General features: G+C 54.9%; 45 protein-coding genes and 2 CRISPR repeat arrays (2 of these 47 only partly in view). Of the genes, 36 read left to right on the plus strand and 9 right to left on the minus strand.

Annotated elements, in window-relative coordinates:
• Positions 1–670: direct repeats of the CRISPR family, unit length 32 nt; unit sequence GTCAGGCTCCGTGTGAGCCTGTGGATTGAAAT (it extends 956 nt beyond the left edge of the window).
• A gap of 302 nt (positions 671–972) precedes the next feature.
• Positions 973–1,734 (plus strand): alpha/beta hydrolase, encoded by a 762-nt coding sequence (locus E0E37_RS12225; protein WP_130863314.1) that lies wholly within the window; start codon positions 973–975, stop codon positions 1,732–1,734.
• Positions 1,735–1,827: 93 nt separating this feature from the next.
• Here the strand turns inward: E0E37_RS12225 and E0E37_RS12230 are convergent, their stop codons facing one another.
• Positions 1,828–2,235, minus strand: a complete 408-nt coding sequence (locus E0E37_RS12230) for a hypothetical protein (RefSeq protein ID WP_130863315.1) — start codon at positions 2,233–2,235, stop codon at positions 1,828–1,830.
• 501 nt (positions 2,236–2,736) lie between these two features.
• Between E0E37_RS12230 and E0E37_RS12235 the strand changes: the two genes are divergently transcribed.
• The 9 genes from E0E37_RS12235 (at position 2,737) to malQ (ending at position 15,341) form a co-directional block, all read left to right on the plus strand.
• Complete coding sequence (locus E0E37_RS12235; protein ID WP_130863316.1) at positions 2,737–4,059, plus strand: exonuclease SbcCD subunit D; 1,323 nt, start codon at positions 2,737–2,739, stop codon at positions 4,057–4,059.
• Positions 4,056–7,355 (plus strand): AAA family ATPase, encoded by a 3,300-nt coding sequence (locus tag E0E37_RS12240; protein ID WP_130863317.1) that lies wholly within the window; start codon positions 4,056–4,058, stop codon positions 7,353–7,355. The genes E0E37_RS12235 and E0E37_RS12240 overlap by 4 nt, the downstream gene beginning before the upstream one ends.
• A gap of 67 nt (positions 7,356–7,422) precedes the next feature.
• Positions 7,423–8,535 (plus strand): Coenzyme F420 hydrogenase/dehydrogenase, beta subunit C-terminal domain, encoded by a 1,113-nt coding sequence (locus tag E0E37_RS12245; protein ID WP_130863318.1) that lies wholly within the window; start codon positions 7,423–7,425, stop codon positions 8,533–8,535.
• Positions 8,536–8,708: 173 nt separating this feature from the next.
• Positions 8,709–9,401 (plus strand): DUF4230 domain-containing protein, encoded by a 693-nt coding sequence (locus tag E0E37_RS12250; RefSeq protein WP_130863319.1) that lies wholly within the window; start codon positions 8,709–8,711, stop codon positions 9,399–9,401.
• Positions 9,402–9,615: 214 nt separating this feature from the next.
• Entirely contained in the window at positions 9,616–10,971 is a 1,356-nt protein-coding gene (locus tag E0E37_RS12255; protein WP_130863320.1) for an ABC transporter substrate-binding protein, read from the plus strand.
• A 55-nt stretch (positions 10,972–11,026) separates the two neighbouring features.
• On the plus strand, positions 11,027–11,875 hold the full coding sequence (locus E0E37_RS12260) for a carbohydrate ABC transporter permease (protein WP_130863321.1): 849 nt from the start codon (positions 11,027–11,029) through the stop codon (positions 11,873–11,875).
• A complete protein-coding gene (locus E0E37_RS12265; protein ID WP_130863322.1) occupies positions 11,872–12,711 on the plus strand; it encodes a carbohydrate ABC transporter permease in 840 nt (279 codons plus the stop codon). The genes E0E37_RS12260 and E0E37_RS12265 overlap by 4 nt, the downstream gene beginning before the upstream one ends.
• Before the next feature lie 36 nt (positions 12,712–12,747).
• Positions 12,748–13,863, plus strand: coding sequence for an ABC transporter ATP-binding protein (locus tag E0E37_RS12270; RefSeq protein WP_130863323.1), 1,116 nt, complete (start codon positions 12,748–12,750; stop codon positions 13,861–13,863).
• Complete coding sequence (gene malQ, locus E0E37_RS12275) at positions 13,860–15,341, plus strand: 4-alpha-glucanotransferase (RefSeq protein WP_130863324.1); 1,482 nt, start codon at positions 13,860–13,862, stop codon at positions 15,339–15,341. The genes E0E37_RS12270 and malQ overlap by 4 nt, the downstream gene beginning before the upstream one ends.
• Before the next feature lie 102 nt (positions 15,342–15,443).
• On the opposite strand, the gene E0E37_RS12280 is transcribed toward malQ, so the two are convergent.
• Positions 15,444–15,578, minus strand: coding sequence for a CDIF630_02480 family spore surface protein (locus E0E37_RS12280; RefSeq protein WP_130863325.1), 135 nt, complete (start codon positions 15,576–15,578; stop codon positions 15,444–15,446).
• 122 nt (positions 15,579–15,700) lie between these two features.
• Here E0E37_RS12280 and E0E37_RS12285 point away from each other — a divergent pair, with 122 nt between their 5' ends.
• The 15 genes from E0E37_RS12285 (at position 15,701) to E0E37_RS12355 (ending at position 37,683) form a co-directional block, all read left to right on the plus strand.
• On the plus strand, positions 15,701–16,222 hold the full coding sequence (locus E0E37_RS12285; RefSeq protein WP_130863326.1) for an O-acetyl-ADP-ribose deacetylase: 522 nt from the start codon (positions 15,701–15,703) through the stop codon (positions 16,220–16,222).
• Between the two features lie 347 nt (positions 16,223–16,569).
• Complete coding sequence (gene cas3, locus E0E37_RS12290; RefSeq protein WP_130863327.1) at positions 16,570–19,011, plus strand: CRISPR-associated helicase Cas3'; 2,442 nt, start codon at positions 16,570–16,572, stop codon at positions 19,009–19,011.
• A gap of 260 nt (positions 19,012–19,271) precedes the next feature.
• The gene (gene cas5c, locus E0E37_RS12295) at positions 19,272–20,021 is read left to right on the plus strand and encodes a type I-C CRISPR-associated protein Cas5c (protein WP_130863328.1); all 750 of its coding nucleotides are present in this window, start codon (positions 19,272–19,274) and stop codon (positions 20,019–20,021) included.
• Positions 20,018–21,988, plus strand: coding sequence for a type I-C CRISPR-associated protein Cas8c/Csd1 (cas8c, locus tag E0E37_RS12300; protein ID WP_165445337.1), 1,971 nt, complete (start codon positions 20,018–20,020; stop codon positions 21,986–21,988). Before cas5c ends, cas8c begins: the two co-directional genes overlap by 4 nt.
• 71 nt (positions 21,989–22,059) lie before the next feature.
• Positions 22,060–22,908 (plus strand): type I-C CRISPR-associated protein Cas7/Csd2, encoded by an 849-nt coding sequence (gene cas7c / locus E0E37_RS12305; protein ID WP_246019719.1) that lies wholly within the window; start codon positions 22,060–22,062, stop codon positions 22,906–22,908.
• Positions 22,909–22,910: 2 nt separating this feature from the next.
• Positions 22,911–23,570 (plus strand): CRISPR-associated protein Cas4, encoded by a 660-nt coding sequence (cas4, locus tag E0E37_RS12310; protein WP_130863331.1) that lies wholly within the window; start codon positions 22,911–22,913, stop codon positions 23,568–23,570.
• Positions 23,567–24,598, plus strand: a complete 1,032-nt coding sequence (gene cas1c, locus E0E37_RS12315; protein ID WP_130863332.1) for a type I-C CRISPR-associated endonuclease Cas1c — start codon at positions 23,567–23,569, stop codon at positions 24,596–24,598. Before cas4 ends, cas1c begins: the two co-directional genes overlap by 4 nt.
• 42 nt (positions 24,599–24,640) lie before the next feature.
• Positions 24,641–24,931 carry a CRISPR-associated endonuclease Cas2 gene (gene cas2, locus E0E37_RS12320; protein ID WP_130863333.1) on the plus strand — a complete coding sequence of 97 codons (291 nt, stop codon included), beginning with the start codon at positions 24,641–24,643 and terminating at the stop codon, positions 24,929–24,931.
• Positions 24,932–26,094: 1,163 nt separating this feature from the next.
• Positions 26,095–27,256: direct repeats of the CRISPR family, unit length 32 nt; unit sequence GTCAGGCTCCGTGTGAGCCTGTGGATTGAAAT.
• A 1,382-nt stretch (positions 27,257–28,638) separates the two neighbouring features.
• Positions 28,639–29,112 (plus strand): MarR family winged helix-turn-helix transcriptional regulator, encoded by a 474-nt coding sequence (locus E0E37_RS12325; protein ID WP_165445338.1) that lies wholly within the window; start codon positions 28,639–28,641, stop codon positions 29,110–29,112.
• A gap of 21 nt (positions 29,113–29,133) precedes the next feature.
• Positions 29,134–30,873, plus strand: coding sequence for an ABC transporter ATP-binding protein (locus E0E37_RS12330; RefSeq protein WP_330548606.1), 1,740 nt, complete (start codon positions 29,134–29,136; stop codon positions 30,871–30,873).
• On the plus strand, positions 30,873–32,765 hold the full coding sequence (locus E0E37_RS12335) for an ABC transporter ATP-binding protein (protein WP_246019720.1): 1,893 nt from the start codon (positions 30,873–30,875) through the stop codon (positions 32,763–32,765). The genes E0E37_RS12330 and E0E37_RS12335 overlap by 1 nt, the downstream gene beginning before the upstream one ends.
• 329 nt (positions 32,766–33,094) lie before the next feature.
• Positions 33,095–34,126, plus strand: a complete 1,032-nt coding sequence (locus E0E37_RS12340; protein ID WP_165445339.1) for a helix-turn-helix transcriptional regulator — start codon at positions 33,095–33,097, stop codon at positions 34,124–34,126.
• A 91-nt stretch (positions 34,127–34,217) separates the two neighbouring features.
• Positions 34,218–35,663, plus strand: a complete 1,446-nt coding sequence (pyk, locus tag E0E37_RS12345) for a pyruvate kinase (protein ID WP_246019721.1) — start codon at positions 34,218–34,220, stop codon at positions 35,661–35,663.
• Positions 35,664–35,756: 93 nt separating this feature from the next.
• Positions 35,757–36,830, plus strand: a complete 1,074-nt coding sequence (locus E0E37_RS12350) for a DUF2971 domain-containing protein (RefSeq protein ID WP_130863337.1) — start codon at positions 35,757–35,759, stop codon at positions 36,828–36,830.
• A gap of 70 nt (positions 36,831–36,900) precedes the next feature.
• Positions 36,901–37,683, plus strand: a complete 783-nt coding sequence (locus tag E0E37_RS12355; protein ID WP_130863338.1) for a glycerophosphodiester phosphodiesterase family protein — start codon at positions 36,901–36,903, stop codon at positions 37,681–37,683.
• A gap of 54 nt (positions 37,684–37,737) precedes the next feature.
• Here E0E37_RS12355 and E0E37_RS12360 read toward each other — a convergent pair whose 3' ends face one another.
• Complete coding sequence (locus E0E37_RS12360; protein WP_130863339.1) at positions 37,738–38,325, minus strand: LysE family transporter; 588 nt, start codon at positions 38,323–38,325, stop codon at positions 37,738–37,740.
• 113 nt (positions 38,326–38,438) lie between these two features.
• Between E0E37_RS12360 and E0E37_RS12365 the strand changes: the two genes are divergently transcribed.
• Entirely contained in the window at positions 38,439–39,362 is a 924-nt protein-coding gene (locus E0E37_RS12365; RefSeq protein WP_130863340.1) for a LysR family transcriptional regulator, read from the plus strand.
• A 30-nt stretch (positions 39,363–39,392) separates the two neighbouring features.
• Here the strand turns inward: E0E37_RS12365 and E0E37_RS12370 are convergent, their stop codons facing one another.
• The 4 genes from E0E37_RS12370 to E0E37_RS12385 form a co-directional block, all read right to left on the minus strand.
• Positions 39,393–40,598, minus strand: coding sequence for a dipeptidase (locus tag E0E37_RS12370; protein ID WP_165445340.1), 1,206 nt, complete (start codon positions 40,596–40,598; stop codon positions 39,393–39,395).
• Positions 40,599–40,669: 71 nt separating this feature from the next.
• Positions 40,670–42,289: an N-acyl-D-amino-acid deacylase family protein gene (locus E0E37_RS12375; protein ID WP_130863341.1), complete on the minus strand. Its 1,620-nt coding sequence runs from the start codon at positions 42,287–42,289 to the stop codon at positions 40,670–40,672.
• A gap of 23 nt (positions 42,290–42,312) precedes the next feature.
• Positions 42,313–43,011 carry a hypothetical protein gene (locus tag E0E37_RS12380; RefSeq protein WP_130863342.1) on the minus strand — a complete coding sequence of 233 codons (699 nt, stop codon included), beginning with the start codon at positions 43,009–43,011 and terminating at the stop codon, positions 42,313–42,315.
• A gap of 15 nt (positions 43,012–43,026) precedes the next feature.
• Complete coding sequence (locus tag E0E37_RS12385; protein WP_130863343.1) at positions 43,027–43,722, minus strand: DUF5058 family protein; 696 nt, start codon at positions 43,720–43,722, stop codon at positions 43,027–43,029.
• Between the two features lie 414 nt (positions 43,723–44,136).
• Here E0E37_RS12385 and E0E37_RS12390 point away from each other — a divergent pair, with 414 nt between their 5' ends.
• The 9 genes from E0E37_RS12390 (at position 44,137) to E0E37_RS12430 (ending at position 54,075) form a co-directional block, all read left to right on the plus strand.
• Positions 44,137–46,062 (plus strand): sigma-54 interaction domain-containing protein, encoded by a 1,926-nt coding sequence (locus tag E0E37_RS12390; protein ID WP_130863344.1) that lies wholly within the window; start codon positions 44,137–44,139, stop codon positions 46,060–46,062.
• Between the two features lie 43 nt (positions 46,063–46,105).
• Entirely contained in the window at positions 46,106–46,504 is a 399-nt protein-coding gene (locus E0E37_RS12395) for a hypothetical protein (protein ID WP_130863345.1), read from the plus strand.
• Positions 46,505–46,696: 192 nt separating this feature from the next.
• Positions 46,697–46,861 carry a DUF255 domain-containing protein gene (locus E0E37_RS19015; protein WP_130863346.1) on the plus strand — a complete coding sequence of 55 codons (165 nt, stop codon included), beginning with the start codon at positions 46,697–46,699 and terminating at the stop codon, positions 46,859–46,861.
• A 5-nt stretch (positions 46,862–46,866) separates the two neighbouring features.
• Complete coding sequence (locus tag E0E37_RS12405; RefSeq protein ID WP_330548607.1) at positions 46,867–48,765, plus strand: thioredoxin domain-containing protein; 1,899 nt, start codon at positions 46,867–46,869, stop codon at positions 48,763–48,765.
• A gap of 202 nt (positions 48,766–48,967) precedes the next feature.
• Entirely contained in the window at positions 48,968–50,581 is a 1,614-nt protein-coding gene (locus E0E37_RS12410) for an ABC transporter substrate-binding protein (RefSeq protein WP_130863348.1), read from the plus strand.
• A gap of 15 nt (positions 50,582–50,596) precedes the next feature.
• Complete coding sequence (locus E0E37_RS12415; RefSeq protein WP_246019722.1) at positions 50,597–51,598, plus strand: ABC transporter permease; 1,002 nt, start codon at positions 50,597–50,599, stop codon at positions 51,596–51,598.
• Positions 51,599–51,606: 8 nt separating this feature from the next.
• A complete protein-coding gene (locus tag E0E37_RS12420; RefSeq protein WP_246019723.1) occupies positions 51,607–52,491 on the plus strand; it encodes an ABC transporter permease in 885 nt (294 codons plus the stop codon).
• Positions 52,492–52,505: 14 nt separating this feature from the next.
• A complete protein-coding gene (locus E0E37_RS12425) occupies positions 52,506–53,465 on the plus strand; it encodes an ABC transporter ATP-binding protein (RefSeq protein ID WP_130863349.1) in 960 nt (319 codons plus the stop codon).
• On the plus strand, positions 53,455–54,075 hold the full coding sequence (locus E0E37_RS12430; RefSeq protein WP_130863350.1) for an ABC transporter ATP-binding protein: 621 nt from the start codon (positions 53,455–53,457) through the stop codon (positions 54,073–54,075). Before E0E37_RS12425 ends, E0E37_RS12430 begins: the two co-directional genes overlap by 11 nt.
• Before the next feature lie 89 nt (positions 54,076–54,164).
• Here E0E37_RS12430 and E0E37_RS12435 read toward each other — a convergent pair whose 3' ends face one another.
• Positions 54,165–55,493, minus strand: coding sequence for a sensor histidine kinase (locus E0E37_RS12435; RefSeq protein WP_130863351.1), 1,329 nt, complete (start codon positions 55,491–55,493; stop codon positions 54,165–54,167).
• A 1-nt stretch (position 55,494) separates the two neighbouring features.
• Entirely contained in the window at positions 55,495–56,172 is a 678-nt protein-coding gene (locus E0E37_RS12440; RefSeq protein WP_130863352.1) for a response regulator transcription factor, read from the minus strand.
• 282 nt (positions 56,173–56,454) lie between these two features.
• Here E0E37_RS12440 and E0E37_RS12445 point away from each other — a divergent pair, with 282 nt between their 5' ends.
• Positions 56,455–57,671, plus strand: partial view of an ABC transporter substrate-binding protein gene (locus tag E0E37_RS12445; protein ID WP_130863353.1) — the 5' portion only. 1,027 nt of this gene lie beyond the right edge of the window; 1,217 of the gene's 2,244 nt are visible here — the first part of the coding sequence; its start codon is at positions 56,455–56,457; its stop codon lies beyond the right edge, outside the window.

Below are 57,671 nucleotides of genomic sequence, written 5' to 3' on the forward strand. Positions count from 1 at the left end.
TACTGGCTAATGTTGCCGTCTTTCTAAATGCAAGTCAGGCTCCGTGAGAGCCTGTGGATTGAAATACGGACCAGGTGCGGAAATTAGAGACGACGGACCGTCAGGCTCCGTGAGAGCCTGTGGATTGAAATAAAATCACATTTGCTGTCCCGCCGTTTGTCGAATGCGTCAGGCTCCGTGAGAGCCTGTGGATTGAAATGAGATACGCCGGGACGACCGGGACTACCAGGTAGGTGTCAGGCTCCGTGAGAGCCTGTGGATTGAAATTGTGTGGGTGAATGAAAAGTTTTTACGAAACTTTGGTCAGGCTCCGTGCGAGCCTGTGGATTGAAATAAGCGTGCCCAGAGGTTTTTTACGATGGCTCGAAAGTCGGGCTCCGTGCGAGCCTGTGGATTGAAATTGCGGCGTCGGCCGTGGCAGGAGTAGGCTCTGCGGGTCAGGCTCCGTGAGAGCCTGTGGATTGAAATTCGTACCAACACATCAAGAGGCGCTTCGCAAAGGAGTCAGGCTCCGTGTGAGCCTGTGGATTGAAATGCATCCAATAGGTACGGTCTCCAGATTCAGCCAAGGTCAGGCTCCGTGTGAGCCTGTGGATTGAAATCAAACCCTCTCGGAGCTTGCACATCTGCAGATTGTCGTCAGGTTCCATAAGAGCCTGTGAATTGAAATAACCTGCCACTCTGCGTAATACATACCACGCCTTGTCGCCGCCTGCAATGGCTGCGCAACTCAAAATAACTCTTTTTCCGTTGTAAATACCAACCTGTCGGCAGTCGCCGCCCCCAAAGTCTGCGAACCGTAGACAAAAATTCCATGCGAAGGAATGCGCGTCTCTCGATGGACAGGTCTTACTTTTCATAGTCTTCACGGCTGTGCAGACCGGGACGGTGTGCGCTGGAGTTCAGGTGAGAATACAAGGCGATAAGATGACAGTGGAGTAATAGATCGTAAAAGAAAGGAAAACAGACACAATGACTGGTGAGGTGCTGAAGGGAAGAAACGGATATGACATTCCGTGCATACATACGTTGACGGGCAGTGAAAAGATGGTGGCCATTGTCGTACATGGGTTTGGAAGCAGCAAGGAGAGCCCCACGGCGGCCATGCTGGGAGCTGAGTTCCCTCACAGGGGGATCGGCACCTTTGCTTTTGACTTCCCGGCCCACGGGGAAAGCCCAGTGGACGGGACGGAGCTTTCTATGGAACATTGCATGGATGATCTGGCGTCGGCGGAGGAGAGGGTGCGGCAGCTGTGCCCAGATGCGGAGATCGTATATTTCGGTTCCAGTTTCGGTGCGTATACAACGCTTCTCTATCTGGCGGAACGTCAGCATGAGGGCCGCAGGGCGTTTTTGCGCAGTGCGGCGGTAGAGATGCCGCTGCTTTTCCACGATAAGACGCCGGAGGAGCAAGCGACGCTGGCGGCGCAGGGATATCTGACGATGGATCGGGGATATGTAAGGCCGTTGAAGCTCACGCAGAATTTTTTTGCAGATCTGGACGCTCATGATGTATTTGAAATATATAAAGGCGGGATCGAGCCGGGAAGTTTTTTGATCGGAATGGTACACGGAACTGAGGATGACACGGCGTCGCCGGGCGCGGCGCGGAGATTTGCCATGCTGACTGGCGCCGAACTGACAGAAATATTCGAGGGAGATCATCGGCTGTCGGGGAAGGGGATGCCGGAACGGGTGACCGCTCTTGCCCATGAGTTCTTTGCGCGTAAATAGAGTCAATGGAGACATCTATTTGATAAGAGCAGCCCGACGGCGTTTCTCAGCTGCGTATCCAAAACGGAGGATACATTTCGATATATGGAGTCTTCAGACACGAATATCCATTTGATGAGAAACTGCAATGATATCGTACACGACGTCATAGGTGAGCAAACGGAAGTGTTTGTATTGACTTTTGTCAAAGTCGCTCCTCATGGGCAGAGATCGCAGCCATGCGCTGTCCTCTATCAGGGCAAAACTGCTGCCGTCAAGACAGCCTGATCCGGCTAAGTTTTCATAGGTATCCAACTCGCAGGAAAAGCAGGCGAGTACGCGTCTGAAGGTCAGTTGATACGGAAACCAGTCTTTTTCATTTCTGTGTTTATCAACAAGGGCTCCGTTTATATCTCCTGTAAAAGTCAGATTGTCCATTTCATCTTGCTCTGCTTTGCTGAAGTAAATGCAGTCTCTCCCCCGCAGAACGCCCAGATCAGTTTCTATCGGGATTTTCTTCATGGTTTGGCACTCCTTTTTTGATCTTATTGTGTGGGAAAGCCGAAGAGGCTTTTGCCGGTTCGTCTCGTCACCAGTCTAAAACACACGGCCTCCGCTGTCAACGGATGGCAATATTTCTAAGGGGCGTACATCTCAAATAAGCGGACGATGGCGCCGGCAAACGGCGAAGCGTGGGCGAATATGGGCACAGAGAGAAAGGTTCATTCAATGAAAAACCTATGGTATAATAGCCGCAGAGCAGCTATTATAGATTCTGTGCGCGGCAGACGCCATGCGCGGATTATCCCATGGGCAGATCCTATCACGATGGTCCGGGACCGGCCATGATATATTTTTTACATAACGGGAGCACGGAGCCGGCGGGCATGGAAGGAACTGAAGTTACAAGTTACGGGTAGTTGGTCTGAGGATCCTGTGGTCGGTATTCCGCTTACATGAGGGAAGGGGCAGAAGACAAAAGTCTGAAGTCGTCATGCATCAATATTTGGAAGGATAAATAATATGAAACTGTTACACACGTCAGATCTGCATATTGGCAAGCGCGTCAACGGGTTTTCCATGATTCCGGATCAGGAATACATACTGAATCAGATCCTGGCCGTCACAGAGGCGGAAGGGCCGGACGCGGTGCTGATCGCAGGGGATGTCTACGATAAAACGCAGCCGCCGGCTGAGGCGGTGGAACTTTTGGACGAGTTCCTGACAGCGCTGCTGGAACGGGCGCCGGCGGTATTTCTCATCAGCGGAAATCACGATTCGCCGGAACGGCTGGGGTTTGGCAGTCGGATCATGAAAAACAGAGGGCTGCACATCGCGGGAGTGTTTGGCGGGAAGTTGGAGAAAGAGCGGCTGACGGATGAGCATGGAGCGGTGAATGTGTATTTGATGCCGTTTATCAAGCCTTCTACAGTTTCGCCTTTTACGGGCGGAACGCCGGAGTCGTACGACGAGGCCGTGCGGGCGGTGATCGCGGGCGCCGGGATCGACGCGGGGGAACGGAATGTGCTGGTGGCGCATCAGTTCGTGACCGGCTGTGGACAGGAACCGGAGCGGTCGGATTCAGAAAATATATCCATCGGGGGCGTAGACAATGTGGACGTCTCTGCTTTTGATGTGTTTGATTATGTGGCGCTGGGCCATCTTCACGGCCCTCAGCGGATCGGCCGGGATACGGTCCGCTATGCGGGATCGCCTCTGAAGTATTCCTTTTCGGAGGCAATGCAGAAGAAGTCGGTGACCATGGTGGACTTGGGGCCTAAGGGCGAGATCGGACTTCGACAGATACCTCTGCGTCCGCTGCGGGATATGCGCCGGATCAAAGGGCCGTTGGATGAGCTTTTGAAATGGGGCCGCAGGGCGCAGGAGGATGGGTTCCGGCAGATTTCCATGTTTGAGGCCGTTGAGGGGGCGGGTGGATCTGAAGCAGGTGGATCAGGAGGATCCGAAGCAGATCCGGCGGAGCTGTGTCTGCAGTCCGATCACCCCGATCGCCCGACGCTGGCTCGGCACGGAGTCGGCGGGGAGACCCGGCTTTCAGAGCATCAGGATTACATAGCGGCGGTGCTGACCGACGAGGAGGAACCGTATGACGCCATCGGCAGACTGCGGACGGTGTATCCGAATCTGATGATGCTGGAGTTCGAGAACAGCCGGACTCAGGCTGGAAACAGCCCCATTTTCGCAAGCGGCAGCGACGTGGCGCGAAAAAGTCCGGCGGAGCTTTTCGCCGACTTTTATGAACAGCAGAACGGAGAGCTGATGAACAGAGAGCAGGAAGAGATCCTTAAGGATATTTTGGAGCAGGCGGGAGGAAGAGAGTTATGAAACCTTTGAAGCTGGTGATAAGCGCCTTCGGGCCCTACGCTGGACGGACGGAGATCGATATGGAACAGCTGGGCGGCCGCGGGCTGTTTCTGATCACCGGGGACACGGGGGCGGGGAAGACTACGTTGTTTGACGCCATCTCGTTTGCGCTGTTCGGCGAAGCCAGTGGATCGAACCGTACGGCGGACACCATGCGCAGCGATTTTGCAGGACCGGAGGAAAAGACCTTCGTGGAACTGACCTTTTCGCACAGAGGAGCGGTGTATTTTATTCGCAGAAATCCCAAATACGAGCGGCCGAAAAAGAGCGGTACCGGTATGACTGCGGAGAATTCTGACGCGGTGATGAATTTTCCCGACGGATCGGTAGTTTCCGGATATAAGGAGGTCTCCGGGAGGATCGTGGAGCTGCTGGGGATCACCTGCAGGCAGTTTAAACAGATATCCATGATCGCTCAGGGGGAGTTTCAGTCTATGCTGCTGGCGGACAGCCGGGAGCGGGGAGAAATTTTTCGCAGAGTTTTCAGCACGGAGATCTACGAGTATGTGCAGAAATCGCTGAAGGAACGGGAGAAGGCGGCGCGGTCCCTCTGCATGGAGGATGAGCGGCGCATTTTACAGTATATGAGCGGTATCCGCTGCCCGGAAGAGACGGAAGCGCCGGCGGCGGAGGATGGAGGGCAGAGGGAGAATGCAGGGCTGTCTGTTCTGCGTCAGCTGTCTTCAGAACCGGATGTGCACAAGGCGGACGAGGTCCTGACAGCGCTGACCGGGCTGTTGGAGCTGGACGAAAGGCGCGCGTCATCCCTGGAGAAAGAGGGAGAAGCTCTCTCAAAAATGATCGCGGAACAGGCGGCCCGGATCGTGGAGGCAGGCTTTGTGAACAAAGCTTTTGCGGATCTGGAGACGGCCGGAAAAAAACAGGATGCGCTTGCAGCGCAGTCCTGTTCCATGGAAAAGCTGCGCCTGGAGATCCTGCAGGCGGAAGACGCGGTTCAGAAGATCAGACCTTTGGAGGAACGGTATGAAAGTCTCAGCCGGGAATTCGCACAGCTGACGGAAAGCGCAGACCGTCTGGAGAAAATGGTGAAGGACCAGGCGGGCCAGACAGAAGCGCTGCGGGAAGCTTTCGAGAAGGAACAGGCCGGCGAGCCGGAGCGGGAGGCATTGCTGGCGGAGCAGAGCCGCGTGAAGGAGAGCCTGGGCCGGTACGAGAAGGCGGAAAGACTGAAAAATGAATGCAAGGTATTAAGCGAAAAACAGCGGATGCTGGAGGAAGAGCTGGCGGAGCTGGAACGGACCGGCGAGCAGCGGGAAAGGGACATCGCGGAGCGGAGCCAGGAGCAGAAAGAGTTGGCCGGCTCGGAGGCGGAGCTTTTACAGGTACAGCACGATGCCGAGATGATCAGGGCCAGGGAAGAGGGCCTGAACAACGCAGTGTGGCTGGCGGAAGAGCTTTGGTCAAAGGAGCGGGAACATGGAGAACTGCAGCGCAGATATCTTCAGGCGGAAGGACTTTTTCGGGCGGCGGATCAAGACTACGGGGAAAAAGAACGGAAATTTTTTCGCAATCAGGCAGGGATCCTGGCGGAAACGCTGCGGGAGGGAGAGCCTTGTCCGGTCTGCGGGTCGAGGGAGCACCCCGGAAAGGCGGCGCCTGAGCCGGACGTGGTAGGCGAGGGAGAGCTGCAGAGCCTGCGGGTGCGGCTGGAAGCGCTGAGAAAGGAGATGCAGACCGCCTCGGAACGGGCGAAGACGAAAGCGGCGGAGATCGAGACGGAATCAGAACGTCTGCGCGGGCTGGCTGTGGAACAGAAGCTGACCTGCGTGGCCTCGGCCGGCAGATCTGCCGGCCGAGGGACTGCCGGCGAAGGGACTGCCGGCGAAGGGACTGCCGGTGAAGGGACTGCCGGCGAAGGGACTGCCGGTGAAGGCAGACTGGCCGGAACAGACCTGTGGGACGCGGTCTGTTCGGAAGCGAAGTTCCTGCTGACCCAATGTGCGCAGGCGCGTGCAGACGTTGAAAAACGCGGGGCGCAGCTGAGAGAGCAGACCGAACGCAGGGCAGCCTGCGAGAAGGAACTGCAGGAATTGGCTGGGGCGCGCGCCGGGATCGCGGAGCAGACCGGGGTGAAGACAGCGGAAAAGAACGAGATCGGAGCCGCGCTGGCAGGTCTCAGGGGAGAGCTTTCCGCCCTGGAAAAAGGACTGGAGTTTCCCTCCTATACGAAGGCGAGAGAGCGTGCGGATCTGCTGCAGTCGGAGTTTCTGAGCAGGAAGAAGGAGCTGGAAGCTGCGGGGGAGAGTTACCGGAGGGGAAAGGCGGAACTGGACAAGAACCAGGCGCTGCTTACCGACCAGCGCGGACGGCTGGTGGAACTGGGGGAGCGGACGGAGGAGGCCGGGCGGCGATACCTGGATGCAGTTCGGTCCTGCGGTTTTTCCGACGGGGAAGAATACCGTCGGGCTCTGCGTCCGGAACAGGCACTTCTTCAGATGAAGAGAGATCAGGAAGCCTATCAGGACGCGGTGAAGGCCACGGAGCGGGAATTGGTGCGGCTGACTGCGGAGACGAAGGAAAAGAGCGTCTTCGACATGACCGCGCTGGAGGACCGGAAGCGGGAGCTGGAAGAGCAAAAGCTGCGGCTGGAGAAAGAGCAGCGCGGATTGGCGTCAAGGATGGGGGCCAATGAGACTGCGGCGGCAGGGCTGAAGCGATCACTGCGAGAGTACGAAACGCATCAGGCGGACTTCGTCTCCGTCAGCGGTCTTTCCAGAACAGCCAACGGAGAACTGACGAAGAAACAGAAGCTGGCCTTCGAACAGTATGTACAGGCGTTTTATTTTGAACAGGTTCTTTATGAGGCGAACAAACGAATGGAGCGGATGACCGGAGGCAGATTCGAGCTGTTCCGCCGTCAGGAGGCTGGAGATTTCCGCTCCCAGACTGGATTGGACATCGAAGTACTGGATCATTACACAGGAAAACTGAGACCGGCCAAATCGCTTTCCGGCGGGGAGTCCTTTAAGGCGGCTCTTTCTCTGGCGCTGGGGCTGTCCGATGTGATCCAGAGCTTTGCGGGAGGCGTTCAGGTGGATACGCTGTTCATTGACGAGGGTTTTGGTGCGCTGGACGGAGAGTCGCTGGAACAGGCCATTCAGACACTGGCGGCTCTGGCCGGAGGAGACCGTCTGGTGGGGATCATCTCGCATGTGAGCGAGTTGAAAGAACGCATCGACAAGCAGCTGGTCATACGGAAGTCCGCGGAGGGAAGCCGGGTGGAGATAAGAGCCTGAAGAAGCAGCTGCAGATCGCCGTCGCTTCCTGCCGCAGTTCGTATATGGGAGAAAAGAGGGATAGAAGATGGAAACGGTATACCGGGATAAAAGCCGCTGCTGCGGCTGCAGCGCGTGCCGAAGTTTGTGCGGCGCGGGCGCTGTTGAGATGAGAGCAGATGAGGAAGGTTTTCTCTATCCGGTCATCGATCAGGAGAAATGTGTCAATTGCGGGCGCTGCCGGCTTGCGTGCCCGTTTGAGAAAGAGGATCACTATCAGAATCAGGGAGGATCGAAATTCTACGCGGCAAAGCACAGATCCCAGGATGTACTGCGAAGGTCGGCCTCCGGGGGAGCCTTTACCGCGCTGTCGGACGCGGTGCTGGCCGATGGAGGCGTAGTCTACGGCGCCGATTTTGACGGGGAGTTCCGCGTCCGTCATGCCAGAGCGGAGACAGTGGAACAGCGTGACCGCATGCGGATCTCGAAATACGCGCAGAGCCATATGGGGACGATGTTCATCCGGGCGGCAGAGGACCTGAAGGCCGGGCGAAGGGTACTGTTTACGGGAACGCCCTGCCAGCTGGCGGGACTGAAGGCCTTTCTCGGATCTGGCCGAGGAGGATCGGAGCTGCTGGAAAACCTGTATCTGTGTGATCTGATCTGTCACAGCGTTCCCAGTCCGCTGGTCTGGGCGGATCTCGTCTCCCTGCTGGAAGAGGAATACGGCGGGAGGCTGGCGGAGGTGGAGTTTCGAACCAAGGATCTGCCCTGGAACCGCGTGAACAGCAAAAAGACATTTACCTTCCGCCTGGAAGGGTGCGGCAGGACTTATGTGGACAATCGCTTTTACGAGCTGTATTTCGGCCGAATGACCATCATGCGGCCCTCCTGCGAGAACTGTCCCTTCTGCAGCCCGCGGAGGACCGGCGATGTGACGATCGCGGATTACTGGGGCGTGGAAAAGTACGCGCCCGAACTGGATGATCCCCTCGGCGTATCGCTGGTACTGTCCAACACGGAAAAAGGGAGAGAGCTGCTGGAGAAATGCCGGGCGGATCTGACTCTGCAGGAAAGGCCGTCGTCGGAGGCCATGACAGAGCAGGGGCGGCTCAGCACGCCCGTATCTTATCCCGAAGACCGGGCGGAATTCTGGGAAACGTATCGGCGGGACGGACTGGCGGCCACGCTGAAGATCTGATCATCCGACAGGAAAACGGCGGTGAGGAAGGCGGTCGTTTTTCTCCGTAAATGCAGGAATACCGGCGAAAAATGCGGTGGAGTATGATATACTGTGAAGAAAGAAGTTTCCTTTGGAAACGGGAAGCCGGCACGGCTAAATCTAACAGCGTTCGATAAAGGGGAAAAGGGATCATGGACGGGAAAAAAGAAGAGATAGAGAGAGCGGGACGCGCTCAGAGGAACAAAAGCGAGAAGCGGCGGCTGAAACTGCCGAGGCTGCCGGGGGACTATCTGCGAAAGGTCCTGATCGCAGCTGCGGCTGCTCTGATTTTTTTTGGATTTGGCGTGTGGGTGGCGGGACGCCCGGCGGAGGGACCAAAGATCACGTCGGATCTGGTCAGCAGCAGGATCGAGGAGATCAGCGAACTGGCGGTCACCGAGTACCGCTACACCAACGTGGGGAAGTTTGAAAATCGTCTGGATTTTTACGGCTGGGAGGTTCCGCTGACCATGAAGCGGTTCATTATCTCGTATGACGGGACCATAAAGGCGGGAGTCGATATGAGCCAGGCCACGGTAAAAGTGGCAGCCAACGGCGACATCTCTGTGACACTGCCGCAGGCGGCAATACTGTCCCACGAGATCGATCTGGAAAGCATCACGGTGTTTGACGAGACGAAAAATATTTTTAATCCGATCCAGATCACGGATTATGTGGATTTTTCCAAGGATCAGCAGGCGTCTTCGGAGAATGAGGCTGTGGAAAAAGGCCTGCTGGCGGAAGCGCAGGGGAAGGCGGAAGAAGTGGTGACGCAGTGGCTCGCCGCACTGTACGGAAATGCGGAAAACGGCGGCCCGAAGATCACGGTGACAGTTAACAACTAGGACAAGAAAGAGCAGAGACAGCATGCCGTCCGGTATGCTGTCTCTTTTTTTGAAAAAAATTGCCGAGGGAGGCCAGTCATATTTACAGATAAAAAATGAGATCAGATCGGCGTCTGCGGAAACGTCGGCCAGGTCATTCCTCTGCATAAAACAAAGCGGAACCGAAAAGAATAGAGGCAGATCAATATCTGTGATTTTTGAGGAGGAATGAAAAATGAAAAAAAGATTGGCCATATTTTTATGTCTGGCTGTGATTTTGTCCTTCGGTCTCTTAGCCTCGGGCTGCGGCGGCGACGACGAGCAGGGCGATGACAAGACGGCCTCTGGCGGAACCATATATTATCTGAATTTCAAGCCGGAGGTGGCGGACGTCTACAAGGATATCGCGGCGGCTTACAAGGAAGAGACGGGAGTCACGGTGAATGTGGTGACGGCGGCTTCCGGAACCTATGAACAGACGCTGAAATCGGAGATCGCCAAGGCTGAGGCGCCGACGATCTTCCAGATCAACGGTCCCCGGGGTTATCAGAACTGGAAGGATTACTGCGCCGACCTGTCGGGTACGGAGCTTTACAAGCATATGACAGATCCCACGCTGGCCATCCGCGACGGAAGCGGGGTGTACGGGATCCCATTTGTCATAGAGGGATACGGCATTATCTATAACGACGCGATCATGCGGGATTATTTTGAGCTGAAAACAAAGAAGACAGATGTATCGTCTATGGAGGATATACAGGATTTCGCCACGCTCAAGGCTGTGGTGGAAGACATGCAGGCGCAGAAGGACGCGCTGGGAATCAAAGGCGTTTTCGCGTCCACCTCTTTGAAGTCGGGAGAAGACTGGAGATGGCAGACTCACCTGGCCAATATTCCGATCTACTATGAATTTCAGAAAAACGACGTGGATCTGACAGGGGACGAGACCAGGGAGATCCAGTTTCAGTACGATCAGGAGTTTAAAAACATATTCGATCTGTATATCAACAACTCTGTGACAGACCCCAAAATGCTGGGAAGCAAGCAGGTAGCCGATTCCATGGCGGAGTTCGCCCTGGGCCAGTGCGCCATGGTGCAAAATGGAAACTGGGCCTGGAGCCAGATCGCTGAAGTCAGCGGAAATACGGTAAAAGCTGAAGACATCCATTTCCTGCCTATCTACATGGGCATGGAGGGAGAAAAGGATCAGGGATTGTGCATCGGCACGGAAAACTTTATCGCTGTCAACAGCCAGGCCAGTCCGGAACAGCAAAAGTTGGCGGAGGATTTTCTGTACTGGCTCTACAGCAGCGATACAGGCAAGGATTTCGTGACCAATCGTCTGGAATTCATCGCACCTTTCGACACCTTCAATGAGGACGACCGTCCTTCCGATCCGCTGGCCCGAGAGGTCATGGACTGGATGGAGCGGGAGGACGTGCATACTATTCCGTGGAACTTTACGCTGTTTCCCAGCCAGACCTTTAAAGATGATTTTGGCGCGGTCCTGCTGCAGTACGCACAGGGGCAGAAGAATTGGGACGACGTAAAAAATCTGGTAGTGACCCAGTGGAAATCGGAAAGCCGGTAGAAAAAGATCTGGGGCAGACAAAACCGGTAGATCAGATTAGAAGGAGGAAACGCCCGTGCAAAAGACATTGAGAAGATACGCCGCCGTATTTGTGCTGCCCACAGCCGTGGCTTTTACCGTGGCGTTCCTCATTCCTTTCCTTATGGGGATCTATCTGTCCTTTACAGAATTCACAACGGTGACCAACGCCAAATGGGTGGGATTCTCCAACTATGTGCGCGTCTTTCGGGACAGTTCTGATTTTACCAATGCCTTCTGGTTCACGGCGAAGTTTACAGTAGTATCCGTGGTGCTGGTCAATCTCTTCGCATTCTCTCTGGCCATGCTGCTTACCAGAGGGATCCGCGGCACAAATGTATTCCGCACCGTGTTTTTTATGCCCAACCTCATCGGCGGGATCGTCTTGGGATATATCTGGCAGCTGATCATCAACGGCGTGCTGTCCTGGTTTATGGTGGACATCACGTTTTCGGCCTCCTACGGCTTCTGGGGGCTGGTGATCCTGATGAACTGGCAGCTCACCGGCTATATGATGATCATTTATATCGCAGCCATCCAGAATATTCCCTCCGATCTGCTGGAGGCGGCGGCCATCGACGGGGCGTCCCCACGGCAGGTGCTGCGCAACGTAATTCTGCCCATGGTGATGCCGGCCGTCACCATATGCACGTTTCTGACGCTGACGAACTCCTTCAAGCTGTTCGATCAGAATTTTGCGCTGACTGGGGGAGCGCCGGGCAGGGAGACCGCCATGCTGGCGCTGGATATCTACAACACATTCTATGGAAGAGTCGGATATGAAGGAATGGGGCAGTCCAAGGCGGTGCTGTTCTTCATTATGGTAGCGGCTATCGCGTACCTGCAGCTGCGGGCCACGCGGGACAGGGAGGTGGAAAACGTATGACGGGGAAAGAAAAAAAGGCGGCCCGACGGGTACTGTTTGTGTGGCTGGTCTTTCTGGCCGCTGTTTTTGTGGCGCCCATACTGGTGGTTCTTCTGAATTCCTTTAAAGGGCAGTTTTATATTACGGATGAACCGTTCCGGCTGCCCACGGCGGAAACCTTTGTGGGCTTGACCAATTATGCCGCGGGCATCGCAAAGACCGGATTCTGGCAGGCGTTCGGATATTCCCTTTTCATCACCGTATGCTCCGTGGGCGTCATCGTGCTGTTTACCGCCATGACTGCATGGTATATCACACGGGTGAAGAGCAGACCCGCCCGGATCTTTTATTACCTGCTGGTATTCAGCATGATCGTACCCTTCCAGATGGTAATGTTTACGATGTCGAAGCTGGCCAACATGCTGGGGCTGGATAATCCCGCGGGCATTGTTTTTATCTATCTGGGCTTCGGCGCAGGCCTTTCCGTCTTTCTGTTCAGCGGCTTTGTCAGAGCTATTCCGGAGGAGATCGAGGAAGCGGCCATGATCGACGGCTGCAATCCGATCCAGATGTTTTTTCTGGTGGTATTTCCCATGCTGCGTCCTACCGCGGTGACCATTGCCATCCTCAATACCATGTGGATCTGGAACGACTATCTGCTGCCCTATCTGGTCATTGGGAACAAGTACAAGACGATCCCCATTGCAGTGCAGTATCTCCAGGGAGGCTACGGTTCGCGGGACATGGGTGCGCTGATGGCGCTGCTGGTGCTGTCGATCGTTCCGATCATCGTATTTTATCTGACGTGTCAGAAGCATATTATAAAAGGCGTGGCGGCAGGAGCGGTAAAAGGTTAGAAACAGATTCAGAAACAACTCGGGAGGAAGACTTGTATGGCGGGGATCACGCTTAAAAATGTAGTTAAGACATATGGACCGGAGGCGACGGTAATACCGGGGATGGACCTGGAGATCCGCGATAAGGAGTTTTTGATCCTTGTAGGGCCCTCCGGCTGCGGAAAATCTACCACGCTTCGGATGATCGCGGGTCTGGAGGAGGTGTCCTCCGGCGAGCTCTATATCGGCGACCGTCTGGTGAACGACGTAGCGCCGAAGGACAGGGATATTGCGATGGTGTTCCAGAGCTATGCCCTCTATCCCCATATGACCGTGTACAAAAATATGGCCTTCGGTCTGGAACTGCGCAAAACGCCAAAAGAAGAGATCGACAGCAAAGTGCGGGAAGCGGCGAAGATGCTGGATCTTGAGCGGTATCTGGACCGGAAACCGCGGTCCCTTTCCGGCGGTCAGCGCCAGAGAGTGGCGCTGGGCCGGGCCATGGTCCGGAATCCTGAGGTGTTTCTGCTGGATGAACCGCTGTCCAATCTGGACGCCAGACTGAGGACGGAAATGCGCAGTCAGATCGGGGAGCTGCACAGGCGTCTGCAGACTACTTTCGTCTATGTGACTCACGATCAGACAGAAGCCATGACCATGGCGGACCGCATCGCAGTATTGAAAGACGGAGTGATCCAGCAGGCGGACACGCCGAAAAAACTGTACAATGAGCCCTGCAACATGTTTGTGGCGGGTTTTATCGGTTCTCCTCAGATGAATTTCATAGAGGCCAGACTGGAAAAGGGAGAAGGGGACGACTGGTACCTGAACAGCGGCGCGCTTGCCATGCAGGTCCCGCCGGGAAGGTTTTCCGGTGAGCGCTTGCAAAAATACGCGGGAACCACTATAATAGTGGGCATCCGGCCGGAGGATGTGATCTCCGTGGACTCTCATCGCTATAAGGAAAGCGACGGGCTGATCCGCGGACAGGTGCAGACGGCGGAGATGACTGGGGCCGAGGTCTATCTGACCATTCTAACATCCGGCGGCAGCCGTGTGATGGCGCGGGTCTCCTCCCGGATCATGCCGCAGGTGGGCGATGAGATCACCCTGGCTGCGGACGGCGACAAACTTCACTTATTTGACAGAGAAACGGAGCAGGCGATCAGATGAGAACAAGCGGCGTATTGATGCACATTTCCTCGCTGCCTTCGCCCTATGGGATCGGTACCTTCGGGCGCAGCGCTTACGAGTTTATAGATTTTCTGTTCGACGCGGGGCAGAGCTTCTGGCAGATCCTCCCTCTGGGTCAGACCAGCTACGGCGACTCTCCGTACCAGTCCTTTTCCACCTATGCGGGGAATCCCTATTTCGTGGATCTGGATACGCTGGCCTGGCAGGGCCTGCTGTTCCCGGAAGATTTTCGGGATGCAGAATGGGGAACTGACCCGGAAGAAGTGGACTACGAAAAAATGTACAGGATGCGCTACCCCGTGCTGCGTCTGGCGGCCCGCCGTTTTTTAGACCGGGGTCCGGCGGAATTTTCGGAATTCTGCGCTGCAGAAAGCCGCTGGCTGGAAGATTACGCGCTGTTTATGGCGCTGAAGGATCAGCGCGGCGGGGCGGCCTGGCAGGAGTGGGAAGAACCCCTGCGAAGACGTGAGTCCGCAGCGTTGGAACATGCCCGATGCGAACTGGCCGATGATATCCGATTCTGGAAGGTGGTGCAGTTCTGGTTCTTTACGCAGTGGCGGGAGGTCAAGCGCTATGCCAATGACAAAGGCATCCGGATCATCGGCGATCTGCCGATCTATGTGGCGGCGGACAGCGCGGACGTCTGGGCCGATCCCGCACAGTTTCAGCTGGACGAAGACCTTCGGCCTGTCAATGTGGCCGGCTGCCCTCCCGACGGATTTTCCCGGCTGGGCCAGCTGTGGGGCAATCCGTTGTTTCGCTGGGACAACATGAGGGAGGACGGCTACGGCTGGTGGTTCGGGCGGATCGCCCAGGCCTCGGAACTTTTCGATGTGATCCGCATCGACCACTTTCGCGGCTTCGATTCTTATTATTCCATTCCCCGGGATCTTCCAGACGCCCGGGTGGGACGCTGGGAACAGGGACCCGGCATAGAGTTTTTTCACCGCATGAGGGAAGCTCTGGGGGAAAAGGATATTATCGCTGAAGATCTGGGATTTCTCACAGATTCAGTGCTTCAGATGGTACAGGATTCCGGTTATCCGGGGATGAAAGTGCTGCAGTTCGCCTTCGACGCCCGGGAGGAAAGCGACTATCTGCCCTATCATTACGGGCCGCACTGCGTGGTCTATACAGGCACCCACGACAATGACACCGTACTGGGTTGGATGGAACACGCTCCGGCGGAGGACGTAGAATTTGCAAAGCGATACCTGAGATTGACTGAAGAAGAAGGATTCCACTGGGGCATGATGCGCGGGGCGCTGGAAAGTGTGGGAGACACGGCTATCCTCACCATGCAGGATATCCTGGGACTTGACGGCCGGGCCCGTATGAACACGCCATCCACCCTAGGCTGCAACTGGAAATGGCGCATGAAGGCCGGCGCTGTTACAAAAGAGCTGACCGCACGGCTGAGAGAATATACGCAGACTTATGGCAGGCTCAGGGAATAGAGGTCTTGCTATTGAATTCATTGTAAGGAATGAACGGTTGAATTTGAATGAACGTACTTGATGAACGCATTTGATGAACATAGATCTATGTAAAGGGCTGGGCTACTTCTCATTGAAGTCGACCCAGTCTTTTGCTTCTTTGACGTCGTCCGGCGATGGAATCGCCTCATTGGAATCCGGTTCACGCTTGTAGTCGTTTGCCAGCGGGAATGTTTTGTAAGCTTCTTTCTTTTCCATTTTAGATCTCCTTTATCTTTTTCTTTAGTTTTTGCGCTTGTGTGTTAGAATATACGCAGGAGAAGCGCCCGGGGATCTGGAAGAAACCTAGGGATCAGGAAGAAATGAGAGAGGTGAAGAGTATGGAAACCAATAAACTGAAAATATTACTGGGAGATATCACACAGCAGAAAGTGGACGCCATCGTCAACGCGGCCAACTGCAGCCTTCTGGGAGGCGGCGGGGTGGATGGCGCCATCCATCGGGCCGCGGGCCCGGAACTGCTGAAGGAATGCCGGACGCTCCACGGCTGTGAGACGGGACAGGCAAAGATCACCAAAGGATACGATCTTCCATGTGATTTTGTAATCCATACGCCGGGCCCCATCTGGCGGGGCGGAAACAACGGCGAGGCCGGTCTGCTGGAAAGCTGTTACCGTTCCTGCTTCAGGCTGGCTGAAGAAAACGGTGTGAAAACTATCGCTTTTCCTTCTATCAGCACAGGCGTGTATTCCTACCCCCTGGAAGCTGCGGCCGCCATCGCCGTAAATACCATACTGGATGAGATCGGGAAAAATCCGGAGATCAAGTCTGTATCCATGGTCTGTTTCAGCCCTGATGTAAAAGCTGCTTACGAGAAGGCGCTGGAGGGGGCGGGGAGATAAAGGAAGAATTCACACCGAATTCCTATATTATATGGTTGTTAAAATGGCTGTAAAATGTTAAAATATTATAGATAAACCAGATGATTTTTTCCTTGACTTACATTTTACGTAGACTAGTTGAATGGATGAAATGAACCGGCTATTGTATGAAGCTGTTTTGCAGCAGAGGTAGCGCCATGAGACGTCGTTTAACTGTGTCCGAATTGTTCCATTCTGCTGTTGATCATCAGTTGTTTTATCATGGAGATTTTGATTTCCCGTACGCTTAGCGTGCGGGATTTTTTTTGTTTTGTGACTATATAGTTCCGGAATCAATGCTAACATCAACGAAATAAGGAGAGAGATCAATGGAACATATTGCGCATGAAAAAATACGGGATGGAAAAGTCGAGATACAGACTATAAAAGAGCACACGGAAAAGACAAAGCTTTCTGCCGGTCATTTCGGCCAGAATGCGGGCCTGCGGTCTTTTGTGGAATTGGCCGCGCTGGTCCATGATATGGGCAAGGAGACCAGCGCGTTCTGGGAATATATTCACCGCGTCTGCCTGACGGGCAGTCACGCTGAAAAAGGCAGTGTCGACCACGCCACAGCCGGGGCTTATTATATTTTTTCCAAATATCACAATGGCAGCAAAATAAGAAGGATCACCGCAGAGATGCTGGCCATGGTGACCGCCTATCATCACGGCGGGTTAGGTGATTTTGTGGATCTGGACTGTCATTCAGAATTTTTAAAACGCATGGCAAAGGCGCCGGAAAGCTATGGATACGAGGAAGCGATCCATAATTACTTTACAAATTGTTATACAGAGAAAGAGATCGAAGCGTTGTTCGATGGGGCGGTATTGGAAATAGAAGCTGTTCTGAGACGCACAGGAGAGATCAGGTTAAAAGATGAGTTGGTCGTCGGGCTTCTCACAAAGTTTGCCTACAGCTGCCTGATCGACGGGGATCGGCTGGATGCGTTTTGCTTCGAAAAAGGCTGCCCGATCGAGACCTTTTTAACAGGGTTCAAAGATTGGAGCACATACGCGAAGGCGCTGGAAGCGAGACTGGATTCATTTGAAATGCCCAAGGGGAAAACAGAACGCCGGGTCATGGAACTGCGCATGAAAGTGGCTGAGGAATGTCTTAACTATTCACGAAATCCCAAGGGAATCTATCGACTGACAGTACCCACGGGAGGCGGAAAAACGTATGCCTGTTTTCGATACGCCCTTGCACATGCAGAGCAGATAGGGATGGATCATATCATTTACATTGCGCCGTTTTTGACTATATTGGATCAGAATGTGAGGGATATGCGGGAAGTGTTTCATATCGGCAAAGACGACGTGGAAACGCTTCTGGAATTCGACTCCAATGTACTTTCCATACCGGTCGAGGATGAAGAAAAACAGGAATTTCTCATGCTGGCGTCGGAGCGGTTTGAGGCGCCGTTCATTTTCACCACGTTAGTTCAATTTTTAAATTCCTTCTACGCCGCAGGATCGGGAAATACCCGCAGACTTCATCAGTTCTCCCGCTCTGTGATTATTTTCGATGAAGTTCAGGCGGTGCCCTATCGGTGTATCAACCTGTTTAACACTGCGATCAATTTTCTCGCAGAGGTGTGCGGAAGCACGATCATTCTGTGCACGGCCACTCAGCCGGAGCTGAGCAAGACAGCCAAACCGCTTATGGCCAGGAATCAGGGAGAGATGATCTCCGATACAGCAACGCTGTTTTCTGAACTGAAGAGGACGGAGATCGTGGACTGCAGAAAACCGTCGGGTTACACCATTGATGAAATGGAAGCGTTTGTATGGGAGAAGGCGGAAGCCGAGGGGAACGCTCTCGTCATTTTAAATAAGAAGAAGCAGGCCGAACAGCTTTACAGAGCAATAAAGAGCAGAAACAGCGCATCGGAAGGAGATCTGTTTCAAATATTTCATCTGAGTACTCATATGTGCCCGACTCATCGGATGGACGTCCTTCAAAAAGTGATCGATGCCCTGGAACGGGGAGAACGTGTGATCTGTATCAGCACCCAGTTGATCGAGGCCGGAGTCAACATCAGCTTTTCCTGTGTGGTAAGAGCGGTTGCAGGCCTGGATTCCATGGCTCAGGCCGCCGGCAGATGCAACAGACACGGAAGCGCAGGGACCGTCAAGATGGTCTATCTCATCAATCCGGCAAACGAAGATTTGAGCAAGCTGCAGGAAATGAAATGGGGGAAAGAACAGTGCGAGCGGATCTTGGATTCTTTTGCCGGGGACAGCGAACCGTACGATCACAGTCTGCTTTCTCCGGCCGTCATGGCAAAGTATTTTGATTATTATTATCAGAAAGCAAAACCGCTGATGAATTACCCCGTGAAGGGTCTGGAAAACACTTCGATCATGACGCTGCTGGGCAAAAATTCCGTCGGTGTGGAGTCTTATAATGAAAACAACAATGTTCCTCTTGTTCTGGAATGTGCGCAGGCGCATAGAACGGCGGCAAAGGGATTTGAGGTGATCCCGGGGGGGACGATTTCTGTAGTGACGGACTATGGAAAAGAGGGAAAGGAGCTGATCGCGAAACTGAGCGGCAGCTGTGAACTGGGTGAAATGAAAAGGCTGCTGAAGCTGGCTCAGCGCTATTCCGTAAACCTGTACCGCTGGGAATTTGAAATTCTTATGAAGAACGGAGGCGTTGCGCCCTTGAGAGACGGAGCGGTCTACGCACTTGTATCTGGCTTTTATGACGACGAGACGGGGATCGATCTGGAAGGAAGCAGCTTTATGGGCGCATTGAACGTTTAGGGCTGCAGTATATAAACGAAAAAACCTGCCATAGCGGCAGGGCATTCCGTTAATTTACCTATATAGTTTTCAATCCTCGGATCTGGGAAGATCCGGCAGTACATCATGTTGATGTACAAAATGACTTTATCATAGGAAAAAGAAATAGAGGAGGTGATAGAAAATGATATACATAATAGGTGGAGGCGAGGGCAACATTTTGATGTTGTCCTCAGCCGGATATTATATATTGTTTCAAAAAATAGGGAAGGAGGAAAGGAATGCGGTATAAAAACGAGGTTTCCTTTGAGGTAACGGGAAAAACGGCGCTGTTTACAGATCCTTTGCTGAGGGCGGGAGGCGAGAAATGCACCTATCAGGCGCCCACCTATCAAGCGCTCAAGGGAGTCTGCGAGTCTGTATATTGGAAGCCGACCATTATATGGATCATCGATTCGGTCCGCATCATGAATCCCATCCGCACCCAATCAAAGGGGATCCGTCCGATCAATTACGCGGGTGGAAATACGTTGTCCTGTTACAGCTATCTGACCGATGTAAGGTATCAGGTAAAGGCGCATTTTATCTTCAATGAAAATCGCCCGGAGCTGAGGGAGGATTGGAATGAACACAAACATTTCCTGATCGCCAAACGGATGATCGAGCGCGGGGGACGTCGCGATATTTATTTGGGCTGCAGGGAGTGCCAGAGCTATGTAGAACCCTGCGTCTTTGGGGAAGGGACCGGATATTACGATGAATATGGAGAGATCGATCTGGGCGTTATGGTTCACGGGATTACCTATCCGGATGAGAGCGGCTTTGATGAAATGCAGGTGAGACTCTGGCGGCCAAAGATGGAAAATGGCTATATTCATTTTATTCGTCCGGAGGAATGTACGCTGATCCAGTCCATTCATCCACAGAAGAGAAAGGAATTTGGGGAAGGGAATTTTTCCGGTTTGGCGGAAGTAGGACTGTGGGATGAATCCCTGGAGCTGCAATTACAGAAGGAGGGGGTGAACTGGTGAGCTGGATTTCTAAGTTATATCAAACCTATGAAAATTGCAGTATTGAGATCGGCAGGATCCATTACGACGATAACAGCGTGGAGACCGGCGAAGCGCCGCTGCTGCCCATTGCCCACACCACTATGAATGCAAATGTGCAGCTGACGTTAAATGAAAGGGCGGAGTGTACGGGGGCCGCAGTATTAAACAAAAAGGAAGGAGTCACGATCATTCCCTGCACGGAAGAGTCCGCAGTCAGATCGGGGACCGCGCCGGTCCACCACCCACTCTTCGATAAGCTGCAGTATCTGGCCGGAGATTATGAAAAATACGGTGGAGAAAAAGGCGGAAAATTCTACGAAAGTTATATGTCGGATCTGGAGCGCTGGTGCAGCTCGCCTTATGCAAATCCCAAGGTGAACGTGATTTTTGCGTATCTGAAGAAAGGTACGCTGATCGGGGATCTGATCCGATTTGGGGTTTTGGTCTGCGGTGAGGATGGCAAGCTTCTGAAAAAATGGAATGGGAAGAAAGAGGATACGCCTCCTATTCTTAAAGCGGTAACCGGCAGTCAGCTGGACGCGGCGGTCCGCATTGCGGTTACAATAAATGGCGCCGTTTCAGAGCTGTGGGAAGACCCGAAGGTCTTTCAGGACTATATTGCTTACTATCTGAACAGCAGAAGCGGGGAAGCGATCTGTTACGGTTCAGGGGAACGGACTTCCTGCGCCACATTTTACCCTAAAAAGATCGTGCCCTTTGAGGCGAACGCGAAATTGATCTCGGCCAATGACAACGACGGTTTTACTTACCGCGGCCGGTTCACAGAGGGCAGCCAGGTGTCGCAGCTTAGCTATGAAATGTCAGAGAAGGCGCATAACGCGCTGCGTTGGCTGATCGACAAACAGGGAAAAACGATCGATAAACAGTGCTTTCTGGCATGGGGAACAAAAAATGAAGCGCTGCCGCCTGTTGCAGGAGATACAGTGGATCTGGTCAAACTGTACGAGCAGCGAGAAGCGGATGAAGACCTGCACGGTTTCACCAACGAGGCTTTTTCAAAGCGGTTCAATAAAGCGTTAAACGGATATCGTGCCAATTTAGATACGAAGGCGGAGGTTATTTTCATGGGGCTGCAGGCGGCTACAAAAGGCCGGCTGTCCATCTCCTTTTACAGAGAATTTTCAGGAAACGAATTTCTGGACCGAGTAGAGCAGTGGCATAAAATCTGTGCCTGGAATCATTCCTACGGCTTCGATCCTGAGACAAAGAAGCGCTTTTCCTTCGAAGGCGCCCCTTCCCCGGAGGATATCGTCCGCGTGGGATACGGCTCCAACTGCGGCGATAAATTGAAAGCAGCGCTGATCGCACGCCTTGTCTGCTGCATTGTGGACGGAACGCCGCTGCCCTGGGATATTGCCCACTGCGTCATCGTCAAGGCGTCCAATCCGATGGCGTATAAAGAAGAATGGGAACGAAGCAAGGCGCTGACCATCGCCTGCGCATTGTACAGAAAGATATATTTTGACAGAAGTAAAAGCAGTGGGAAAGGAGAGATATTACCAATGTCTTTGGATCACGAAAAGAGAGATCGGAGCTATTTGTATGGAAGGCTTCTGGCGGTAGCCCATTACATGGAACAGATCACGTTTGAAAAATGGAATGAGAGAGATACCAACGCCCAGCGGTACCAGTGTGCTTTCTCAAAACGGCCCTGCAAAACATGGCAGATCATCAAAGAAAATCTGAGCCCATACGAGACAAAACTTTTGAAAAAGCCCGGAGTTTTAAACGTGTGTCAGAAATTGATCGGAGAGATAAACGATCTGTTTGAAGCAGGAGAATTTGAGGTAGATGCGCCGCTGGATCCCCTGTATCTTCACGGCTATGAATGTCAGCTCAGCGAATTGTGGAGGGGGAAGGGCGACAAGAAGACCGGAGACGGCGAAGCGGCGCCTGTAGCAGGCCAAGACAGCAGTCAGGGATGAACCGGTAGAGAAAAATGGCAGCATATAGGAATCTGGATAAGTGAAAAGAAAGTGAGGAATAAACGATGGCTTTGAATAACAAGATTGATTTTGCTGTGGTAATTTCTGTAAAGAACGCCAATCCCAACGGCGATCCCCTGAACGGAAACAGGCCCCGGACTGATTTTGAGGGCCGTGGGGAAATTTCTGACGTGTGTATTAAACGAAAGATCAGAAACCGCCTGCAGGATATGGGGGAACGCATTTTTGTTCAGTCCGACGATCGGTGCGACGACGGTTTTACTAATTTGCGGGACCGGGCGCAGGGGGACGAAGAACTGAAGAAGCTGATGAAGGGAAAGGACGCGGATGCTTATATGAAAAAAGCCTGTGACAAGTGGATCGACGTCAGGAGCTTCGGACAGGTCTTTGCCTTCAAAGACAAGGATAAAGAGGGAGGCGTGTCGATCGGCGTGAGGGGTCCGGTGTCGGTCCATACGGCGGTAAGCGTGAGACCGGTGGATGTGACAAGCATGCAGATAACCAAGAGCGTAAACGGCGAACCGGGAGAGAAGCGGGGCTCCGATACCATGGGGATGAAGCACCGGGTGGATTTTGGCGTTTATATTATTTATGGGAGCATCAATCCGCAGTTGTCTGAGAAAACCGGATTTTCCGATGAAGATGCAGAGAAAATAAAACAGGCGCTGATCTCGCTGTTTGAGAATGACGCTTCTTCCGCCAGACCAGACGGCAGCATGGAGGTACATAAAGTCATCTGGTGGAAACACAACTGCAGATCCGGACAATATTCTTCGGCAAAAGTTCACCGTTCCCTGATCGTAAACGGCGATAAAATAGAAAGGGCAGACGATATAGCCGGCAACGTTCAGCTGACGCCGCTTGACGGGCTGGAAGCGCAAGTATTCGACGGCCGTTAGCCATGGAGGAATACAGAGAAGAGGATTTCCTGGCCCTGTCCGGTATTCAGCACTTCGTATTTTGCAGGCGGCAGTGGGCGCTGATCCATGTGGAACAGCAGTGGAAAGAGAACGTGCGAACGGTGGAAGGCGAGCAGCTGCACCAGCGCGCCCACGATACCTTCTCAAAAGAAAAGCGCGGCGGCCTGCTGATCTCGAGGGGGATGCCGGTGTTCTCCAAAACGCTGGGCATCCGGGGAGTCTGTGATGTGGTGGAGTTTCACACGGATGAAACAGGAGTATCGCTGTACGGGCGGGAGGGGCGTTATCTGCCCCTCCCGGTGGAGTACAAGCGGGGCAGGCCAAAGGAGACAGAGGCGGATATCTTGCAGCTTACTGCGCAGGCCATGTGTCTGGAGGAAATGCTGGTATGTGAAATAGAGACGGGATTTATGTACTATGGCGAGACGGCAAGACGGCATCGCGTGGATTTTACAGAAGAACTGAGAGCCCATGTCCGGGACATGTGCGCGGAAATGCATCGGATGTATGAACGCCGCTGTACGCCCAAAGTCAAAACGGGAAATAGCTGTAAAGCCTGTTCTATCGCTGATCTGTGTCTGCCGAAACTTTGCAGGGAGCTGTCGGTGAAACGCTACATAGAGAGGAGTCTGGCCGAATGAAAAAGCTGCTCAATACATTGTACGTCACAACGCCGGAGGCTTACCTTTCTCTGGACGGTGAAAATGTTGTGGTGCTCAAAGAAGATCGGACGCTCGGCAGAGTTCCGCTGCACAATCTGGAATCTATCGTCTCGTTCGGGTACACGGGAGCCAGTCCCGCGTTGATGGGCACCTGCGCGGAGCGCAGTATCGGACTTTGTTTTCTTACGAAGCACGGAAGACTGCTGGCCCGCGTTGTAGGCATGTCCAAGGGCAACGTCGTACTTCGAAAGGAGCAGTACGCGATCTCGGAAGATGAAGACCGCAGTTTGGGGATCGCGAAAAACTGCATATTAGGAAAACTTTTCAACTGTAAATGGGTTCTTGAGAGAGCCACAAGTGATTACGCCCTGCGGCTGGACACAGATAAAATAAAAAGAGCGTCCGCACAGCTGTCCGCGTCGCTGGAATCCGTCCGCAGCGCGGAGAATATGGATGAACTTCGCGGATATGAGGGAAAAGGCGCGGTTTCGTATTTTTTAGTTCTGGACGATCTGATCCTTCAGCAGAAGGATGATTTTTACTTTAGAGACAGAAATAAAAGACCGCCCCTCGATAACGTAAACGCGCTGTTGTCGTTTCTATATACGATCCTTGCGCATGAGACGGCCAGTGCGTTGGAAACCGTAGGATTTGATGCATATATAGGATTTCTGCACCGCGATCGTCCCGGAAGATTTTCTCTGGCATTAGATATGATGGAGGAACTGCGTCCAGTGCTCGCAGACCGTTTTGTGCTTTCCCTGATCAATAAAAAACAGGTGAAAAAAGACGATTTTCTGAAGAAGGAAAATGGAGCGGTATTTCTGACAGATGATGCGCGGAGAGAAGTATTATCCGCCTGGCAGGCCAGGAAACAGGAGACTATCACCCATCCGTTTCTGAATGAAAAAATGCCTTGGGGCCTGGTGCCTTATACGCAGGCTATGCTCCTTGCCCGATCTATCCGCGGCGACCTTGACGAATACCCTCCGTTTTTCTGGAAGTAGACTTCAGAAACGGGATGAAATCCGTGAGAAAGGTGGAACGAAATGTTCGTACTGATTACATACGACGTTTGTACAGAAGACGCCGCGGGCAGGAAACGACTGCGCCATGTGGCTAAGCAGTGTACAAATTATGGGCAGCGTGTACAGAACTCCGTATTTGAATGCGTCATCGATCCAGCGTTGTTCAAAGAACTCCAATATAAACTAGAAAATATTATTGACGAGGAAAAAGACAGCCTGCGATATTATTTCCTGGGGAAAAACTATCAGTCGAAGGTCGAACATGTAGGCGCAAAACCATCCTTCGATGTGGAAGGTATTTTGATTGTCTGATTTGAAAAAACGTTGGATCATCTGGTGCGAATGTCAAGCTCACATAAAAACCCCGGGAGATTCGCACCTGAATTCAGCCCATAGTATCCTGTTTTTTACATGAAGAGAGATGAAATATGTGTAAACGCAATATAAATAAGGGATAATGTCAAGATCGACAGGAATTATTCTTTGTTTTTGCTGTCGGGCTCCGCATGGGGCCCGTGGATTGAAATATCTCCTGTTTGAGCTGTTGGGTACAAAACGGGAGGTCGGGCTCCGCATGGGGCCCGTGGATTGAAATACGCTGCTCGGTACGGTCTCAGATACCTGTAGCCCGTCGGGCTCCGTATGGGGCCCGTGGATTGAAATATGGTGAGGTAGGCAAGGTCATAATTACCATTATGCCGGGCTCAGCATGGGACCCACGGATTGAAATCGGCATAAACACTATTCTCTTTGGGGATTCCAGCTCGGCGCTATGAGGATAATGGGAAAAATATCCTACTTTGATTTTATTTCATCCTTACAGATCCGGAGTGTAACGAAGCGCTAAAGAAAATATCAGGGCGGATCGATCTAGGCGAGATCGATAATCTAATTGAAGAAATACCTGTGATCGATCAATTACAAAAGGATTTTTACAAGGTGATGATAAAGGAACGGAAGGAAATAATCATTGATTACAGCAGGAATCGGCTAACGAAGCTGGAACCTAGTTTTTCACATCGGTAGTGGTTTATCACTACCGATGATCCAATATATTTTTGTGGCTTTTAGATGTCTGCATCACAGAACGATTACTTATGTTGGATCGTCTGTACAGATTCTATTGCAAGATAAGATTTAGAGAACCGGCTTGACCTGGAATGGATGTTCCGATATAGTTAAGTCAGGCGATGAATGGGGCTTGATAAGAATGGATCATAGTTCCAATGATTGGAAATGTATAAAGACGGAAAGGCAAACAAGGATCATCAGCGCCAAGTGGTGGATTGTTTTAAAATGAACAAAAGGTATTAGCGGTGCGAATGTGAAGCGAACATAAAATCTCTGGAAGATTCGCACCTAAAAAATTTTATTTTTATGTAAGATATTGTTTTGAAGCTGGCATGCGATGAGATGAGGACCGTAGGAATTCCGGTGGTATTGCTCGCGGGGAAACATTTTTCTTGCATTTTGCTGTCAGGCTCCGTGTGAGCCTGTGGATTGAAATTGTCGGCTGAAGACGGTGGACACACGAGTTCAGGTCAGGCTCCGTGTGAGCCTGTGGATTGAAATAAATCCCCTTGATAATGATGTGATTAACGGTAATTGTCAGGCTCCGTGTGAGCCTGTGGATTGAAATCACATATCCATGACCCAGTAAACGCCGGTCATAAAGTCAGGCTCCGTGTGAGCCTGTGGATTGAAATTTTTTTGTGTCTGTCACCCAGTACATCTTTGCAGAAAGTCAGGCTCCGTGTGAGCCTGTGGATTGAAATAAGGCATTTGTGCAACGGCTCAATTATCACTGGGGTGTCAGGCTCCGTGTGAGCCTGTGGATTGAAATGGTGTGCTGAACTGGATGGTCTTAAGTGGTCCTGGTCAGGCTCCGTGTGAGCCTGTGGATTGAAATTGTGCAAACATCTGCCGGTTATACGGCACGTCTACGTCAGGCTCCGTGTGAGCCTGTGGATTGAAATATTGTCAACGACGCGGACCGGTCAAAACTCCTGGTCAGGCTCCGTGTGAGCCTGTGGATTGAAATCATTGCGTCGGGCGGAAAGGGCGGAAAGGTCATTGTTAGGCTCCGTGTGAGCCTGTGGATTGAAATGGAGCAGCGAGGAAGAGAGGTCTGATATGGGAGGTCAGGCTCCGTGTGAGCCTGTGGATTGAAATTGTGCAAACATCTGCCGGTTATACGGCACGTCTACGTCAGGCTCCGTGTGAGCCTGTGGATTGAAATGGCGTAAGCACGTGTCGCGCTGAAGGTCTCGCCGTGTCAGGCTCCGTGTGAGCCTGTGGATTGAAATACGTTTAATCTCTGTGTCATAACTTTTCACCCCGTCAGGCTCCGTGTGAGCCTGTGGATTGAAATTGTGCGACGGCGACGATCTGACCGGCTACCGTCGTCAGGCTCCGTGAGAGCCTGTGGATTGAAATCACGATGCTTCCAAGCTCCGTGACGGAGTACCAAACGTCAGGCTCCGTGAGAGCCTGTGGATTGAAATGTGGACAGTATGATATGGTTGCTCAACGAAGGATGTCAGGCTCCGTGAGAGCCTGTGGATTGAAATGCTAGCACCATCCAGCGGCCAGTAAATATTCTCCGGTCAGGCTCCGTGAGAGCCTGTGGATTGAAATATGGTGAGGTAAGCAAGTTCATAATTACCATTATGTCGGGCTCGGAATGGGGCCCGCGGATTGAAATGTCCATAATTATGCTGACGGGTACGGGAAGACGAGCCGGGCTCCGAACGGGGCCCGCAGGTTGAAATCCCGCGTTAAGTGTGTCGCACCATTCCACTTTTATATCAGGTCCCGCATATGACCCGCAGATTGATCCCTTACAGCCCCAATCAAAAAAGTTGAAATAACAGTTCCGGATGACTTCCCGTCATGCATGAAACCCCGCTGCCATCCCAGCCATCCACTGCCTGAGCCGGCGGAGTCCTGTCAGGGTTGCTGCTGCCTGCATTCCCAACTTTGTCTTACCTGCGGTCACCTCGGAGGCCAGGTCTTCAGGTCCGGCCGAACTCCGATCAAGATTGCCGGAATCATCTCTACGGTTTGGTTCGTCCTTGGCGAAAGGAGTCACAGTCAACACTGCAGAGCTACGCCGGAGCCCTGTGTGAAGAATCCATGAAATTTTAAAAACATAATTGCATAGTACAACAAAAAGAAGTATGATTAGTAAGTCGATTAATTATTAGTCGACTTACTTTATTTTTGCTTGAGAACTGTCTCCACAGATGCATGGCACTATCAAGTGAATGAAGTGTTTTGTCTGCAGAAATGGGGAGAGCGCATTGATCAACTCTGTCATGGACATTAAAGCGACCAGAGCACGCGGAAGGTAAACAGTCTTCTCTGTTGCCGTTGATCGAAGGGCGCGGCTGTGCAGTAAGTTTACAGACACGGAGCACTCTGCTATTGTGCGGCGGTCGAATTTTGAATGGGATCTGTGGATCGCTGAAAAAGCTGGAAAGGCGGCTATAAGCGGAACGCAGCCGGGCAATACTAACAAGAAAGCAGAGAATGGCAGACACGATGACTGATACGATGGGAAGAGGATGTTTGAGATCGCAGTTCCCTGTATCGGTGTATGCTGATTCTCAGTCTGGCTCCGCAGGGGGCCCGCGGATTGAAAGCAATAAAGATATGTAAAGTCATCGGAAAGTGTTTGTCGGTCTCTGTATGGGACTCGTGGATTGAAATCGTCCCAATACCAGTACCAGCCCCGATGGACTCCATGCGGGTCCCGCGGTATTGAGATCCGCATATCTTTTGACCTTGCGATCGTGGATCCGCGTCAGGCTCCGCACGGAGTCCGCAGATGGAAATAAGAGGATGGATCTCAGCGAACGAGTCGATATGAAGTGAGGGTCCGCAGGGAACCTGCGTGGTGGAAGTGTTGCGCCTGAACGATGCGGAGTTACGGACGCTTACTGTGTGAGATAGGTGGAACATCGCCCGGGATGGCCGGCGGGATGATTTTCACAAGTCGGAAAGGGAGGGTAGGGTTGATGGATATGATGCTGCAGGCCATGGAGCTGGATATGGCCAATCACATGCTGCAGATGAAATGCAATTTTATGATGATGGAGAGCGGCGGGATCCATCCCGGACAGATCGCGATGCTGATGACGATGAAAAATATCGGGCCGTCGAGCCAGAGGATTCTGGCGAAGAAGATGAATTGCAGTCCTGCGTCCATCGCAGTGTCGGTAAAGCGTCTGGAGCGTGCCGGTCTGCTGGAAAAGCAGGCGGATGAGCAGGATATGCGCACGACGCGGGTGACCCTGACACAGCAGGGGATGGAATTTGCGGGAAAATGTGAAAGTCTGGTGGACAAAGTGGCCTCGCGAAAATACGGGGGATTCAGTGATGAGGACATGGCGCGGCTGAACGATTATCTGTCGAGGATCCAAAAGAATCTGGAGATTTTTTATTCTGAGCTGGCGGGAGAGAAAGAACACAGAGAACGAAAACAGGAATAGGGGGAATGTGGTTTGAAGAAAATGGCTGGATATATGCGGCCTTACGCGGGGGCGTTGGGACTGGCAGTTATTTTTATTATATGTGATGTGATCGCGGAGATCCTGCAGCCTATGCTGATGGCGAAGATCGTGGGGCAGGGAATACAGGCGGGAGATCTGCGTTATATTCTGGTCGTAGGAGGGATTATGGTGGGCCTTGCCCTGATCTCAATTGTTGCCGGGACGATGAATGCGAGATTTTCCGCGCGGGCCGGCGTGGGGTTTGCGGCCGACCTGAGAAAAGGACTGTTCGACAAGGTGCAGAGTTTCTCATTTAAAAATATCGATGATTTCAGCACGGCGTCGCTTTCTACCAGGCTGACAAATGATGTGACGCTGATGCAGAATACGGCGATCATGGGAATGCGGATCCTGATCCGCGCGCCGCTGATGCTGGTATTTGCCATTATCATGGCGCTGCAGATGAGCCGCTCTCTGTCGGGCATCCTGGCGGTGGCCACGCCGGTGCTGCTGGTGTCGGTGGCGATCATCGTCTGTAAGGCCATGCCCATGTTCACGGTGATGCAGAAGAGCATTGACCGGGTGAACAGCAATGTGCAGGAGAATGTGACAAATGTGCGGGTGGTAAAGTCTTTCGTCAGGGAGGAATTCGAGAAGGAAAAATTCGGCGATTCCAACGACACTCTGATGAGGAACTCCATGCGTGCCATGAATCTGGTGATCCTGAATATGCCGGTCATGATGCTGATCATGAATGGATGTATACTGGCGGTGCTTTCCATCGGAGGAAAGCAGGTCATCAACGGTACGCTGGACGTGGCCTCCATGTCGGCTTTCATCAACTATATCATGATGATACTCATGTCACTGATGATGATATCCATGCTCTTTGTCATGCTGACACGGGCCAGCGCGTCTTATAAAAGAATCAAAGAGGTATTGTATACGGAGGTGGATCTGACTGATCCGGCAGGCGGTGAAAAAACGGACGGCGCGGGCCGGAAGATCCGGGGCGAGGTCGCTTTTGAACACGTGTTTTTTCGATACAATCAGGAGGGTGAAGAGAGCGAAGACGTGCTTGAGGACATCAGCCTGACGGCCAGACCCGGCGAGGTCGTTGCGATCATCGGCGGGACCGGAGCTGGAAAGAGTTCTCTGATCCAGCTGATCCCCCGGCTGTACGACGTGTCGCGGGGCCGGGTGACGGTGGACGGCAAGGATGTGAGGGAGTACGATCTGGAGCATCTGCGTGAAAATATCGGCGTAGTCCTGCAGAAAAACACGCTGTTTTCCGGCACTATCGCGGAAAATCTGCGCTGGGGAAATGAAAATGCGACGGATGAGGAAGTCGTCCAGGCGGCCAAAGCGGCGCAGGCTCACGATTTTATCGAAAGTTTCCCCATGGGCTACAACACCTGGATCGAGCAGGGCGGCGTCAACGTCTCCGGCGGCCAGAAGCAGCGGCTCTGCATTGCCAGAGCCATGCTGAAAAAGCCGGCGATCCTCATTCTTGACGACAGTACCAGCGCAGTGGACACAGCCACGGAAAGCCGGATCCGCCAGGCCTTTGACAGGGAACTGGCTCATACGACGACCTTTATCATCGCCCAGCGGATCAGTTCCGTTCAGGAGGCGGATAAGATCGTGGTGATGGACGACGGAAAGATCGCGGGCATCGGTACTCACCAGGAGCTGCTGGCGTCCAATGAGGAATACCGCGAGATCTATGAATCTCAGATGGGGAAGGAGGCGACTGCGTAATGCCGCACAGTATGAAAAGAGGACCGCAGATGGGCGGCGGACCGGGAGCGCGCGCGGCCGCCATGCGGGGAGCAAAACCGAAGGATCTGCGCCAGACATTGAAGGGCCTGTGGGCGTTTCTGCGAAAAAGAAAGATCATGCTGTTTCTGGCCTTTTTTATGGTGCTTTTGAATATCGGCGCGTCACTGGCTGGAACCAGCTATCTGCAGCCGATCATCGATAACTTTCTTCAGCCGGTAAACGCCGATCCCACGATGGCGCAGCGTTTCGCCGGACTTGCCGGCGGCGTGGTGACGCTGGGCTGTATCTTTATGGTGTCGGTGGTGGCGTCCTATCTTCAGAATCGGCTCATGCTGACCGTTTCCCAGAGGACGATCAATGACATCAGAGGTCAGCTGTTCAACCATTTGCAGGGACTTCCGGTGGGGTATTTTGACAGTCACACCACCGGCGAACTCATGAGCCGCTTTACAAACGACGTGGATACGCTGAACGATGCGCTGCAAAACGGACTGACTACGCTGTTTTCCAGCGCCGTGATGCTGGGCGGCATCCTCGGCATGATGCTCTACCGCAGTCTGCTGCTGACAGCGATCACGCTGCTGATCGTCCCGCTGCTGCTGCTCTCCACCGGAAAAGTAATGAAGATCAGCAGCAAGTTTTTTAACGCGCAGCAGGCGGCTCTGGGCGAGGTAAACGGTTACATTGAAGAGATCATGACAGGGCAGAAGGTGGTAAAGACATTCTGTTACGAAGATCGAGCCAGACAGGAGTTCGAGGAGCGGAATCAGCGTTTGCAAAAGGCGGCGCAGACAGCCCAGGGGTACGCGGGCATGATGATGCCGCTGACAAGAAATATCAACAGCGTGGGTTATGCGCTGGTGGCCACAGTGGGAGGGATCCTCACCATATTCGGCAGCATGACGGTAGGAAGTCTGGTGGTGTTTCTGCAGCTGGTGCAGTCATTTGGACGTCCGATCAACGAGGCGTCCAATCAGTACAATTCCATCATCACTGCTCTGGCCGGAGCGGAGCGGATCTTTCAGGTGATGAAAGTAAAGCCGGAGGACGACGGCGAGGAAAAGCAGAAGGGATATCAGCTGGTCCACGGCGAAGGCCGGGATTTTTACTGGCAGAAAGGGGAGCGGCGCATTCCGGTGCGGGGCGATGTGCGCTTTGAGAAGGTAGATTTCGGATATAGTCCGGATAAGCAGATCCTGAAAGAGATCTCACTGTACGCAAAGCCGGGGCAGAAGATCGCCTTTGTGGGCTCTACCGGTGCGGGAAAGACCACGATCATCAATCTGCTGACTCGTTTTTACGATATCAACGGCGGCAGGATCACCGTGGACGGCATCGACATCAAGGAGATCGACAGGGCCGATCTGCGCAACGCCATGTCGGTGGTGCTTCAGGATACCCATCTGTTCACGGGGACCATTTACGACAATATCCGTTACGGCCGGCCGGACGCCACGGATGAGGAAGTGGTGGAGGCCGCCAAGCTTGCCTGTGCGCACGGATTTATCAAGCGTCTGAAACACGGCTACGACACGGTCATCGAAGGAGACGGCGCCAACCTCAGCCAGGGACAGCGGCAGCTTTTGAACATCGCCCGGGCGGCGGTGGCGGATGCGCCCATCCTCATTCTGGATGAGGCCACCAGTTCCGTGGACACCAGAACGGAGCGGCTGATCGAGGTGGGACTGGACCGGCTCATGGAAGGCAGGACCACGTTCGTCATCGCGCACCGTCTGTCCACCGTGCGGAATTCCAACGCTATCATGGTCATGGAGCAGGGACAGATCATCGAGCGCGGCACCCACCAGGACCTGCTGGATCTGAAAGGCCGGTATTACCAGCTCTACACCGGGGCGGTGGAACTGGACTGATATCCGGTGTACGGTGAAGCGGCGCCGGCTCAAATGGAGTGTGAAAGTCATGACGGGCATGGCGGCGATGCTCTGAGATATGCAATATAAAGATCTGGCGTGGGAAGATGGAAAGGAGACCGCAGGGCGACTGGCGGTCTCCTTTATTTTATGATATACTATTTCAGGATCCGGGCAGGATTTCTTCCGTACAGGCGGAAGAAGTCCTGCCGGACAGGAGCGGCGGAAGGCGAAGAGCGGCGCCCGCAGTGAGTTTCAGGGATTCCGCGGGGAACGCAGGGCGCCGCAGAGGATATCGCAGGACGGGCCTGGGCCGAAGAGCCGGGGCCGTGGGAAAGGAGAGGAACGCTTTGGGCCGTGTGGGAAACTGTCTTCAGATGTTGTTCATATTGCAGGCCAGAAACGGCGGCCTGGTCAAGATATCGGAGCTGGCGGACAGGCTGGAAGTGGGCGAGCGGATGATACGGAGTTATCGGGAGGATCTGTCCAAGGCAGGAATCTTCGTGGAAAGCGTCACTGGAAAAAACGGCGGTTACCGCATACCGCCGGGACACTATATGCGGATCCCGGCGCTTACGGAGGCGGAGCGCAGCGCGGTTTCGGACAGCCTGTCGCAGATGTGGGCGTCGGATACGTTTCTCTTCAAGCAGGATCTGCGAAGCGCTGTGGAAAAGATACTGGCCGACCAGCCGGAGCTGGGTCTGCCGGGAAATGGGGGAGCTCACAGCCGGTCCGCGGCGTTTTCGCCGGGGAACGGCGGATCCGGAGGGGACGGACGATTTTTTATCAGCGGCGGCAGGCCGCAGGATCTGGAGAGCGGCAGAAGGAATGTCTATCTTGATTTCAACGCGGCTGTCATTGAAAAATGCGCTCTGCGTATCCGGTATTACTCAAACGGCAGCCAGATCACGGAGCGGGTGATCCGCCCCTACGGGCTGGTGGCTTATCAGAATGCCTGGTATTGTATTGCCTACTGTGAACTGCGCGGTGAAATACGCGCCTTCAAACTGGCGCGGGTCCAGCGCTACGAAAGGCTGCAGGAGCATTTCGCCGTCCCGGAGGATTTCAATATCAAGGAGCACGTGGGAGATCATCATCTGATGAAGGGCGAAAAGATCCGGCTGGAGCTGCAGGTGGATCCGCCTCTGGCCAATCACGTCAGCGAGCGGGTCTGGGGAGAAAACCAGAAGACAAAGCGATCGGAAAACGGCGGCGTACTGCTCAGCGTGGATGTGGAGGATACGCCGGAGCTTTTGGGCTGGATCCTGAGTCTGGGCAAGGCTGCCAGGGTGCTGGGACCCGCCGGCCTGCAGGGTCGGGTCAGCGCGGAACTCAGTGCTATCGCAGAGCATTACCGGTAAAGGAGGGCGGACCTGAACGGAAATTTTACAGAATTCTAATAGTATCTTCATAAACAGATGATACTATAATTTTGAATAGAGAGGTTAGAGCATGAACATGAATATGAGTATGAGGAAAACAAAAATTATCTGCACGATCGGACCGGCCAGCGCCAACAGAAAAACGCTGAAGGAACTGATGCTGGCCGGCATGAACGTGGCGAGGCTGAATTTTTCGCACGGTTCCTATGAGGAGCATCTGGAAAAGATCGATCTGATCAAAGAGGTGCGCCAGGAACTGGGACTTCACGTAGCCATCATGCTGGACACGAAGGGACCGGAGATCCGCACAGGCACCTTTGAGCAGGAGGAAGTGGAACTTCAGGAGGGGCAGGAGTTCACGCTGACTTCCCGGGACGTGCAGGGTACGGACAGGATCTGCAGCGTCTCCTACAAACATCTGGCGGAAGATGTGGAGAAGGGAAGCTGCATTCTGATCGACGACGGACTGATCGAACTCGAAGTGAAAAGCGTTGAGGGCGAAGATATCCACTGTATCGTAAAGAATTCCGGCGTGGTGAAGGATCATAAGGGGATCAACGTGCCGGGTACAAAGGTGAATCTGCCTGCGATCACGGAGCGGGATAAAGCGGACATACGCTTTGGGGTGGAAAATGGGATCGACGCCCTGGCAGCCTCCTTTGTGCGCAAGGCCTCCGACGTGGAGGCGATCCGCCAGGTGCTGGCGGAGTGCGGCGGCCGGGATGTGTTTGTCATTTCCAAGATCGAAAATAAAGAGGGTGTGGACAATGTGGTCGAGATCATCGCGGCCTCGGACGGCATCATGGTAGCCAGAGGTGATCTGGGAGTGGAGATCCCGGTGGAGGAGGTCCCCATCATTCAGAAGAAGATCATCCGCCGCTGCAACTTCGAGGGAAAGACGGTCATCACAGCTACGCAGATGCTGGACTCCATGATCCGCAATCCCAGACCCACCAGGGCGGAGGTTACGGACGTGGCCAACGCCATTCTGGACGGAACGGACGTCATCATGCTGTCTGGGGAGACGGCTTCTGGAAAATATCCGGTGGAAGCGGTGGAGACCATGGTGAATATTGCGCTGACAGCGGAGAAGGCGATCCCCTACGATGAGATCGTGAGAGACCGCAGCTACATGAGAGATTACAGCGTCACCAACGCCATTGGACATGCCACCTGCACCAGCGCTCACGGGCTGAAAGCTACGGCGATCCTCACGCCCACCAGCAGCGGTCATACGGCATTTGTGGTGGCGCAGTTCAAGCCTCAGGCGCCCATCATCGCGTTTACGGACAAGACCAGCGTGGCCAGAAGGCTGTGCCTGTGCTGGGGTACGTGGCCGCTGCTGATCGGGAAATCGGAGCATGAACGCCAGATCTTCGAGGACGCTATCGCTATGGCGAAAGGCCGGGGCCTGATCAAGGACGGGGATACCATCGTCATAACCGCCGGCGTACCGGTGCTGAAGGGCGGAAACACCAACATGATGCGCATCAATATCGTCGGTCAGGAGCTGTAAGAGCGGAGGGGCTCCGATCCCTTTGGATCCTCAGCCGTTTGGCGGGTGCAGGGATCAGACAAAAAAGGGGAAAGATTTGAAGAGGAAGAGAATATGCTTTACAGAGAAAACGTGTTTACGTCTAAAATGGATCCGGAGGTGAGGGAGCGCTACAGTGTCTGCCGCAGGCTGCTGGATACTTCCATCGAGGACAGGCGGACGGCGGACATTTATCACTATACCTCGGCGGAAGGATTTCACAATATTATTTCCAACCGGCAGTTTTTTCTGACGGACGTGGCCTTCCTCAACGACAGCACGGAGATGGCCAACATCATCAATATCTTTCACGATGTGCTGGAGGATCTGACCGACGGGCAGAAGCTGCCGGCGGATTTCGCCCAGGTACTGGAGCCGCTGCTTGACGTGGATGATTTCGGATACCTGCTGTTTGGAAGCGAGGAACCGGATTTTCTGCGCCATTTTGTGCTGGCCTGTTCCTATGAAAAGGATTCTCTGAACCTGTGGAATTACTATACCGGCGGGCAGGAAAACGACGGAGGCTACAACATCGCCTTCGCCAAGGACGCGCTGATCGATTCCTTCACCCGGCTGAATGCGGCGTGCTATGGGGAAGATATGATGCTGTCCCACGGCAGGATCATTTACGATGAACAGGAGAAGCGCCACATTATCGCCCAGTATCTGGTCGGGATCTCCGCAGTGTGGTCGGCGGCCGGGACGGAGCAGAAGAAGCTGCTGCTGGCGGCGGCCAAGTCGACTATGGAATGGCTCAGTATTTTCTATAAACACGAGTGTTTTGAGGGAGAACAGGAATATCGGGTCGTGCTGTCCCTGCCCAATGAAAAGCTGCCCTCCTATCTGAAGAGCAGGTGCGGCGGAAAGGAACGGCTCTATAAGATCCGTTTCACAAACAACATGTTCACGCCGTATGTCAAGCTGGATTTCTGTCCTGAGGATATCAAAGGCGTGTGCATGAGTCCTCTCTGTGAAAAGTATACTACGGAATACCGCATGAGAAGCGGACTGGACCGGGCGCTGGATCCTGCGGGACCGGCCGAGATGAGGGACGTTCTGCAGTACGGGGTTCACGAGTTTCTGCGGATCAACGGATATAAATTAAAGGCGTCGCAGATACAGCGGTCCGAGATCCCGCTGCGGTTCTGACCGAGACAGCCGGACCGGAAAGGCCGGCGGAGACCGGCGCATGTGTGAAAGAAAGTGAGGGAGGCGGCGAATGCTTCTTCCGGGTTATGAGACGATCGCCCACAGAGGGCTGCACAATAAAAAGGAGGGGATTCCGGAGAATTCCCTCCCTGCTTTTCAGAGAGCGGTGGACGCAGGGGTGGCTATCGAACTGGACGTTCATCTGACAAAGGACGGGGAGATCGTGGTGTTTCACGATGACAGCCTGAAACGGATGACTGGATTTGACCGGATCGTGGAGGACTGTACTTGTCAGGAGCTGATCGCCCTGAAACTGGGCGGAACAGAATACGGAATTCCTGTCATGAGCCGCGTTCTGCGTCTGGTGAACGGCAGGGTGCCGCTGCTGATCGAGCTGAAGGACAACACTTTTTCCGGCTGTCTGGCGGAAAGGCTCATGGCGCTGCTGTCGGATTACCGGGGAACGTACATGCTGCAGAGCTTCAACCCATACGTGCTGTACTGGCTGAAAAAGCACGCGCCGCGGGTGAAACGCGGCCAGCTCTCACAGAGAAGTTTTGCCAGAGAAAGAGCAGGATCTGAGGGGGCGGCCGGCCGGCTTTTGGCTGGCCCCAGACAGCTGGCCAGGAAAAAGATCCTGGGCGGCATGTTGTTCAACGGGCTGACTAAGCCGGACTTTATCGCGTACAATATCCACGATCTCAAGCCGGAGGCGGCGAAGAAATGGAGAAAAGACGGCCGGGGGCTGCTGGCCTGGACAGTCCGCACGGAGGGGGATCTGCGCAAGGCCAGATGGCTCTGCGGCGGCGTGATCTTTGAGCGCATGGATCTGTCCGCCGTGAAAGAGAAATAGTCCGGCAGGGGACTCGCAGGGGCGGGTCCTTTTTTTGCGGCGTTTTTGAAACGGTTACATGAGAAAGAGCTGTACTGCGCTCTCCAGCAGGATCAGGGCCATGACGAAGTTGAACGCGCGGTAATACCGATTGATGCAGCGCTGAAAGATGCTGCCCGCCAGCGCCCAGGCCAGCATGCCCGACGCGCCTACCGCAGTGTTGAACAGCGCGGCCAGAAGAAGGACCGGCAGGGAGGACTGCACAGGCATCACATAGCCGGTATAGATCGTGATCGCGTACAGTATGATTTTTACATTGACAAACTGCAGAAAAAATCCTTTGAAAAAAGAGGCGGAGACCTGAGCGCCGTCCTCGGCGGGCTTGCTTCGGGCGATGTGAACGGCCAGCCAAACGATATACAGAGCGCCGATGTATTTCATGACGCCGACAAATCCGTCCAGATAACGGCTGATCTGAAAACAGCCCAGCGCGCAGATCGTCATAACGCAGAAAAAACCGGCGAACATGCCGGCCAGCACAGGGCCGCTGCTTTTCCAACCCCGGCTGCTGCCTGTGTTCAGAGCCAGAATGTTGTTGGGGCCGGGGGTGTAAGCCGTAACGATGGCGTAGGGCAGATAGCTGAGAAAAATACGAAATATCACTTGTGATCACTCTCCTTTACCGATATACTATCATAAATGGATCCTTTGATAAAATCAAAATATTTAATGACAACATTCGATAAAATTGAAGTAATGAGAGGGAGGGGAAAGAGATGGAACTGAAATATCTTCATACCTTTAAGACGATCGTAGAAGAAGGCGGTTTTACAAAGGCGGCTGTGCGGCTCTGCTACACTCAGTCCACGATCACTTTTCAGATGCAGCAGCTCGAACGGGAGCTGTCGGTCCGTCTCTTTGAGAAGATCGGCAGAAAGATGGCGCTGACGAAAGCGGGGGAGAATCTGATCCCCTATGTGAACGAGGTGCTGCTGTCAGTGGAAAAGATGAAAAGCGTCGGCGTGGGACTTTCCGAATGGAAGGAGGAGGTAAAGATCGGAGTTGCGGAGACGCAGCTTTGCTACAATCTGCCCTCTGTTCTGAAGCGCTTCCGAAGTCAGGCGCCCAATACGCGGCTGGTGATCCGCTCCATGAATTGCTACGCCATCCGCGACGCGCTTATCGAAGGGAGCATCGATCTGGGTATCTTTTATCAGGAAGTGGGAGGCTGCAGACCGGCCCTGAGCCTTCACCGGATCGGGGAGTACCCTATGTCGCTGGTGATCTCCCCGGGGTTCAGGGCGGATTTTTCGGAGCCTCCGCAGCTTGCGGATCTGGTCGCGGCGGACCGCCGGCTGAGAGCGCCCTTTATCATCAATGAAGCGGACTGCATATTCCGGCAGATATTTGAACGTCACATGAAGGAAAAAGATATTGTGATGGACCGTATAACTGAACTCTGGAGCATCCCAACCATAAAAAATCTGGTGATGAGCGACATGGGTTTTTCCTACCTGCCCACCTTCACCGTAGAGGAAGAATTGAGGGACGGAAGGCTCCGCGCCGTGGCCACGGAGCTGGACGGCCGGACCATAACGGCAGTCTGCGGTCATCACAAGAATAAGTGGATCAGCCCGCCCATAGAGCTGCTCATCGAGCTGGTGTCAGGGACGCTGCCGGATGAACGGACAGCCGTCTGACGCCCTGTGCCGCCGGTGCTCTTTCTGTTTTTATCTGACCCAGACCTCTTTCAGAAGACGCAGGGCGTTGCCGCCGGCGACTTTGCGGATATCCTCGTCGCTGTAGCCGGCCTTGACCAGATATCGGAGGATGTTCTTGCCGGCCTCAGTGGGGTTTTCCATGCCCCTGACGTATTCGACGCGCTCAAAGCCTTCGCCCTGAATGGCCTTGATAGAGAGTTTGCGTGCGTAAGCGTTGTGCAGGCCCACGTGATCGCCGTACAGGGTGTCGGGTCCGAAGGAGACATGGTCGATACCCACCAGATCCTTTACATATTCAAAGTGTTCCATAACGGAGTCCACGCAGTGAAGGGGATGAGCCTGGGTCAGGGTGGTATGGGGCGCGGCTTCGATGCCGATAAGTCCGCCCTTGGCCGCGCAGGCTTTCAGGATGTCATCGTCTACCAGGCGCTTGCTGTTCCACAGGCCTTTGGCGCCCACGTGGCTGAGCACGATGGGTTTTTTGCTGTACTGGATGGTATCCATGGTGGTCTTATCGCCGGAGTGAGAGCAGTCGATGAGCATGCCCAGCCGGTTCATGCGTTCCACGCATTTCTTTCCGAACAGCGTCAGTCCGCCGTCGTTTTCTTCTTTCATGCCGGAGCCAAGTCCGTTGGTCTCGCTGTAGGTGATCCCCATAGAGCGGACGCCGAAGCCGTAGAGAATATCCAGGCGGTCCACTTCGTTTTCGATGGGGGAAGCGCCCTCCAGAACGAAGACGACGGCGATCCTGCCCTCGCGGTGAGCGCGGTAAATATCCTCTATGGTCTCGCATTTGATGGCGAAATCCTGATGGGCAAGGTCGCAGGAACGCATGCCGATGTCGTGGAGAACTTCGTCCCATTTCCAGCCGCCCCTGGACATGATGTTGCAGGTGCCGTCCATCATGTTGTCGAAGACCACGTCAAAATAGCCTTTGGACAGTGCTTCGTAGGCGCAGCGCTGCCTGCCCTCACGGTTATATTCAAAGACGTCCGCCTGCAGGTTTTCGGGGAAGAGCACGGGATGCTCGTGAAGAGAGATGCAGATAGTTTCCCTGGCCAGAGTGAGGACTCTGGATTCCTGTTCTTCGCTGAGAGGGATCAGATACTCCGGCACGCGCTTTTCGCCTGCGCACAGTTCCATATCGGAAAGATCGGTCCCCTTTTCTAAATAATCATAGGCCTTGTAGCCCTTGTATGCTGTTTTTATTCCCATAACCGTTCTCCTTTATTTCTGGCCGTCCCTGTGTGCAGGGGCGGCGTTGTTTTCTGTTTGGCTGCCGCAGTTCAATCTCCGCGGCGCACGATCTGTCCTGCTCTGGTTTTCAGAACCCGTCCCTGATCCAGCGTGACTTTGCCGTTGACCAGCACATATTCTACGCCGGCAGCCGTCTCGGAAGCGTTGCTGTAGTCGATCTCAAAGGGCGAGGGATAGGAATAGCGGTCCAGATCGATCACGCTGATATCCGCCTTCATGCCCGGGGCCAGCCGCCCTCTGTCGGCGATGGCGAACTGCTCCGCCGCCAGGGTGGTATTTCTGCGGACGATCTCCTCCACGGAAATGCCCTTTTTTCGGTACATCTCCATGAAAATGGGGAAAGAACCGCGGCGCTGAAGCTCGTACCAGGACATGGGGTCCCAGGGTTCCGCGAAGATCCGATCGGAGCCCGCCATCACGTAAGGATTCTCCAGGATATTCCGGGGATGAGGCGTCAGCGGATAGTCCGCCCGCACAGGTCCGCCAAGCCAGAATGTGTACTGGCGCTCATCTCCGATGAGATCCAGCAGTACGTCGAAGGCGTCGCCGCCCCGCCCCATATGGTCTGCGATTTCCTGAACGCTCTTATTTTCGAAGGCAGGGATACCGGTGTTGATGAGACGCATGGCGGTCATATCCGTTCCCAGAATGTACGCCTCTTTGCGGACTACCCGACGGCCCTCCGGGTCGGACAGCGCCTTTTTTACCCCTTCCACACCCATGTCGAACAGGGTGGCGGACACGGCCATGATGAACTGGATCAGCCGGTCCTTGCGCATGCAGTGGCCTGCGCTGCGGGGGACTACGTCGGCGGCGATCTGAATGCCTTCTCTGCGGGCGTTCAGAATGGCGTCGTAGGATTCCGGGGAGGTAGGAGTCAGGTGAGATACCTGGACCCGCGCGCCGGAACGGCGCCCGATCTGGATGGCTTCCTCGGTGGAGGGGAGAATGCCTATATAATACCGGCCGTGGGTGGCGTAGGTACCGTTGTATTTCTTTACGATGCGGCAGCAGTCCACGATCTCGTCCGTGTCGGCAAACCGGCTGGGGATATAGGCCAGACCGGTGGACAGCCCCAGGGCGCCCTGAGAAAGTCCCTCTTCGATGAAGCGATGGATCTGACTGTTTTCCTCAGGAGTAGGCTTTCTGTCCTTGGAGCCGCCCATCACGGTCCATCGGATGGTGCCGTGGCCCAGCAGAAAGCCCATGTTTATGTTGACGCCTTTCTCCTCTAAAATGCCGCAGAAGCCGGCAAAGTCGTTCCAGGAAGGCTGGAAGGCGTTGAATTTCTCCACGCCCTCAGCTGTCATGAGACCGTTTTTATAGTAATACTGGTAGACGTTCCGGGAGGAAAGAGGCGTGATGGAGTGGCTGCAGTTGCCGTTGATGGTGGTAGTAACGCCCATTTTAAGGTAGACCTCAAAGTCGCCGTCCCACAGCGCCACGGTCTCTTCGTGGGTGTGAGGGTCGATAAAGCCGGGGCAGACCAGATGACCCGCTGCATCGATGATCCTGTCTGCGCAGGCGTCGCCGCAGTCGCCGATGAAGGCGATGGAATCTCCTTTTACCGCAACGTCGGCATGGCGGCCGGGCCTGCCCGTGCCATCCACCACAAAGCCGTTTTTTATGATAATATCGTAATCGGACATGGTAATTCTCCTTTCGGTGGGGATCAGGCCTTCAGCATGCCTTTGTCAAAGAGCAGTTTGGAAACGCCGATGGTCCCGAACACAGCCACGATGATGATGACGTAAGTGGGCTGTCCGGGGAAGATCGCCAGAAATCCATTCTTTGAAAGCCAGGTCATGGCCAGAGCCAGGACGATGGCGGTGGCTCCGATCTTGGGCTGAGCCACCGCAAACTGGGCGAGCATGGCCCCAAACAGCGCGGGAAGGATCAGCGACAGTGCGGAGACCACCTGGGCGGGCAGCTGACTCAGCACTGAAGTGCCCAGGATAACGCCCAGGGACAGCAGGGCTACATTGACAAAGATGGAAACGGCGATGCCGATAGTGGAGATGATCGTTCCCTGTTCCGTACCCTGGACCACGCCGGCGGAATCCTGGGCTGCGGCGGAGCAGGGCAGCCTGAGACTGGACCCGTTTCCGGCCAGGAAAGACATGTAAGTGCCGGGTATGCCGAGTACAGGAAAATAGGAGATGGGTTCCACGAACCAGAAAATGCAGCTGCCGCTGACCTGAGCGAGAGAACCGGTAACGATAGCCGTCAGTCCCGGATTGAAGCCGAAGCCGAAAGTCAGGATCAGTGCGGGCAGGAAACACAGAGCCACGCCTAGAAGATTGGTGATGCGGCCCCAGCGCACGATATAGGGGATATAATCCGTTTCATAGCGGTTTTGATTGTTTTCCATTGCTTTCGCCTCCCTTTATATCAATACGGCGATGAGCATGCCGCCGAACATGGCGATGCACATGGCCCATTCCTTCAGCCATTGTTTCTGAAGTTTTCGATTGACGATAACGATCAGAGCCATGATGGCAAAACCGGCGATGCAGCTCTTAGTCCCCTGGTCGAAGCGCATAATGCGGTCGGAGGCCAGATAGGCGAAAGCGCCCAGCACGGCCGCGATGGAGAGGAACGGCATGAACGCTTTTCGTCCTCCTGCCAGCACATTGCGGAACTTATCCATTTTATGCGTACACAGGCCGGTGAAAAGTACCCAGCCGAAGGAGCCCAGAGCCATGACCCACACGCCGTTGGTAAAGGCCACGGCGTTCATGTCCGGGCCGTCCAGAGATACGCCCATGGCCTGAGCGCCGAACTCCGCGCTCATGAGCTCAAACTGAACGGAGCCGATGTAGGAGAGACGCATCCAGGCGATAGGCCCGCCCATGGTGACCAGCAGGGAGATCATGCCCCCAAGGATCACCAGGGAAGGACCGATGGCTGAGATGGTGCTGGCCTTCACTGCGTGCTTGAACTGCTGGTCTGTGATCCCCAGCTCTCTGCCTGCGATGATCGATCTTCTGACGAAGAGCAGCGACTGCACCAGGACCAGACCCACTCCCAGACCACAGACCAGCCACATGACCGGACCGTTGGCAATTTTTAAATAGTCCATAGAGAAACCTCCTGTGTGATAGGACCGCCGGAAGGCGGCCGTGAATGATGACTCCATTTAAGAGCAAGATCTGTTCCATTTTGCCGCCTTCTCTGAAAAATAATTGCCCAAAATAAGAAAAAAGAGACGGGAATAGGAATGGATGCAGAAGAAACGTTGAAAAATAAGGGGTGATCAAAAAAATATGTAGCAGGATAACAATTGATTTTTAAATTTATTGTTGGCGGCGCATAAGGAAAATAGGTTGGGATATGGGGTGTGATGTTGATAAACGTTGATATTTGGGTTATAATAGGTTTTGAAATAAGTTGGAAATAAATAGTGCGATCAGAAGTTCGCGGTTGGGGAAAGCTGATCCGGAGAAGACGGTAAGAGACGGGGAAGGATACGGCTGAAAGGGGCAGGGTGAAGAAGATGGAACAGAAATGCATCGCCGTCGTCGCGGCGTATCGATATACCAGTCAGTTTCTGGCGGAGGAGATAAAAAAACTGTTTGAGCCGCAGGAGGAAGTCCGCGTGCTGTATCTTGATGAAGAGGAGCGGGGCAGACCGTCGGCGGAGGAATATTATACCCAGCGCATCCGGGAATTCGATCTGGACCACTGCAGCATGATCCTGTATTCCAGCGAGACGGTGCGGGGCATGGTGGAACGGGTGCGAAGACCGGAGGCTGCGGCGGTGGTCAGCAGGCGAAACGTCGAATTGTCAAAGCTGCCGGAGATCGTAAGCATCCAATCCGGCACAACAGTCTACGCCTTCGGCAGCAGCCGGGAGGCGGCACTGGAGCTGATCGGGGAGCTGAGGGAGACGGGCATCGGACACCTGAACCTGCTTCCCTGGTATCCGGGGTCAGGCGTGATCCGCCCGGATATTGTCATTACTCCGGGAAAAATATTTCCCCAGATGAGAGAAGCGCGGCGCATTATCGACGTGGAGTTCCGCCACCTGCGCATTTCCACTGTGATGGAGATATTTATGGCGCTGAACCTGCCGGCGGAAAATCTGTTTTCGGTGGAAGCCTGGTATCAGGGAGAGATCCGAAGTCTGAACCGATATAACACCACGATCAACAAGAGCATGACCGGAATTCTGGAGTCCATCAACGAGGGGATCTTCTGTGTGGATGAGACCGGCCGCGTATTGTTCTGCAACCGCATATTTCTGAACCTTACCGGAACCGATTATTACGACGTGGCGGGGAAACATTTTCAGGAGATCAGCTTTGGACCGGAACTGATGAGCATCGTCAATTACGAGGGGGAACTGTTTTCCGATATCGTGGAATACGGGGAAAAGAAACTGCTGGTCAACCGTCAGAAAAATCCCGGGGACGCGGCGGGTTTTATTATCAGTATACAGGATGTGACGCGGATCAGCGAGATCGAGACCGACGTGCGGAAGAAACTGGCCCAAAAAGGATTTGTGGCGAAATATTCACTGGACAGACTGATCGGAGAAAGTCCGGTCATTCAGGGCAAGATCGCCGAAGCCCGCAAGGTGGCGGCCAGCGATCACACCGTCCTGCTCACGGGAGATAACGGGACAGGGAAGGAAATGTTCGCTCAGGCGATCCACAACGAGTCTTCCAGAGCCAGGCATCCTTTTGTCGCGGTGAATCTGGCGTCGCTTTCGGACGCCATCATCGAGAGCGAGATCTTCGGCTATGAGGAAGGAGCTTTTACAGGGGCGCTGAAAGGCGGCAAGCCGGGACTCTTTGAGATGGCCCACAACGGCACGATCTTTATCGACGAGATCGGGGACGTGTCGCCGCACATTCAGCAGAGGCTGCTGCGGGTGCTGCAGGAGCGGGAGGTCATGCGGGTGGGCGGAAACCGCGTGATACCTGTGAACGTGAGAGTCATCGCCGCTACCAACCGAAATCTCTTTGAGATGGTTCAGGCCGGAAAATTCAGGATGGATCTGTATTACCGGCTGAAAGTACTGCACATCCATGTGCCGCGCCTGGCGGAGCGGCGGGAGGATATTCCCCTGTTTCTGGAACACTTTTTTCGGGAGGTAAAGAGCGCGAAGCGCGTCAGTCCACAGGCGCTGGCAGTGCTTCAGGAGTATCCCTGGCCGGGAAATGTGCGGGAGCTGCAGAATCTGGTGTATTATCTGGAGACGCTCTGCGAGCGGGAGACAGTGAGACCGGAAGATCTGCCGGAGGAGTTCGCGCCCTTTGTACAAAAAGGGGCGCGGCGGGGAGCTGCCGGCCCTGAGACGGAGGACGGCGCAGGCGCCGCAGCGTCTGCGGCGGGGGGGGCCCGGGGGGGGGGGGCCGCCGGCAGCGGGGCCCGGGGGTTGGGGGCCCGTCCTTTTTTTAAAACCTGGATGGGGTAAAAGAAAGGGGCTTCTGGTCCCCCGGGCCTTTGGGGCCCCCTGGGTGGGGCCGGAGGGGTTTTTTGTTGTAAGAAGAGACAGGGTCCATCCGGAGGACACCGATCCGGCGGAATTTGGAGCGGTCTCCGGATTTCTTACGATCACCCGTTCCTCCAGCCCGGGGGACATCGAAGACTTTTATTTTATTCTGGAACAGCTCCGTTTGGCGGCGCAGACAGGCGTTTCTCTGGGCAGAAACCGCCTGTGCCGCATGTCGGAGGAGAGAGCCGCCGGACCGCTTACCGTCGAGCAGCTCCGGGGCCGGATGAAAAAACTGGAACGGTGGGGCATGATCCTGGTGGGAAAGACGAGGCAAGGCAGTTCCATCACGCAGACCGGCGAAATATTTCTCAAATGGCTGGAGGCCACCGGACAGGCCGGGGGAAGAATGGGCGGCCGGTGAGGAATGGACCGCCGGAGCGGGAAAATAAAATACCATTGCAGTCAGGCGCGGCATAGGCGTCCAGCTGCAGTGGTTTTTCTTTGCCCTGTAAAGAGCTGCGCTGAATAATTTGGCAGTTCAGAGGGGACGATATAAAAGGTAGTTATTTTAAAAAGCAGTTTGCAGAATGCATGTTTGAGAGGGGGTGGTCACGTGGACAATCAGATGAAGAAACCCAATAGATTGATCGGGGAAAAAAGCCCGTACCTGGTACAGCACGCCTACAATCCGGTAGACTGGTATCCCTGGTGCGGGGAAGCCTTCGCAAAAGCCAGGCGGGAAAACAAGCCGGTCTTTCTTTCTATTGGGTATAGCTGACGTGTCTGCTTTTACGCACTTGTCACTGGTGTCACGTGATGGAGAAAGAATCGTTTGAGAATGAGTCGGTGGCGGCGCTGCTGAATGAGAGCTTCGTGGCTGTGAAGGTGGATAAGGAGGAACGGCCGGATATCGACGCAGTCTATATGGAAGTATGTCAGGCGTTTACGGGACAGGGAGGCTGGCCTACCACCGTTCTGACAACGCCGGAGCAGAAGCCGTTTTTTGCAGGCACGTATTTTCCAAGGGAACGGCAGGGAGGCCAGCCGGGGCTGCTGGATATTCTGGAAGCGGCCCGGGACGCCTGGAACAAAGATCCGGCAAAGCTGAAGCGGACCGGTGAAGAGGTGGCCCGTCTGCTTTCCGGAGATGAAGACAAAAAGGGGAGAGCGGACAGCCGTCTGTGGGAGACGCTGGGAAAGACCCTGACGGAGGAAGCGGCGGCCTATTACAGCGGCGCCTTCGATCCTGTATGGGGAGGCTTTGGCAGCGCGCCCAAGTTTCCCTCCGCCCACAATCTGCTGTTTCTCATGAAGCTCCACGAAAAACAGCAGCGTCAGTACGACGACGCCTCGGGCCTGTCATCGGAGCGGCTGAGCAGACGCACGCTGCGGGGGTATGACACAGAGGTGGGCAGTACGGTGGAAGTTCTGAGATCCAACGAAGAGAACGGGGGATTCTGCCGCAGGGTGGTGCCTACCAGAGAACTGGCTATGGTGGAAAAAACGCTGACCGCCATGTATGCAGGAGGACTGTACGATCACGTGGGCGGCGGCTTCTGCCGTTATTCCACCGATGAGAAATGGCTGGTTCCTCACTTTGAAAAGATGCTTTACGACAACGCCCTGCTGGCGATGGCCTATGCGGAGTGCTGGCGCATCACGAAGAAGCCCCTGTACCGAAAGGTAGCGGAAGAGACTCTGGATTTTGTGATCCGGGAGATGTGCGGACCGGAAGGGGGATTTTATTCCGCTCAGGACGCGGACAGCGAGGGGGAGGAAGGCAAGTATTACGTCTTTACCCCTGAGGAAGTGTGCGATGTGATCGGCGGGGAGCGGGGACGGGCCTTCTGCCAGTACTACGGGATCACGGAAGAAGGCAACTTTGAAGGCAAGAGCATCCCAAATCTCATCGGGACGCTTGCGCGTTCGCCGGAACGCATCTACGGATTGGAGACGGAGGCATTCGGCGGTCTGGGAGACGGTACGGAGGAGACGGCGGCCCGGCGGAGATTTCATCGGGAGATGGCGGAGGACAGACAGGCCCTGTATCGTTACCGGCGGCAGCGGATGAGCCTGCACACCGACGACAAGGTGCTCACATCGTGGAACAGCCTGATGATCGCCGCGTTCGCAAGAGCTTATCGGATCTTTGAAAAAAAGGAATATCTGCTGACCGCGCAGCGGGCGGAAAAATTTCTGCGTGAAAAGCTCACCGGAAAAGACGGAAGCCTGTGCGTGCGCTATCGCGACGGCGAGTCGGCGGGAGAGGGTTTCCTGGACGACTACGCTTTTTACCAGTGGGCTCTGCTGGAACTGCTGTGCGCCGACCACAGAGCCTCCGGCCTGCAGCGGGCCATCGAGGTGCAGGATCGGATGGTGAACGACTTTCTGGATCAGGAGGGAGGGGGCTTCTATCTCACCGGCGCAGATCAGGAACGTCTGATCTTCCGCCCCAAGGAGACGTACGACGGAGCCATGCCCTCAGGAAATTCGGCGGCGGCGTACGCCATGGTCCGTCTCTGTGAAAAGATGGCGGGATCGGAGGAAAGGCGCCGGCTGACGGAGGAACAGCTCTCTTATGTGGCGGCAGCGGCTGAGGGCAGAGGGGCGGCGTCGTCCTTCGGACTGACCGCGCTGCTGGAATGGGAGCGCTGGACGGGAAAGCGGCGATTTCCCCATTGACACGGTCCCGGCGGAAGTGGTAAAATAAATCGCTGTCTGAAGATAGCTGTCTAATTCTGAAGAATTAAAAGATACCATACCATGAAGGTGAAACGTCGGGAACGGCGTCGCTTTCATGGTGTTTTTTTGTGCGGATCCGCAGAAGACGGCAAAAGCCGGGGAGCGGATCCGGTGCTGCAGCAGTAGATGAAGGAGAATCGATATGAAGATGAAAAAAGCAGCGGCGGTCTTGCTGGCCGCGGTTCTGGCTGTGGGAACGCTTGGGGCCTGCGGGAACGGAGACGGCGGGCAGCAGAGCGCTTCCGGCAGAGAACAGCGGAGGGCGGATCAGGAATTGATCGTGGCCATAGGGGAGGAACCGGAGACGGGATTCGACTCCACCACCGGCGGACACGGGTCTATAACGAGAGTGTTTTTTTCCACGCTGTTTAAGCGGGATAAAGAGCTGGGTTGGGAAAATGATCTGGCTACAGGTTATACGGTGTCCCCGGACAAGCTGACCTGGACGGTGACGCTGCGGGACGACGCGGTATTTACAGACGGAACGCCGGTCACGGCGGGGGATGTGGCGTTTACATACCTGACGGCCAAGGAAGCCGGCGCGGATGTGGACCTCACCATGATCCGGGATATCAAGGCGGCCGACGACAACACCGTGGCCTTTACGCTGACCCGGCCCTATTCCACCTTCATTGAACGTCTGGCGTATCTGGGCATTGTGCCGGAGCACGCTCACGACGAGAACTTCAAGGATAATCCGGTGGGATCAGGCCCCTTTAAATTTGTCCAGTGGGACAAGGGTCAGCAGGTGATCGCCACGGCAAATGAGGATTACTATGGAGAAGCGCCGAAGATCAAAAAACTGACCATGGTATTCCTGGACACGGACGCAGCCTTCGCGGCGGTGAAAAACGGCGGGGTGGACGTGGCTTCCATCAACGGCACGCTGGCCGGACAGACGGTGGAAGGGACCCAGATCATCGATATTCCCAGCATCGAGTGTTACGGCGTGAGCTTCCCCATGGTGAGGAATGAGGGGAAGACGGCCAAGGATGGAGCGGTCATGGGCAACAACGTGACCAGCGATCTGGCTGTCCGGCAGGCGCTGAACCGCGCCGTGGACCGCCAGCGGGTGGTGGACGGCGTACTGCTGGGCTACGGTTCCGTATCTACCACGGGGCTGGAGCAGATGCCGTGGCTCGACAAAGAGACTGTGCTCGAACCTTCGGAGTACGGCGACGTGGAGGGCGCGAAAGCCATTCTGGCGGAGGGCGGCTGGAGCGACAGCGACGGCGACGGCATCGTGGAGAAGAACGGAGAAAAAGCCGCTTTCAAACTGCTGTACACCGACGGGATCTACCGGCAGGAGATGTGTCTGGAATTCGTCAATGTGGCAAAAGAGATCGGGATCGACGTAACGCTGGAAAAAGTGACCTGGGACACGATCCTGCCTCAGATCCATACGGAAGCGGTATTCTACGGTTTTGGATCGGGCGATCCCTCAGAGCTTTACAGCCTGTACTACGGCGGCATCGCCGGCGGCGTGGTGGCCTGGGACAATTCGGGCTGCTATAAAAACGACGTGGTGGATGAGGAGATCGACAAGGCGCTGATGGCCACCGACGAGGCGGAGGCCCTGCCTTACTGGAAAGCGATCCAGAAATACACCTCAGCCAGAGGAGACGCGCCTTACTGCTGGCTGGTCAACGCTGATCACGTCTATCTGGCGGCGGATGGGTTCTCTTTCGGGCAGCCGGTGGTACAGCCTCACGGAGGAAGAATATTTGATAACGTGTCCGAATGGACCTGGGAATAAGGGAGGAGTCTTCCGATGAATGGAAGCATGGGAAATAACGGTTTGGGAAAATTTCTGGCGGGCAGACTGTTCAAGCTGATCACCCTTCTGGTCGCGGTCAGTCTGATCACGTTTATATTGATGAAGCTGTCCCCCATCGACCCGGTGACGGCCTACGTGGGAGCGGATTCCCGGGTGGGAGCGGAGCAGAGGGAGCTCATCGCCCAGCAGTGGGGACTAGACCGGCCGCCGGCGGAGCAGTTTCTCAGCTGGTTTTCCTCCCTGCTTTCCGGCGACTGGGGACAGTCGATCATCTACCGCCGGCCGGTGCTCTCCGTCATCGGAGAGAAATTTCTGGCGTCCCTGGCCGTGATGGCCGCTGCCTGGGCGCTGTCCGGCGTGATCGGCTTTTCTCTGGGCGTCCTCTCAGGCGTGAAGGAGGGAAAGCTGACGGATAAGCTGATCCGGGGCTACTGTCACGTGCTGATCTCCACGCCTACGTTCTGGCTGGGCATCCTGTTCGTCATGGTCTTTGCCGTATGGCTGGGCTGGTTTCCGGTAGCTCTCTCCGTCCCCATCGGCGTACTTGCGGAAGATGTGACGATGATGGACAAACTGTCTCACCTGGTGCTTCCCGTGCTGACGCTGAGCGTCATCAATATTGCGGGGATCTGTATGCACACCAGGGAAAAGACCGTGGAGGTGCTTCGATCGGACTATGTGCTGTTTGCCAAAGCCAGAGGCGAGAACAGGCGGCAGATCGTCCGCAGCCACGTGCTGCGCAATGTGTCCCTTCCCGCCATCACGCTGCAGTTCCTCTCGTTCAGCGAGCTGTTCGGCGGCGCGGTGTTCGTGGAACAGGTCTTTTCGTATCCGGGGCTGGGACAGGCTGCGGTGCAGGCGGGGCTCAGGGGCGACGTGCCCCTGCTGATGGGGATCACGATCATCAGCCTGCTGTTCGTCTATACGGGAAATACAGCGGCGGATCTGCTTTACAGAGCGGTGGATCCGCGGATCAGAGAGAGGTATGCGAGGTGAGGGAAACAGTGGAATTACACAAAAAGCAGGGCGTCGGGAGGGCCGGCGGCGTCAGACTGCTGCCGGCGGGACTGGGCATCCGCGAGCGAACCATCGCCTCGGCGGTGCTGCTGACAGGGATCTTTCTGTTCATTCTGATCGGGGGAAGTCTGGTCACCGACGACATGCTGCGGGTGGATCTGACCAACATCTTTGCACCGCCGGGAGGGAGCCATCTTTTTGGGACCGACTGGGTGGGAAGGGATATGCTGCTGCGCACGCTGGCCGGGCTGAGTCTGAGCATCAAGATCGGCGTCCTGTGCTCTGTGTTCAGCAATATCGTGGCGGTGGTCCTGGGGATCCTGGGACCCACGCTGGGAGGAAAAGTGGACGCGCTGGTGTCGTGGCTCATCGATCTGGTACTCTCGGTTCCCCACGCCATTGTGATCATCCTGATCTCTCTCGCCTGCGGCGGAGGCATGAAGGGGATCGTCGTCGGAGTGACGCTGACTCACTGGACCTCGCTGACCCGGGTGATCCGGGCGGAGGTACTGCAGATAAAAGAAGCGGAGTACACAAAGATATCCGAAAAGCTGGGAAAGAACAGCTTTTATATCGCCAAAGAGCATATCCTGCCCCACGTGCTGCCACAGCTGGTCGTGGGGACGGTCCTGATCTTTCCCCATGCCATTCTGCACGAAGCATCCATCACTTTTCTGGGCTTTGGTCTGCCTCCCCATGAACCGGCCATCGGCGTGATCCTGGCGGAGTCCATGCAATATCTCACCAGCGGCAGCTGGTGGCTGGCGTTTTTTCCGGGCGCCAGTCTGATCCTGGTCTCCATGCTGGTGGACCGGGTGGGGAAAAACATAGAGACCCTGATCAGTCCGGCTACAGCGTATAAGGGAATATGAAAGGAGGCGCGCCGATGAAAGACGAAGAGTATCTGCTGAAGGTGGAAAATCTGGGCGTATCCTTTTCCCAGTACACGCAGGGACTGAAAAAGACCAGACTGCAGGTGATCACCGATCTGTGCGTGGAACTGCGGGCGGGAGAGATCCTGGCTGTGGTGGGATCCAGCGGGTCGGGAAAAAGTTTGCTGGCCCATGCGGTCCTGGGTATTCTCCCGGAAAATGCGGAGGAGACAGGCAGCATTTTTTTTGAAGGCAGAAAACTGTCTCAGCGGGACAAAGAGGCCCTGCGTGGAAAAGAGATCGCGCTGATACCGCAGTCCGTAAATTTCCTCGATCCGCTGCAGAAGGTGGGAGATCAGATCCTGTCCGGCACAGGCGGGACGTCCGGGCCCGGGCAGAAACGGCGGAGGCGGACGGAACAGGCGGAGGCGCTGCTGGCGCGTTACGGACTGGAGCCTGGGGTGGCGCGGTATTTTCCGCACCAGCTCTCCGGCGGCATGGCCCGCAAGGTGCTTTTGCAGACCGCTCTGGCGGCGGACTGCCGGGCGATCATCGCCGACGAGCCCACACCGGGGCTGGATCCGGATTCGCTGGCTGAAGTGCTGCGTGATTTTCGGGCCGCTGCGGCGGAAGGCAGGGGTATCCTGATGATCACCCACGATATCAACGCGGCCCTTCAGATCGCCGACCGGATCGCGATCTTTTACGCCGGCACTACCTTTGAGATCGCCGCATCTTCTGACTTTGCAGGCGACGGAGCGGCGCTGCGCCATCCGTATACCAGGGCGCTCCTTCAGGCGCTGCCCGACCGCGGCTTTACGCCGATCCCGGGATCGCAGCCGCTGCCGGGGGAACTTCCGGAGGGCTGTCTCTTCTGCGGCAGATGTCCGCAGCAGACGGAGGAATGCGCCGGCAGGCGCCCGATGTTCCGCGATCTGCGCGGAGGAAAGGTCAGGTGCATCCATGCGACTTAAAGCGGAGAATATCAGCTTTCGATACCCCTGCGGGCACAATTATGTACTGAAAGACGTGGATTTCGAGGTGGAAAGCGGTGAGATCGTCGGACTTTCCGCTCCCAGCGGCTACGGGAAAAGTACGCTGGGACGGATCCTGGCAGGCTACGAGGAGCCGGAAAAGGGCGGAGCGGTGACGCTGGACGGAAGGCCGCTGCCGAAAAACCTTTTCAATCCGGTGCAGCTGATCTTTCAGCACCCGGAGAAAGCGGTAAATCCCAAGTGGAAGATGAAAAAGATCCTGACGGAATCGGGAACGCCTCCGGCAGAGCTCATCTCCGCCATGGGGATACAGGAGGGATGGATGGACCGCTGGCCGGCCGAACTGTCCGGCGGCGAGCTTCAGCGATTCTGTGTTTTGAGGGCGCTGACGCCGAAGACGCGGTTTCTCATCGCCGACGAGATGACCACCATGCTGGACGCAGTTACCCAGGCTCAGATCTGGCAGGTGGTGCTGGCTTATGCGAAGGAGCAGGGTATGGGCGTAGTGGTCATCAGTCATGAACGGGCGCTGATGGAACGTCTCTGCAGCCGGATCGTCGATCTGGAGCAGGCGAACTCCCCAGTCTGAACATAAGCCGCTGAGACGGGATGGACAGAATTGACCGAAGAAATGAAAATACCCCGGCGCAGGGCTTTCCGGCTGAATCAGCGGGAAAGTTACTGCGCCGGGGCATTTTTTACGCCCGGATCGTCGCTGCAGGGCAGACGCAGGGTAAAGCAGGCGCCCCCCTCCGGTCCGTCGGAGACGCGGAGAGAGCCGCCGTGCAGCTCTGCGATCTCCCGGGCCACAGACAGACCCAGACCGTAGTGTTCCTTCTTGCTGCGGGACAGATCAGCCCGATAGAAGCGATCAAAGATTTTTTCTTTCTGATCGTCGGGAATGCCGGGGCCGCTGTCCGACACGGAGAGAAGCAGAGCGCCCCTCTGCTTCTGCGCCTGAAACAGGACGCGCCCGCCCTCCGGCGTGTAGGAAAACGCGTTGTCCGCCAGCGCCGAGAGCGCCTGAAGGAGACGCAGGCGATCGCCGGAGATCTGTCCGGAGGATTCTTCGGGAAGCTCCAAAGAGAGCGCCGCGCCGTGCTGGAGGGCGATGGATTCATAATTCTCATAGAGGGCCATCATCAGATTGTCCACGTCGATCTGTTCCGTGCGGACGGACCAGGACCCCGCGTCGGCGCTGGCCAGAAACAGCAGATCGTCGATGAGGCGGGCCATGCGCAGGCATTCCCGATCTGCAGTCTCCAGAAAGCGGGGGCTGTCTTCCGCGCCGCCGGCCACTGCAGAGAGACTGGCCCGGATGACGGCCAGAGGGGAACGCAGCTCGTGGGAGGCCGCGGCTACGAATTCGGTCTGCTTTTTCTGGCTCTGTTCGATGGGGCGGATACTGCGGCCGGCAAACCACCAGCTGAAGACAAAGAGAAGACCGAGAGCGGACACGATCAGACCGAGAAACGAATACCGCATGATCATCTTCTGACGCTGATCGGCGGAGGTGTCCCGCAGGAGCGTCACGCTCTGCCAATTTCCATGGCTGCCGGGTATGACCGCCACGGCGGCCTGATAGCGGTCGCCGCTGCCGCCTGTGACGGAAAAGGAAGCGCTGGAGATATCGATGACGGAATAGGGTTTGGCCGACGGATCCAGACCGTATTGCTCCAGCGCTTCTTTCTGTGCGGCTGCTGCCAGTTCCGCCCTGGGCGTTTTCGGAGTCCAGGAGCCCGGGTACAGAATGGGGACGCCGTTGTCCTGAATGTACACGATAAGCCGGTTCCCCGTTTCCAGCTGGGAGAGCCAGGCGATGTCCAGTATGTTTCCGCTCTGGATCTTGTAGATCACAGAATTCAGGTTGTTCTGAAAGGTCACGCGGCTTTGGCTGTCGATCTGGCTCTCAGAGAGAATGAGCAGCGCGGCGGCTGTTCCGCTCAGAATAATGCCCGTGATGACGACGCACAGCAGCGTGAGTCTTTTGCGAAGAGATCTCAGCATATCAGTCCTCCGATTCCAGCGAGTATCCGATGGAGCGCGCAGTCTTGATCCTGGCGCTGCTTCCCACCGTCTTCAGACGGCGGCGGAGAAAATGGATATAGTTGTCCAGATTCCCGTCTTCCACGGGAGCGTCGGGACCCCAGACCCGGGCGAGAAGAGCGGCGCGGGGAAGGAGCCTGCGGGGATTTTCCATGAAGATCTCCAGCAGATCGGCCTCCCGTTTTGACAGCGTGTGGGAGGCGGAAGGACCGGTCAGAGTGTAGCAGCCGCAGTCCAGCGTCAGATCAAGAAAGCGCAGCGTCCGATCCGGTTCAAAGCCAGAGGGACGGCGGCTCACCGCCCGGATGCGGGCCATAAGCTCATCCATGGCAAAGGGCTTTATGAGGTAATCGTCGGCGCCGGCGTCCAGACCTTCGATGCGGTCCCCTACGCCGTTGAGCGCCGTGGTGATGATGACCGGCGTGGCAATGCCGCGGGCGCGCATCTGCCGGAGAATACTGATGCCGCTGACCTCCGGCAGCATGCGGTCCAGTATGATGAGCTGGTGGGCCTGCTGGCGAATGAAGTGAAGAGCGTCGCCTCCATTGTGACAGACGTCGGCGCGGTAGCCCTCCCGTTCCAGATGAAATTTTACCGCCTCGCAGAGATCGGCGTCGTCCTCTATGATCAAGATCCGCATTTTTTATTTCCTTTCTTTTACCTTCGGCCGGCAGTAGCGTTCAAGCCCGAAAAAACATGTCTCAGCGCGGGCCGCGCCGCTGCCGTCAGAAGAACTATCTTCATTATAACCTGCTTTTCTCTAAGAAATCTCTAACAAATGCAGGTTATTTAAAGATTATTTTAAGGTTGTTTAGAGATTGGGCCGTTATAATGGCATTGTAAAGCGGAGGAAAACTCCGCGGAAAATCATAAGTGACAGGAAATACAGAACAAACTGTTCGGAATTCAGAGGGGGAGAGAGATGAAACGTGTAAAGAGAGGAACGGCTCTGCTGCTTGGCATCTGTATGATCTTTATTACAGCCTGCGGAGCCGGAGGCGAAAGAGGGGAGACGGACAGAGCCATGGGGCGCTATGTGGAGAACCGATTGGAGTTTCCGCTGGAGGACAATACTCCGTCAACGATGCTGCAGCGCTCCGACGGAACACTGGATGTCCTGTATACAAAATACACGGAGGACAGTTCAGATCCGGTCACAGGGTTTACCCGCTATCATTCTGCTGATGGAAAAAAATGGGATGAAGAAACGCTGAAGTGGACGCTGCCGCCGGAGAGCTTTCTGAGCCGCGTGGCCTACGACCGACAGGACAAAGCTTATGTAATGGCCCTTCGCTACGGAGAGGGGGATCTGGACGCCTGGCTGTTCAGGGAGAACGGGGAAGGCGTGCTGGAACGAATGGATATCGACCTGAAAGACGAGACCGGATCGCCCATGAACATAGCGATGCTGGGAACCATGCAGATCGGGGAAAACGGAAACATCTTCATCGAACAGCGCGGAAGAGGAGTGAGCGAATACGGGACCAACGGAAACTTTATCCGGTTTTACAGCAGCGGTGAGATGGGCGATTCTTCCGGATTTGTGCTCAGCGGCGATAAGATCTACGTTTTGGACACAGTGGGAAGCGGTGTGCTCTGCTACAGCACGGAGGACGGAAGACTGGTCCAGAATATCGCTTTCGACGGGTTCTCCGATTATTCGATCATCGGGGGAGGGTCCGGGGGGACCGTCTACATCAGCGGCAGAACTGGAATCTACCGGCTGAACGCCGGGGGAAGCATGTGGGAAAAGCTGGTGGACGGAAGTCTTACCTCGCTGGCCATGCCTTCGATCTATTTCAGCGATTTTATTGAAGGACCGGACGGTTCCTTTTATCTCATGGGAGGGGACGGCGGGAATACGGCGCAGCTCTATCAATACGTGTACGATCCCGACATCGCCACCCTGCCGGAGAAGGAACTGGTGGTCTATACCCTGCGGGAAAATGCCGCGCTCAGGGTAGCCGCCGGAGAGTTTCTGAGGGACCATCCCGATACCCGGGTGAATATTCAGACCGCCATGGACGGGGACAGCGCCGCCACAGCGGCGGATATGATCCGCACGCTGAACACGGAGCTGTTGTCCGGCAAAGGGCCTGACGTTCTGCTTTTAGACGGCATGCCGGTGGATTCCTATGT

The organism is Bacilliculturomica massiliensis (assembly GCF_900605495.1).
In the GTDB taxonomy this organism is placed as follows: Bacteria; Bacillota; Clostridia; order Peptostreptococcales; family Anaerovoracaceae; genus Bacilliculturomica; species Bacilliculturomica massiliensis.

Excerpts from the sequence above, each read along its gene's own strand:
- E0E37_RS12225 (WP_130863314.1), top strand. The coding sequence starts at position 973 with ATGACTGGTGAGGTGCTGAAGGGAAGAAACGGATATGACATTCCGTGC.
- E0E37_RS12230 (WP_130863315.1), bottom strand. The coding sequence starts at position 2,235 with ATGAAGAAAATCCCGATAGAAACTGATCTGGGCGTTCTGCGGGGGAGA.
- E0E37_RS12235 (WP_130863316.1), top strand. The coding sequence starts at position 2,737 with ATGAAACTGTTACACACGTCAGATCTGCATATTGGCAAGCGCGTCAAC.
- E0E37_RS12240 (WP_130863317.1), top strand. The coding sequence starts at position 4,056 with ATGAAACCTTTGAAGCTGGTGATAAGCGCCTTCGGGCCCTACGCTGGA.
- E0E37_RS12245 (WP_130863318.1), top strand. The coding sequence starts at position 7,423 with ATGGAAACGGTATACCGGGATAAAAGCCGCTGCTGCGGCTGCAGCGCG.
- E0E37_RS12250 (WP_130863319.1), top strand. The coding sequence starts at position 8,709 with ATGGACGGGAAAAAAGAAGAGATAGAGAGAGCGGGACGCGCTCAGAGG.
- E0E37_RS12255 (WP_130863320.1), top strand. The coding sequence starts at position 9,616 with ATGAAAAAAAGATTGGCCATATTTTTATGTCTGGCTGTGATTTTGTCC.
- E0E37_RS12265 (WP_130863322.1), top strand. The coding sequence starts at position 11,872 with ATGACGGGGAAAGAAAAAAAGGCGGCCCGACGGGTACTGTTTGTGTGG.
- E0E37_RS12270 (WP_130863323.1), top strand. The coding sequence starts at position 12,748 with ATGGCGGGGATCACGCTTAAAAATGTAGTTAAGACATATGGACCGGAG.
- malQ (WP_130863324.1), top strand. The coding sequence starts at position 13,860 with ATGAGAACAAGCGGCGTATTGATGCACATTTCCTCGCTGCCTTCGCCC.
- E0E37_RS12280 (WP_130863325.1), bottom strand. The coding sequence starts at position 15,578 with ATGGAAAAGAAAGAAGCTTACAAAACATTCCCGCTGGCAAACGACTAC.
- E0E37_RS12285 (WP_130863326.1), top strand. The coding sequence starts at position 15,701 with ATGGAAACCAATAAACTGAAAATATTACTGGGAGATATCACACAGCAG.
- cas3 (WP_130863327.1), top strand. The coding sequence starts at position 16,570 with ATGGAACATATTGCGCATGAAAAAATACGGGATGGAAAAGTCGAGATA.
- cas5c (WP_130863328.1), top strand. The coding sequence starts at position 19,272 with ATGCGGTATAAAAACGAGGTTTCCTTTGAGGTAACGGGAAAAACGGCG.
- cas4 (WP_130863331.1), top strand. The coding sequence starts at position 22,911 with ATGGAGGAATACAGAGAAGAGGATTTCCTGGCCCTGTCCGGTATTCAG.
- cas1c (WP_130863332.1), top strand. The coding sequence starts at position 23,567 with ATGAAAAAGCTGCTCAATACATTGTACGTCACAACGCCGGAGGCTTAC.
- cas2 (WP_130863333.1), top strand. The coding sequence starts at position 24,641 with ATGTTCGTACTGATTACATACGACGTTTGTACAGAAGACGCCGCGGGC.
- E0E37_RS12325 (WP_165445338.1), top strand. The coding sequence starts at position 28,639 with ATGGATATGATGCTGCAGGCCATGGAGCTGGATATGGCCAATCACATG.
- E0E37_RS12330 (WP_330548606.1), top strand. The coding sequence starts at position 29,134 with ATGGCTGGATATATGCGGCCTTACGCGGGGGCGTTGGGACTGGCAGTT.
- E0E37_RS12335 (WP_246019720.1), top strand. The coding sequence starts at position 30,873 with ATGCCGCACAGTATGAAAAGAGGACCGCAGATGGGCGGCGGACCGGGA.
- pyk (WP_246019721.1), top strand. The coding sequence starts at position 34,218 with ATGAACATGAATATGAGTATGAGGAAAACAAAAATTATCTGCACGATC.
- E0E37_RS12350 (WP_130863337.1), top strand. The coding sequence starts at position 35,757 with ATGCTTTACAGAGAAAACGTGTTTACGTCTAAAATGGATCCGGAGGTG.
- E0E37_RS12355 (WP_130863338.1), top strand. The coding sequence starts at position 36,901 with ATGCTTCTTCCGGGTTATGAGACGATCGCCCACAGAGGGCTGCACAAT.
- E0E37_RS12365 (WP_130863340.1), top strand. The coding sequence starts at position 38,439 with ATGGAACTGAAATATCTTCATACCTTTAAGACGATCGTAGAAGAAGGC.
- E0E37_RS12370 (WP_165445340.1), bottom strand. The coding sequence starts at position 40,598 with ATGGGAATAAAAACAGCATACAAGGGCTACAAGGCCTATGATTATTTA.
- E0E37_RS12375 (WP_130863341.1), bottom strand. The coding sequence starts at position 42,289 with ATGTCCGATTACGATATTATCATAAAAAACGGCTTTGTGGTGGATGGC.
- E0E37_RS12380 (WP_130863342.1), bottom strand. The coding sequence starts at position 43,011 with ATGGAAAACAATCAAAACCGCTATGAAACGGATTATATCCCCTATATC.
- E0E37_RS12385 (WP_130863343.1), bottom strand. The coding sequence starts at position 43,722 with ATGGACTATTTAAAAATTGCCAACGGTCCGGTCATGTGGCTGGTCTGT.
- E0E37_RS12390 (WP_130863344.1), top strand. The coding sequence starts at position 44,137 with ATGGAACAGAAATGCATCGCCGTCGTCGCGGCGTATCGATATACCAGT.
- E0E37_RS12410 (WP_130863348.1), top strand. The coding sequence starts at position 48,968 with ATGAAGATGAAAAAAGCAGCGGCGGTCTTGCTGGCCGCGGTTCTGGCT.
- E0E37_RS12415 (WP_246019722.1), top strand. The coding sequence starts at position 50,597 with ATGAATGGAAGCATGGGAAATAACGGTTTGGGAAAATTTCTGGCGGGC.
- E0E37_RS12425 (WP_130863349.1), top strand. The coding sequence starts at position 52,506 with ATGAAAGACGAAGAGTATCTGCTGAAGGTGGAAAATCTGGGCGTATCC.
- E0E37_RS12430 (WP_130863350.1), top strand. The coding sequence starts at position 53,455 with ATGCGACTTAAAGCGGAGAATATCAGCTTTCGATACCCCTGCGGGCAC.
- E0E37_RS12435 (WP_130863351.1), bottom strand. The coding sequence starts at position 55,493 with ATGCTGAGATCTCTTCGCAAAAGACTCACGCTGCTGTGCGTCGTCATC.
- E0E37_RS12440 (WP_130863352.1), bottom strand. The coding sequence starts at position 56,172 with ATGCGGATCTTGATCATAGAGGACGACGCCGATCTCTGCGAGGCGGTA.